The following is a 57536-nucleotide window of genomic DNA, read 5'->3' as shown; positions in this document are numbered from 1 at the left end:
GAGGTGGACGAGCAGCGCACCGCCTGGCGCTATTACCACAGCGCGCAATGGACCGAGGAGCAGCTGCGCACCCTGCGCGACCGCCGCCAGCCGCCGATCACCTTCGACCGGCTGTCGCGCAAGATCGACGGGCTCGTGGGCGTGGTCCAGAGGTTCAGGACCGACCCGAGGGCGTTTCCGCGCACGCCCCGGCACGAGGCCGGGGCCGAGCTGTCCACCATCGTGCTGCGCTATGCCCTGGACGCCAGCCGCTGGGAGGATATCGAGCCCGGGGCGCTGCTCTCGGCCGCCGTCCATGGCATCGCGGTCGTCGAGATGGGGCTCGAGCCGGGCGACGGCGCCGACCCCGACATCACCCTCTCGTCGGTCGATCCGACGACCTTCTTCTACGACCCGCGCTCGGTGCAGCCGGATTTCTCGGACGCGCGCTACATGGGCGTGTACCGCTGGGTCTCGGCCGGCGAGCTCGACGAGATGTTTCCCGGCGCGTCCGAGCGCGTGGCCGGTTCCTTCGGCGGCGGCGACGGGACGGCGCACGAGATCGACCGGGCGCCGCTCTGGGTGAACGCGAAGACGAAGATCCGCCTCAACGAGCACTGGTACCGGCACCGGGGCGAATGGCGGTACTGCATCTACGTGAACACGGTGGCGCTGGCGCAGGGCGCGTCGCCCTTCGTCGACGCGCGCGGCCGCACGATCTGCCGCTACCGCGCCTGGTCCAACGGCGTCGATCACGACGGGGACCGCTACGGCTTCGTGCGCCGCCTCAAGGGCCCGCAGGACGCCATCAACCAGCATCGCTCCAAGGCGATGCACATCATGAACACCCGCCAGGTGATCGCCCGCAAATGGGCGCTCGACGACATCGAGGCCGCGCGCCGCGAGGCCGCGCGGCCCGACGGCGTGATCCTGTACGACGGCGCCTCGGACGAGTTCCGCATCGAGCAGGCCGATCAGGAATTCCTGCAGCAGACCCAGTATTTCCAGGATGCCAAGGGCGAGATCGAGAATTTCGGCCCGAACCCGGCCGTGGTCGGCACCGGCGTCGAGGCCCGCTCCGGCCGGGCGCTCGCCGTGATGCAGCAATCGGGCATCGCGGAGCTCGGGCCGTTCCTGGCCCATTACCGGGCCTGGAAGCTCGACGTCTACCGCTCGGTCTGGTGCGCCGTCCGCACCTGGTGGACGGCGGAGCGCTGGATCCGCATCACCGACGACGCGGGCCTGGCCCGGTTCATCGGCGTGAACCGGCTCGAGATCGGCCCGATGGGCAACCCGGTCATCGCCAACGCCCTCGGGCAGCTCGACGTGGACATCATCCTCGACGAGGGCCCGGACGTGACCAACGTCATGGGCGACGTGTTCGACATCCTGTCGTCCCTGGCGCAGAGCAAGATCCCGGTGCCGCCCCAGGTGTTCGTCGAAATGTCCGCCCTGCCGAAGGCGGTCAAGGACAAGGTGCTCGGCATGATGTCACCCGAGCCCGACCCCGTCGCTCGGCAGCTCCAGGCCCGCCAGGCCGAGGCGGAGGTCGCCGGCCAGGAAGGCAAGGCGGCCGAGAGCTTCGCCCGGGCCGACAGGACCCAGGCCGAGACCGCCCGCCTCGCCGGACCGGGATGGCCGGCACAAGGCCGGCCATGACGTGAGAGGGTGGCAGGAAGGGTGGAGGATGCCATGACGGGGGAGGGTGTTGTCACCGGCCCTGACCACCTTCTCCACGTCATCACCGGGCTTGTCCCGGTGATCCCGATTGTTCAACGCGCCGCGCCTTTCGGATCGGGATGGCCGGCACAGGGCCGGCCATGACGTGCGGAGGGTGGCGTGACGGGGAGGGTGCCGTGACGGGGAGGGTGGCCATGACGTGGAAAGGGCGGAGGGTGCCATCACCAGCCCTGTCCCCGATGCTCCGGTTCGTCCGCGCCACGATACGGCGCAAAGGCTCCGGGCCGCCTCAAGGGCCCGTTTCGCGTTCGCCCCGGCGCACGGGGGCGCCTTCGTAGCCTCGACGACAGAGAGGAACACCATGACCACGGACGACAGCCGGGGCGCCCCCGCGCCCCTGGACGATGACGCTTTGTTCGATGCGATCACCGCCGGCGACACGCTGCCGGCCCTCGGTGACGCGGAGGCCGTGCCTCCCGAGCCGGCCGCTCCGCCGGCTTCGGAACCAGCCCCTCAGCCGGCCCATCACGTTCCGCTCTCCGAGCTCCTGAACGAGCGGGAGAAGCGGCAGGCCCTCGAACGCGAGCTGGCGGACATCCGCCGGCACGAGGTCGAGCCGGTCCTCGCGCCGGTGCAGACCATCGTCATGGGGCTGACGCGCGAGGTCGCGGAACTCCGCTACTCGCGCGACGAGGTGGCGGAAGCCGAACGGGCCTTCAACGAGGCGGCCGAGTCGGGCCGCCTGGATCCTGCGCTGCACCATCGCATCAACACGTCCGCCAATCCCTTCGCCTCGGCGGTGGAATGGCATCGGCAGCAGAAGGTTCTCTCGGAGGTCGGCGGCGATATCGCGGCCTTCCGCCAGAGAGAGCGCGAAGCGGCCTTGAACGACCCCGAGTTCCTGAGAGCGGCGCTGGAGCGCGCCCGCGCCCAGGCTCAACCGGCGCCCGTGGTCCATCGTCCCGGCTCCCCGCAGCCGGCAGCAACCCTGCCGTCCGTGTCCCGCATGGGCGCGGCGGCTCCCATCAGCCAGACCCAGCCCGACATGGCCGCCGACGACACCCTCTGGGATGAAGTCACGGCCAGGCGAAAGCGCGCCTGAAGGCGTTCGGGCTCGGTCCCCTTTCTGAAAAGGACATGCGGCCATGGCCGTCACGACGAACCACTCCAACAACGAGCTGATCAAGTTCAAGCGCGAGGTCACCTACGGGTATCTGCGCAACAGCCGGCTGTCGCGCTATCAGGGCACGTCCGCCAATGCGGTCATCCGCCTGGTCAAGGACCTTCAGGCGGACGGCAAGGAGATCCGCGTCCCGTTGGTCGACCAGCTGCGCGGCCAGGGGCTCGGCACCGGCACCCTGACCGGCAACGAGGAGGCCATCGACAATTACGGCGCTCCCATGTGGGCGGACTGGCTGCGCCACGCGGTGCGCTGGAACAAGGCCACGGACAAGGACTCGGCGCTGAACATCCGCAACATCGCGACGCCGCTCCTGTCCAACTTCGGCAAGCGCATGGTGCGCGACGAGACCATCGACGCCATGCTGTCGATCCCGACCGCGACCCCGCCCGCGGGCTTCCGCGGACCCAGCGGCTCCCGCATCAACGGGATCAGGTGGGCCGATGCCACGCCGGCCCAGCGCAATAACTGGTTCGACGCCAACGGCGACCGCATCGTCGTCGGCGCCGCGCTCGGCAACCGGGTTGCGGGCTCGGCGGCCTCGTCGCTCGCCAACGTGGACACGACCAGCGACCGCCTGGGCACGGGCATCGTGTCGCTCGCCAAGCGCGTCGCCATGAGCACGACGGAGAACAAGATCACCCCGTACATGGTCGACGACACCGACGAGGAGATGTACGTGATGTTCGTCGGCTCGCGCGCCATGCGCGACCTGAAGAACGACGACGCCATGAAGGCGGCTCTTCGCGAGGCCCGGCCGCGCGAGGGCGCGGCCTGGGAGAAGAACCCGCTCTTCAAGGCGGGCGATCTGTGGTGGGTCAACGTGCTCGTCACGGAGATCCCGGAGATCGACGAGCGCCTGACGCTCACGGGCGCCGGCGCCGCCGGCTCCAACGTGGTGCCGGGCTTCCTCTGCGGGGTCTCGGCGCTGGCCTATGTCATGGGCCAGATGCCGACCCCGACCCAGGCCGACGAGACCGATTACCAGTTCAACACCGGGATCGGCACCGAGACCCAGTACGGCATCGGCAAGGTGGCCAAGATCCCGCCCGGCGGCACCCAGCTCAAGGACTGGGGCATGGTGACCGTCTTCACCTCGAGCGTGGCGGACGCCTAAGCGCCGGCGGGTGTTATCACCGGCCCATCCCACCCTCTCCACGTCATCACCGGGCTTGTCCCGGTGATCCCGCTTCTGAGAGCCGCCGCGCCTCACCGGATCGGGATGGCCGGCACAAGGCCGGCCATGACGTGGAGAGGATGTCAGGACCGGACCACCCACCCTCCACCCCATCATCGGGCGGCGGCCGTCTCCGGACCGCCGCCCGTTCTGCGAACCCTTGAAGGAATGCCCCCATGGCAACCGTGATCTATCGCGACCGTGACCGCACGGCGCCCCGTGTGACCTGGCAGGGAATCGAGTTCCTGGACGGCCAGCCCGTCGCGGTGGACGACCCGGCCCTCCTGGCGAAGGCGGCAGCGAACGCCTTCTTCGAGATCGCGGGCGAAGCGCCCGCGCCGCGCCGCGGGCGCCCGCCGAAGGCTGTGACCCATCGTGAGGTGACCCATGACGAAAACCAAGGCTGAGCTCGCCACCCGGGCGCTCGGCATCCTGAACATCCTGCAGGCGGGGCAAGCGCCGCACCCCGAGGACCTGACGGCCGTCGCGGGCATCGTCGATCCCCTCGCGGCGCAACTCGGTCTCGACAACGTCATCTACGTGGACGACACCGACGGGATCGACGACGCGGTGTTCCTGCCGCTCGCGGCCCGCCTGGCCCTGGAGATCGCGCCGGATTTCGGCCTTCCCGCCGTCGACGACGCCACGAAGGCGAGAGCCGAGGTCCCCCTGCGGCGCCTGGCGGCGCGGCCGCCGTCCTACCGTCCGCTCACGATGACGAGCTTCTGATGCCGGCCATTCCCTATCCGGTCTCCTCCACGCCCGGGCAGCGTCCGGGCGAAGGGCAGGGGCGGCTGATCAACGTCTATGCCGAGACGCTGGGCGAGAGCATCCGCTATCTCGGGACGCCGGGCCTTGCCGTCTTCGCCAATGCGGGCAAGTCGACCCCGCGCGGCATGATCGAGGTCAATGGCGACGTCTATGCGGTCTATGCCGCCGGCGTCGTGAAGGTGGCGGCGAATGGCGCGGTGACGGCGCTCGCCGGCTCCATCCCCGGCACGGACGGCGTGACGCTGGCGCGCAACAATAGGGTTTCTGGCGGCGTCTCGACGCCCGATATCGTGGCGGTGCGGGAGACGGGCGGCGCCTACGTGCTCACCCCGACGACAGTCTCGGCCTATCCCGATGCGGATCTGCCGGCGACAGCCAACAGCGTGGCATTCCTGGACGCCTTTCTCATCTTCAGCGTTGCCGACGGGCGGATCTTCGCCTCGGAACTCAACGCGACCGCCATCAATGCCCTCAGCGTCGCCACCGCGGAAGCCCAGCCCGACGGGTTGATCCGCTGCGTCTCCCATGCGGGCGTGATCTATGCGATGGGCCGGGACACCATCGAGCCCTGGCTCAATGTCGGCGATTCCCCGTTCCCGCTCCAGCGCGGCACCTCCGTCCTGTCGGTCGGGCTGCTCACGGCCATGGCGATTGCGGGGTTCGGGGTCGGATGGGACGACGTCCCGTATTTCGTGGCGCACAACAAGACCGTCCAGGCGCTCAAGGGCTACCAGACCGAGAAGGTCTCGACGCCGGATGTGGAGGCGTTCATCGCGGCCTCCACGGTGTCGACCCTCGAGGCCTGCGTCTACACCCTCAACGGCAATGCCTTCTGGTCGCTCTCGTCCGACCAAGGGACCTGGGAGCTGAATGTCAGGACCGGACAGTGGCACGAGCGCGTCAGCGCCGGCCTCAATTGCTGGCGCGGCTCGAAATCCGTGAAGGCCAACGACAAATGGCTCATCGGCGACAGGCTGTCGACCAATCTTCTCACTGTCTCCGAGAGCCTGAGGACCGAGGCCGGAACCGCCGTCGAAGCTACCTTCGAAAGCGGCCCGCTGAAGGAGTCCCCGACCAGGATGGTCGTTCCATCCCTGTTCGGGGAATTCACGCCCGCCGAGGAGACCGACGTCGCCGTGTCGTGGTCGCATGACGGCGGCAAGACCTGGTCGAACCCGGTGACGCGCTCGCTCGAACAGGCGGACAAATTCCCGGTGCGGGTCAACCGGCTCGGGCTTTCGACCCATCACGGTTTCCGGGTCCGGTTCAAGACGTCGTCGGCGAAGGATTTCGCATTCATGGGGGCGTCGGTTCCCGACCCGCAGGGGAGGACGCCGTAATGCCCACCGAGGACAACATCGATCTGGCCAGGCTGCCGCCGGTCCTGCCCGTCACCGTGGCGCGCACGACACCGGACGGCCTGCCGACCAAGGAACAGCTCGACTGGGACCAGTTCGCCCGCAACTGGTACAAGACCACCGTCGTCAACCTGAACACGCGCCTGACGGAGGTGCGCTCCGACACGGACGGCAATTCGGCCTCCATCGTCGAGGAGACGAACGCCCGCACGAGCGCCGACGAAGCCCTGGCTGAGCAGATCACGACGGTCGAGGCGAGCGTCGGGAATTTCACCGCAGGAGGGCAGGTCTATTTCGGGGCCCGCGCGACGCCGGCCGGGGCCGAAGCGGCCTATGGCATCTACCTGACCGCCGGGAATGCCTTCACGGGCTTCGAGATGATCGCGAAGAGCGACGGCACCTCGGCCATCGGGCTGAGCGCGAACCAGCTCTACTTCACCGACAGCGGGACGGGCACGAACGTCTTCAGCTACACGGGCGGCGTGTTCCGGTTCAATGTCCCGGTCGAAGTCAGGACCGGAGAGTTGGCGCCGAACGCAGCGACCAAGCCCGACAAGACGACCATCAACTCATCGAACATTGTAGGCAATACGAGCGGGAACTGGGTCAATCTGATTTCCCACACGGTCGATGCCGACGGCAGCACCTATTCGGCGCTGATCATCGCTGATTTCATGTATCGGGTCGTTCCCTTCTCAGGCACGTCCAACGGCAGTTGGAGGCTGATCAGGCAGAGGGGAACCACAGTGAATACGCTCCGGCAGGGGGACCTTATCGTCTTCACCAACTATTTCCCTGTGCTGACGGCCCGACTGCTCGATGACATCCAGGACAACGACGTCATCCGCATTCAGGTCCTGGTCGGCGGCGACAGCACGGCGGCGTTCCAGTTCGACGACAAGGCGATCCTCGTCGACGTCCGCAAGCGCTGATCACCTTCCCACAGCTTCAAACTTCGGGAGACGCTCATGTCCTCACCCTTCTCCGGCAGCGCCGGCCGCCGCGCCGCCGTGGCGGAAATGGCCTATCTGGACAATGCGCAGAAGGGCATCGACCAGCGCATCAAGAGCGGGCGCAACGCCAGCCTCAAATCCCTCAACGGCGGCTACAAGAGCGCCCTTGCCGTGAACCAGCAGGAACAGGCGCTCTACAACCCCTACCGGGACACCGGCCTGTAGGCGCTCGGCCAGTATTCCGATGCCGCCGGCCTGAACGGGCCGGAGGGGCACGACCGGGCGGTGGCGGCGTTCCGCGCCGGCCCCGGCTACCAATACCAGGTCGACCAGGCCACCGACGCGGTCGCGCGCAAGGCGTCCGCGTTGGGCATGCTCGGATCCGGCAACACCGCGGCGGCGATCTCGGATCGGGCCGGCCACATGGCCGATCAGGAATACGACCGGTATCTCGGCCGCCTCGACGGGCTCAACAGGCTCGGCTACGACGCCACGGGCCGCCAGGCCGGCGTCCTCTCCGACCGGGCCGACCTGTTCACCGGGCGCGGCCGGGACAGGGCCTCGGTCTATGGCGATGCGACGCGTCTTGGGGTCAGCACGGCCCAGCATACGGCGGACGGCGCCGTGAGCGCCCTGCACGGCGGCATGATGGCCGGGCAGAACGCCGCCGCGAACCGCTTCGGCGCCATCATGGGCGGCTTGCAGCTCGGCTCGAAACTCCTGGGCGGCGCCGCGGGCGGCGGCGGCCTGGGCAGGCTCGGCAGCCTGTTCGGTTGAGGAGGGCACGTCATGTCCGGTGGTTACGGCCCTCCCGATTGTTTGATGCGCAACGCCTCTCGGAAGCGGGATCACCGGGACGAGCCCGGTCATGACGGGGAGGATGATCATCGCTGTGGCGTGACCTTTCCCACGTCATGGCCGGGCCTGTCCCGGCCATCCCGATTGCTGGAAGCGCAACGCCTCTCGGAAGCGGGATCACCGGCACAAGGCCGGTGATGACGTGAGAGGGTGGTCAGGGCCGGTGACGACACCCTCCGCACGTCATGGCCGGGCTTGTCCCGGCCATCCCGATCCGGTGAGGCGCGGCGCCTCTCGGAAGCGGGATCACCGGGACAAGCCCGGTGATGACGGGGAGGGTGCTGTGACCCGGTGATGACGGGGCGAGGGGCACTGGCGTGGCCCGCTCTCGTCCGCACCAGGCCTACTCGCCGCCGCTGCGCTGGTCGGCGGCGCGGCCGCCGCACCGGGAGCCGTCGCCGGCCCAAATCACGCGCTAACCGATCGAGCCGCCTCCGGGCGGCTTTTCTCTTTCCAGGGCTCCCTCACGGGGGCCTTTTTCGTTGGAGCCGCCATGGCCAGTTCCGCCCCTTACCAGTTCTGCTTGTCCGCATCCGACGATGCGACCGTGCTGTTCGCGCTCGACTTCGCGCTCGACGGCGAGACGGACTTTCCCTTCGAGGAATACGAGTTCGCGTATTCCGTCGGCGGCTGCGGTTCGAGCGTCCTGCTGACGGTCGGCAACGGCCTGACGGTCGACGCGCCCACGATGACCTTCCGCATCGAGAAGGGCGTCCTTCCCGTGGGCGACTATCCGCACGGCCTGCGCGCCACCAGCACGGTGACCGGCGACATCGTCCAGATCTTCGACGGCACGCTCACCATCAACGAGGGCAATTTCCCATGACGGCACGTCTCAGCGCCACCGGGCGCTCCAACCTCCGCCTCACGTTCCGGGCCGGCATCGGCGGAGCGCCCGGCTGGTCGCCGGTCTTCGCCGTCGCGTCCGACGGCACCCGCCGCGTCCTTCGCGTCTCGGACTGGATCGGCGGCCGCCTCGACAAGCCCGCCACGGGTCAGTATCTCGGCGCGGCCGGGCTCGTGAGCGACATTGCCGACGCGGTCGACATCCGTGGGTCGCAGGGCATCCAGGGAGAGAAGGGCTGGGCTCCGGTCCTGTCTGTGGTCAACGACGGCGCGCGCCGCGTTCTTCAGGTGACCGACTGGACGGGCGGCGCCGGCCCGAAGCCCGCGACCGGCCGCTATATCGGGGCCACGGGGCTGGTGTCGGATATCGCGTCCGCCGTGGACATTCGCGGCGCGCAGGGCATTCAAGGCATCCAGGGGATCCAGGGCATTCAAGGTCCGACCGGCCCGCAGGGGCCGCAAGGTCCGCAGGGCCCGCCCGGTCCCCCGGCCACGCACACTCATCCGTCAACCGATATTGCGGACAGCACCGCGTTGGGGCGCTCCCTTCTGACGGCCGCCAGTCAGGCAGCCGCCCGCAGCGTCATCGCCTTCAACGAGGCCGTCGATGATCGGGTGGCGAGCCTCATCGTCGCCGGACCGGGGATCTCCAAGGACTACAACGACGCGCTCGACTCCTTGACGATCTCCACGAATGCAGCGCTGACAAAGCTCGCTGAAGGGTCTTCGACGTCCGCGAGCGTCATCATCATTTCGTTTCCGACGGGGTACAACAGGTTCAAGATCGTTGCGACCGGCCTCTATCCGACGACAGGCGATTCCATCCTGTACGGTCAATTCAGCTATGCATCCGGGGCTCCGCAGAACCACTATGCCGGGAGCTGGGTCGCGAGCAACGGCGCGAGCGGTGTCTTCTCCGGAGCGAACGAATTCTTCATCCGCCTCTCCAACACGATCCGCGCTGTCAGTTCCGATTTCTTGCAGACAGGGTCTCTGCTCGACATGGATGTGGTTGTGGCCAACATCCCATGGAGCATCTCGAATGTGCTGCGATCCAGCGTTTCGCACCACATGGCCGGGAACATCATGTCACACGTCGAGGTCACCGGTCGATTCGATCCGGCCGGATTCGAGTCGGGAGGCTATCGCTCGAGCGGCGTTTCCTTGTTCTTCGGAAACGGGCAGCCGGTGAATGCCAAATGGGCGCTCTACGGATGGGAGGGATGACATGCCGCTCTACAAGAACATCGATGGCGTCGACGTGGAAATGTCGTCCGAGGAGGAGGCCGCCTTCATGGCGGCCCTTCCGCCGGCACCGCCGCGCTCCCTCGACCGCGGGTCCTTCCTCATCAAGCTCGAAACCCTCGACAGGTACGATGATGTCCTGACTTGGCTCGCGAGCCGGCCGACCATGACGAAGATCAAGTTCAATGAGGATCCCGTCTTCTTCGAGGATGACCCGGACGTGGCGGATATGGCCGCCGCCCTCGACATCGAGGTCTCGTACATCTTCGACCCCGGGGTCTAGCGCACCGGACCACACACACCACGTCATCACCGGGCTTGTCCCGGTGATCCCGATACGGTGGAGCGCCGAGCCCTAAAAGATCGGGATGGCCGGCACAAGGCCGGCCATGACGTGAGAGGGGGCAGGAAGGGCGGAGGGTGCCATGACCGGGAGGGTGTTCGCACCGGCCCTTGCCACCTTCTCCACGTCATCACCGGCCTTGTGCCGGTGATCCCGATGACGAAGAGCGCCACACCTCACCGCACCCGCCCCCGAGGCGGGTTTTTTATTGGAGATTCCCTGATGGCCGCAGTGAACGTCCCGCGCGTGCTCGCGCTCGTCCTCCGCATCGAAGGGGGCTATGTCGACCATCCCCAGGACCCGGGCGGCGCCACGAAATTCGGCATCACCCTCGACACCCTGTCCGAGTGCCGCGGCCGGCGCTGCACGAAGGCCGATATGCGCGCCCTGACGGAGGAGGAGGCCGGGGCGATCTACCGCGCCCGGTACTGGAACCGGGTGCGCGCCGACGAGCTGCCGCCCGGCATCGATGAGGCCGTCTTCGACTTCGCCGTGAATTCCGGGCCGTCCCGCGCGGTCATCGCCCTGCAACGGGCGCTCGGCGTGGCGGATGACGGCGTCCCGGGCCCCGTCACCCTGGCGGCGGCCCGGCGCGCCAACCCGCGCAAGGTCGTGAACGCGATCTGCGACGACCGCCTCGCCATGATGAGGCGGCTCGGCCCCTGGAGGACGTTCGGCAAGGGCTGGTCCCGCCGCGTCGCCATGGTGCGCGCCGCGGCGCTCGCCCTGACCGACGCCCCGCCGACGCTCGCGGAGCGGGCGACGGCCCTCTTCAAGCGGGCGGCCTGACATCCCCGGCCGCCGGGGATCGGGGGGCGCCATCCAAGACCGAGGACCAGACGCATGACCAGTGAAGTCGTGAAGAGCCTTGCCCGCCAGGTGCTGACCATCGCGGGCTCCTATCTCGTGGCCAAGGGCTACGTGGATGCCGAGAATGCGGCCGCCCTGGCGGGCGCCGTCGCCACCATCGCCAGCGTCGTGTGGAGCGTCACCGCCTCCAGGAAGCGCGCCGCGTAATCCCACCGACCGCGCGGAGCCGCCCGCCGGAGGCGGCCCGCCACAGGGGCGAACCGATGACCGATACCGACACCCGCGACCGGGTCATAGCCCAGGGCGTCCTGCTCGCGGCCTTGGAAAAGAAGATGGACGGCATGGACGCCAAAGTGACGGCCATGCACGAGCTGCTGCTTCAAGGGAAAGGCGTGGCCAGGGCCGGCCGATGGGTCGGCCCCCTGGTGTCGGCTCTCATCGCCTTCGCCGTGTCGCAGCTGGGAGGCTTCATCTCCTTCCCCCGATAGGCGCCTGGCGTTGCGATCCCATCCGGCACATGGACCGGGACATGAAAGCGCGGTAGCCTGTGCGACCATGGGGATGATCAACAGGGGAGGCCCACTCCCCGGCATCGTTTGGGGGCGGCACCGTGTTCACGTTTCTGGCTCAGTTCTTCCTCGGAGAGCCTCCGCGGCAGCAGGATTTCGACGTCGGGCCGATCTATCACTCACCCAACCTGCACGCGTTCTTCATGTTCGGCCTCATCCTGTTCTGCATGTGCCTGGCGCCGGCCGTGCTCGCCCTGTGGAAGTCCCAGAGGCGGGGATGGGCGCTCGCGATCGGGCTGTGCCTCCTCCTCGGGGCCGCCGTGGCGTCGGGCGGCGTCTACGCCAGCGGCTATTCGGAGGCCCGGTATCCGGGCTTCCAGGTCAAGGCGGCCCGGAGCTTCTGAGCCGCGGATCGAGCCCGGTGGTGACGTGAGTGGGTGAGGTGAGGCCGGTGCGAACACCCTCCGCACGTCATGGCATCCTCCGCCCCTCCTGCCACCCTCCACGTCATGGCCGGCCTTGTGCCGGCCATGACGTGGAGGGGAGAGGTGCAGGGGAGAGACGGGCGTCCCGATTGTCCGAGGCTCCCATCCTGAAGCGGCGCGTCGGTTGTGGCCGAAAGGCGGATCCCCTTTTCCGCAGGATGCGCTAGGCTTCGCCCACCTTGCGAGGATCGGAGCCCTTCATGACCGGCTATGGCGACACCTATTATGCCCGCACCCTGACGGACCCGGCGCCCGGCTCGGCCCTGGAGGGCGCCACGCGCGCCGACGTGGTCGTCGTGGGCGGCGGGCTGGCCGGTCTCACGGCCGCTCTCGAACTGGCGCGGGTCGGGCGCTCGGTGGTGGTCCTGGAGGCGGAGCGCGTCGGCTGGGGCGCGTCCGGCCGCAACGGCGGCTTCGTCGGTCCCGGCTACGCGACGAGCCTCGCCAACATCACCCGCATGGTGGGGGCCGACCGGGCCAAGGCCCTGCACCGGCTGTCGATCGAAGGCGTGCGCATCGTCGAGGACAATCTCGGGGCTCTCGGCATGACCGACAACGCCCGGGTCTACGGCAAGATGAGCGTTCTGCGGTACCATGATCCCGATGCCCTCGCGCGCCAGTGCGAGACGATGGACCGGGACTTCGGCTACCGCCTCGAGGTCATGCCGACCGACGCCGTCCGCACCGTCCTGCGTTCGCCGAAATACCATCAGGCGCTCTACGATCCCGCGTCCTTCCACTTCCACCCGCTCAACTACGCCCGCGCCCTGGCGAAGGCGATCCAGGGGCTGAACGGACGCATCTTCGAAGGGTCGCGGGTGGTCGGCTGCGATCTCGGGGGAGCCGAGAAGATCGTCAGGACGGAGCGGGGCGAGGTGAGGGCCCGCGACGTGGTCCTGGCGGGAGGCGGCTATACGGACAACCTCGTGCCGCGCCTGCGCCGGAGCATCCTGCCGATCGCCACCTACGTGCTTCTCACCGAGGCGGCGCCCGAGCGGATCGCCCAGGCGGTCCGGACCCCCATGGCGATCAGCGACAACCGTCGCGCGGGCGATTACTACCGTCTCGTCGACGGGGGCGCGCGCCTCCTCTGGGGCGGCCGGATCACCACGCAGACCACGGAGCCCCGCCGCCTGGCGGACATGATGCGCCGGACGATGGTCTCCACCTATCCCCAGCTCGAGGGCGTCCGCGTCGAGACGGCCTGGTCCGGGCTGATGGCCTATGCCCGCCACCTGATGCCCCTGATCGGGAAGCTTCAGCCCGGAATCTGGCACGTGTTCGGCTTCGGCGGCCGCGGCATGAACACGACGGCCATCGGCGGGCGCGTCATCGCGGAGGGCATTCTCGGCACGAGCGACCGGTACCGGCTCTACGAGCCCTTCGGGCTGGCGTGGAATGGCGGCCCGTTCGGAGTGGCGGCCGCGCAGCTCACCTACTGGACCTATCAGGCCATGGATCTCGCCAAGGAGCGCCGGGCGGCCCGCGCGGCCTGATCGGCCGCTCGCACCACCCGCCACGTCATCACCGGGCTTGTCCCACCCGCCACGTCATCACCGGCCTTGTGCCGGTGATCCCGATCGTTCGAGGCGCGGCGCCCCACCGCATCGGGATGGCCGGGACAAGCCCGGCCATGACGTGGGAGGGTGGCAGGAAGGGCGGAGGTGGCCATGACGTTGAGGGTGTCATCGCACGGAACACCCTAGAGCATCGGACGGTTTGTCGGACCCGCTCGGTTTCTACCTCTGCCCAGGGAAGAGGGGTGGGATGTCGTGGATCCGTATTTTGGTCCGATGCTCTAGTCGTGCCCGAGGCGCATGCGCCGCTCCAGGAACCGGCTGTAGGCGCCCATGCCGTAGGAGAACACCAGGAACACGAAGGCTGCGAAGACATAGCCCTCCAGAACCGCGATGCCGACCCAGTTCGGGTCCGTCATGGCCGTGCGGACCGTGGACAGGAAGTCGAGCAGGCCGATGATCGTGACCAGGGTCGTGTCCTGGAAGAACCCGATGGAGATGTTGACCAGGGGCGGGATGGCGATCTTCAGGGCCTGGGGCAGGACCACGAGACGCATGGCCTGCCAGTAATGCAGGCCCATGGCGCTCGCCGCCTCGTGCTGCCCGCGCGGGATGGCCTGAAGGCCGCCGCGGACCGCCTCGGCGATGTAGGCGGCCGCGAAGATGATGATGGCGATCTGCGCCCGCAGGAGCTTGTCCACCGTGATGCCGCTCGGCATGAAGAGCGGCAGCATCACGGAGGCCATGAACAGGATGCTGATGAGCGGCACGCCCCGGATCAACTCGATGAACACGATGGCGATCACCCGGATGGCCGGGAGCTTCGACGAGCGGGCGAGCGCCAGGACCAGCCCGAGCGGAAATCCCAGGGCAAGGCCCACCGCCGACAGCAGGAACGAGAGCGGCAGGCCGCTCCATTGCGTCGTCGGCACATGGGGCAGGCCGAGGACGCCGCCGCCGATCAGGACCGCCGTGGCGACGATCGTGACGCCCCAGAGCGCGAGCAGCCGTCGGCTCCAGAACCGCGGGATCATGGTGACGGCCATCGCGCCCAGGAAGAGCACCATGGCGAGCAGCACGCGCCAATGCTCGTCGTAGGGATAGACGCCGAAGATCATGAAGCGGAGCTTCGCTTCGTAGAAGGGCCAGCAGGCTCCATGCCCGACCTTGCAGGCCTGGGCGCCGCCTTCGGTGACGGCCCGCGTCACGAGCCAGCCCCAGGCCCCCTTCACGGCGAGCCACAGGATCCACAGGCAGGCGAGCGTGACGACGGCGTTGACCGGGGTGCCGATCAGGGGCTTGAGCGTGCGGCGCAGGAGGCGGCGCTCCACGCCCGGCTCCCGCTGCGCCGGCATCTCGACTTGCGCTTCGGCCATGTCGGTGGCGGTCGTCATGGCTCAGCGCTCCTTCAGCGCGACGCGGCTGTTGTACCAGTTCATGAACACGGAGATCATGATCGACAGGCCGAGATAGACCAGCATGAAGATCGCGATGCCCTCGATCGCCTGGCCGGTCTGGTTCATGGTCGTGTTCGACACCATCACCAGATCCGGATAGCCGATGGCGATGGCGAGCGACGAGTTCTTGAACAGGCTCAGGTAGCTGCTGGTGAGGGGCGGGATGATGACGCGCAGCGCCTGGGGCAGGACCACGAGGCGCATGGTCGATCCGTCCCGCAGGCCGAGCGCCCGGGCAGCCTCCCATTGTCCCTTGCGCACCGAGAGAATGCCGCTTCGCACGATCTCGGCGATGCCGGCCGAGGCCGACAGGGCGAGGCCCACGAGAAGGGCGGTGAATTCCGGCCTGAGCTGGGCGCCCCCGGTGAGGCGGAAGCGCCCCTTCTCCGGAAGGTCCACCGCGAGGTCGGGCTGCGCGATCAGCAGCGCGAGCGCCGGCGGGAGCAGGACCGCCAGGGCGATCCAGGGCCACATGGTGCGCGCCTTGCCCGTCCTGATCCGCTCGGCGGTGGCGCGGCGGCGGAAGACGACCGCGAGGATTCCCCCCAGGACGAGCGCCAGAAGAACCGTGGTGTGCGCGCCCGTCCACACGAGGGACGGCACGGTCAGGCCGCTGTTGCTGAGGAACACATGGGGCATAACCTCCCAGGCTTCCCGGACGCCCGGCAGGCCCGTGACGATCAGGGCGTACCAGAGGAACAGGTAAAGCAGCAGAGGCACGTTGCGCAGCGCCTCCACATAGAGGAAGGCCAGAAACGCCAGCAGCGGATTGCGGGACAGGCGCGCGATGCCGACGAAAAGCCCGATGAGGGTCGCGAGCACGACGCTCCAGGCCGAGACCCAGACCGTGTTGACGATGCCGGCCAGGATGGCGCGCCCATAGGTGTCCGTGGGCTTGTAGTCGATCAGGGTCTGGCTGATGACGAAGCCCGCTTCACGGCTCAGATAGCCGAAGCCCGTCGCGATGTTCTGCTCCGCGAGCTTCTGCGACACGTTCGAGAACAGATACAGGCCCAGAAGGACGATGCTCGCGACGGCGATCACCTGATAGAGAATGGCACGGAACCGCAGATTGTAGAGGAGGCTCGTCCCGCTCATCGCTTCGGCGCGCATGATGATCCTTTCCGGCCGGAACCGAGGGGCGAGCGGGCGGCCGCGAGGCCGCCCGCCGGTCTCAGGCTACCGGAACGGCGGCGCATACAGCAGGCCGCCCTTGGTCCAGAGCTCGTTCGGGCCGCGCGTCAGGCCGAGCCGGGTCTTGGGGCCGAGATTGCGGTCGAAGACCTCGCCGTAGTTCCCGACCGACTTGACGATGTTGTAGGCCCACTTGTTGTCGAGGCCGAGCATCTTGCCGAAATCCCCGTTCACGCCGAGCATGCGCTGGATCTCCGGATCCTCGCTCTTGAGGAACTCGTCCACGTTGGCCTGCGTGACGCCCTTCTCCTCCGCCCCGATGAGAGCATAGACGGACCAGTTCAGGATATCGCGCCAGTTCGGGTCGTTCTGGCGGATGGTCGGCGCGAGCGGCTCCTTGGAGATGGTCTCGGGCAGGACCACGTATTGCGACGGATCGTTGGCGATGGCGCGAACGGAGGCGAGGTCCGAGCGATCCGTCGTGATGGCGTCGCAGCGTCCGTTGAAGAACGCATTGCGCCATTCGTCGGAGTTCTCGAACACCACGGATTCGTACTTGATGTTCCTGGGCCGGAAGAAGTCTTCCAGGTTCTGGAGCGTGGTGGTGCCGGGCAACAGGCAGATGGCCGCATCGGCAAGCTCGCCGGCGCTCTTCACGTTGAGCTTGGAGGGAGCCATCAGCCCCTGGCCGTCGTAGAACACCACGGGGCCGAAATCGAGCCCGAGCGACGCGTCGCGCGTGAAGCTCCAGGTGTTCTGCCGGGACAGGATGTCCACCTCTCCGGACTGCACGGCCTGGAAGCGCACGTTGGTGTTCAGCGGAACGTACTCGACCTTGTCCGGATCGGCGAAGATGGCGGCCGAGACCGCGCGGCAGATGTCGACATCGAAACCGCGCCGCACGCCCTTGTCGTCGGCGTAGGAAAAGCCGGGCGCGACCGGCGACACGCCGCACAGAATCTTGCCGCGCTTCTTGACCGTGTCGAGCGTCGACTGAGCGGATGCCGGCGCTGCCGAAACGGCCGCGACGCCGGCGATGAGGCTCATTGCGAGCCAACGAACCATGGATTTTGGCTGTATCATAGCACTCCCTCTTTGTCCGCGCCTTATCTGGCCGCTGATGCGTCAAGCTAGACCCGAAACAACAAGGGTTTCAAGGACTGATTTTCTTCGCGCCGGACGTTTGCGCGCTTGCTGACCGGCGAAAAGCTATGCACACTCGCCCGCGTTCAACGCAGCGCCCGCTGCGCCCGCCCTTGCCGCGCGAGTGGTTCATGCCCATCCTTCCCAAAGCCGACATCGTCCTCACGAACGGCCGCGTCTTTCTTGGATTTTCAGAACCTGTGACCGAAGCCATCGCCCTCTGGTGCGGGCAGGTCCTCGCGGCGGGAACCTCCGCCGACATGGAGCCCCTCATCGGGCCGGCGACACAGGTGATCGATCTTCGCGGGCGCCTCGCGACGCCGGGCCTGTGCGATTCCCACATGCATCTTCTCCCCTACGGGGTGATCATGGGCCATGTGGATGTGCGCGCCTCGTCCGCCCCGACGCTCGCGTCCCTGCTCGACAAGGTGCGCCAGCGCGCCGCCGTGACGCCGCCGGGCCAGTGGATCCAGGGGCGCGGATACGACCAGTTCGCGCTCGATGTCGGCCGTCACCCGCTCCGGGAGGAGCTCGATGCGGCCGCACCCGACCATCCGGTCGCGATCGTCAGGGCGTGCGGCCATGTGACGATCTGCAATTCCAAGGCGCTCGAACGGGCCGGCATCGACGAGACGACGCCCGTGCCGCAGGGCGGCGCCATCGAGCAGCGCGACGGCCGGCTGACGGGCCTGCTGGCGGAGACCGGTCGCGATCGCCTCAAGGCCGTGCTGCCGGAGCCGACCGATCAGGAATTGGTGCAGGCCATCGACGATGCCGGCCGGGCCTGCCTGTCCTACGGAATCACCAGCGTGATGGATGCGGGCGTGGGCATGAGGGCGGGCTACCGCGAGGTGGCCGCCTATCGCACGGCCCAGCGCCTCGGTCGTCTGCCCGTGCGCACGACCCAGTGCCTGCTCGGAGGGCCGGGCGGGATCGTCGATCAGGCCTATGCGGACGGCGTGGTGACCGGCGTGGGCGATTCCATGCTGCGCGTCGGGCCGGTGAAGATCTTCACCGACGGCAGCGCCGGCGGCCGCACGGCCGCCATGAGCGAGCCCTATGTCGGCGAGCCGCGAACCACCGGCCTGATGCTTCTGCGCGACGACGAGATGAACGACCTCGTGCGCGATTATCACGCCAGAGGCTATCAGCTCGCCGTCCACGCGATCGGCGACGCCGCCATCGAGCAGACCCTCAACGCGTTCGAGCTCGCCCTCGAGGCGATGCCGGACCCCGACCGCCGCCACCGGATCGAGCATGCGGGCTATGCGAGGGCCGACCAGAATGCGCGCATGAAGCGCCTCGGCGTTCAGCCCGTGCCGCAGCCGGTCTTCATCTACGATTTCGGCGACCTGTACGTGTCCGTGGTCGGCGAGACGCGGGCGAAGCCGTCCTATCCGCTCAGGACCTGGATCGATATGGGATTCAAGCCCGCGGCCGGCAGCGACGCGCCGGTCTGCGACATCGATCCGTTCCCCAACTTCTTCTCCATGCTGACGCGCAAGACCTCGCACGGGACCGTCATGGACGAGCGGGAGGCGGTGTCGATCGAGCAGGCCATCATGGCCTTCACGGAGTTCGGCGCCTATGTGAACAAGGCCGAGCACGAATGGGGCCGCCTCGTCCCCGGCCTCGCGGCTGATGTGGCGGTGTTCTCCCGCGACCTGCTGACCGCGTCTCCCGAGGAGATCCTGACCGACACCCGGTGCGACCTCACGATCCGCGGCGGCGCGGTCGTGTTCGACCGCCATGGCGAGACGGGTGTCTCATCCTCCCCGTCATCACGGGGCTTCTACTAACCCTCCACGTCATCACCGGCCTTGTGCCGGTGATCCCGCTTCTGAGAGGCGCCGCGCCTCACCGCATCGGGATGGCCGGCACAAGGCCGGCCATGACGTGCGGAGGGTGGCAGGAAGGGCGGAGGGTGCCATGACGTGGGGAGGGTGTTGTCACTGGGCTTGTCCCACCCTCTCACGTCATCACCGGGCTTGTCCCACCCTCCACGTCATCACCCGCTCACACAACCCTCTCACGTCATCACCGGCCTTGTGCCGGTGATCCCGCTCGTCTGAAACGCAGCGCCTTTCAGTATCGGGATGGCCGGCACAAGGCCGGCCATGACGTGCGGAGGGTGGCGGGAAGGGCGGAGGGTGCCATGACGTGCGGAGGGTGGCAGTGAGACCGCAGGATGGCCGGCACAGGGCCGGCCATGACGTCGAGGAGGGTGGCAGGAAGGGCGGAGGGGGCCATGACCCGGAACGGTCGCATCCTGCGACGGCCGCTCGCGGCGGATCAGCCGCGGAGGGGGAAGACCCGCGGGCTCAGCTGCTCGAGGCCGCGTCCGGCCCAGTCGCGCTGGGGCGCGGCCGCGATGGCTTCCGCCTGGCCCCGGCGCAGCATGTCGAGATCCTCGTCGATGGCGAAATCGAGAACCTCGCCATCCCGGACCACCTGGCGTCCGTCCACGTAGACGTCCTTGATGGCCCTGTCATTGGCCGAGTAGACGAGGCTGCGAACGGGTTCGTAGTCGGGCTGCATGTAGGGATTGGCCATGTCGACGACCGAGAAGTCGGCCTTGCAGCCCGGGGCCAGGCGGCCGAGATCGGGGCGGCGGATCATGTCGGCCCCGACGGCCGTGGCCGCCATGAACGCGTCGTGGGTCGTCGCGGCCGTGAAGCTGCCCGCCACGATGCGGCCCGCATAGCAGGCCATGCGCAGTTCATCGAGCATGTTGTGCGGGAAGCTGTCGGTGCCGATGCCGCACCGGATGCCGGCCTTCACGTAGCGGGTCAGGGTGTTGAGGGCGATGCCGCGCCGGGCGAAGACCACGGGGCAATGCGCCACCTGGGCGCCGCTGTCGCGCAGGCGCTCGAAGTCGTTGGCATGCGGCCAGTGCAGCCAGGGATGATCGTTCAGGAAGATGCAGTGCCCGATGATCGTGTCCGGCCCGAGGGCGCCGATCCGGTCCAGCCACTCGATCGGGGTGCAGCCGTAGCGCCGCATGATCTCCTGGAACTCGACGATGCTCTGGGCGGCGTGGATCTGGATCGGCTGGCCGCGCTCCCGCGCCGCATCGAGCGCATCGCGGATCTGCCCTTCGGTGCAGGTGTCGATCTGGGCCGGCCCGATGAAGCCCGTGATGCGCCCGCTCGGGTGCTTCGAGGCGGCATCGGCGATCTCGATCGCCTCGCGCAGGAGCCGGTCGCCCGTCGCGGGATCGAGATCGTACTCGACCGAGTGGCCGTTCGTGGTCTTCCAGGGGCCGGACCGGAACATGCCCCAGAGCACGGCCCGGATCCCGGTCTCGGCATATTCGTCGGCCCAGGACGTCCGCGGGCGGCCGAGGTCGCAGATGGTCGTGACGCCGCTTTTCAGCAGCTCCGATGTGGCGACGCGCAGCGCGGGACGCGTGTATTCCGGTCCGATCTGGAAGACCGGCATGAACTCGTAGAGCGAGCTCTGGCCCAGGCGCGGGCTGCCCAGCTCCTCGAGCATGCCCTTCCAGCCGGGCTCGTGGCCGGGATGGCTGTGAACATCCACGAAGCCCGGGATGATCATCATTTTTCGGGCGTCGATCTCCGCGTCGACCGGGCCGGCGTAATCCTTGCCGACATGCACGATGTCGGCGCCCCGGATCACGAAATCCGCGCCCCGCAGGTAGACGTGGGATCGCTCGGCCTCGTCCCAGGCGACGATCCAATCGCAGTTGCGGAACAGGGTGGTCTTGGTGGCGCTGGTCATTGCAGGCTCCATGAGGGCAGACGGGGGACTGAATCGGAGGGATCGATGGTTTACGGCGCGGCGGCCTGCGACAGGCGCACGTGTCCGACCGCCATGACGACGGCGGCCTGGGTCGGTTCGACGACCGGAATGCCGACCGCCTGTTCGACGGCCGCGCGGTAGCGCGCCATGCCGGCGCAGCCCATCACGAGAACGTCGGCGCCATGGGTCGCCCTCAAGGCGCGTCCGACCTCGATCATCCGGTTCAAGGTTCGATCTTCATCGGACAGTTCTGCAACGCCCAAACCGATCGGCAGGTCGGCGGCGAAGCGGTCCAGGACGCCCATGGCGCCGAACATGCGCAGATGCCGCGGGATGGAGGTGGGCAGGATCGCCATGACGCCGAACCGCTGCCCGAGGGTGAGCGCCGCCAGCACGCCGCATTCGGCGATCCCGAAGACGCGATGCCGGCTCTGCTCGCGAAGGGCATGGAGCCCCGGGTCCGAGAAGCACGCGATGACGAATGCGCCCGCATCCTGTTCCAGTTCGGCGGCCTTGCGCAGCATGGGCATGACGACGCCGTCCACGTCGCGCTGCGACTGGATGCCGGGCGGTCCCTCGGCCAGGGACAGGCACACGATGCCGGGCCCGTCGGCGCCGCGCAGGGGAGCCACGGCGCTGTCGATGGCCGCCGTGACGGCCTGCGACGAGTTCGGGTTGATCACGTAGACGGTCGGTCCCATGACGGTTTCATCCTCAGCGAGCGAGCGGCAGGGACGTGTGCGCCAGCACGGCCAGGGGGCGGCCTTGCGGATCGTCCCGTTCGGCCCGCCGGCAGGCGCGCTTCTGCGCGTCCCGCAATTCCCGGACCGCGCCGTCATAGTCGAGACGGACGATGCGCCTGTCCTTCACCACCGCATGGCCGTCCACATAGACGTCGCGGATGGCGCGCTCCGCCGCGCAATGGATCAGGTTGCGCAGGGGATCGTGGACCGGCTGCATGGCCGGGTGGCTCAGATCCACGAGGGACAGATCCGCCTTCGCGCCGACGGCCAGGCGTCCGATGTCGCTTCGGCCGAGCGCGCGCGCGCCGCCGGTCGTCGCGGCCGACAACAGGCCGCCGGTGTCGATGTCGAAGACGCTGCGGCCGGCGATGCGCGAGCAGATCAGCGCCTCGCGCATTTCCTCCAGCATGTTGAAGGGATAGCTGTCGGTGCCGAGCCCCACATTGACGCCCGCGCGGCGATAGGCCCCGAGGCTTTCCAGGGTCATGCCGCTGCGCGCGAAGGTGACCGGGCAATGAGCGACGGACGTGCCGCTCCCGGCCAGGCGCGCGAGGTCGTCGCGGCTGCGCTGCCGGGTCCAGGAATGGTGATCGAGGAAGATGCAGTGGCCGAGGATCAGGTCGGGGCCGAGAACGCCCAGGCGCTCCAGCATCGCCGGGGCGGTCTCGCCGGTGCGCCGCAGCAATTCCTCGTGCTCGGCCATGGTCTGCGCCGCATGGATGGTGATGCGCAGGCCGCGGCTGCGGGCCTCGCCGACCGCCATCCGCAGCAGCTCTTCGGAACAGGTCTCGATCTGCGACGGGGCGACGACGCCGTCGATGCGCCCGCTCGGATGCGCGCGCGCCTCCTCCACGAAGGCCAGGGCCTCGGCATAGCGCTCCCGGCCGCGGGCCTCGTCCCAGTCGAAGTCGAGGCGGTGGCTCCCGGCCATGCGCCATTGCGCCTCCCGGAACCCGGGCGCCAGATAGGCCCGCAATCCGCTCTCCACCGCGAGCGGGAGCCATTGCGGATAGGGCGACGCGATGTCGAGATGGGTGGTCACGCCGCTGCGCATCAGGTCGCCCAGCATCACCGTCTGGCAGGCCGCCTTGGCATCCTGGTCCGCGTCGATCAGGGCCGAGTACTCGTAGAGGGCGTTGCCCCACAGGGCGGCGGTTCCCGCATCCTCGAACAGGCCCTTGGCGATCGGCTCGTCGCCGGAATGGCAGTGAACGTTGACGAGGCCGGGCATGACCATCAGGCTCTGGCCGGCGATCTCCTCGTCGGCACGCCCCGCATAGTCCGGGCCGATGGACAGGATGCCGGCCGTCGAGAAGGCCACGTCGGCGTCCTGCCGATAGACATGGCGCGAGGCCTCCTCGTCCCAGGCGACCACCCAGGCGGCCTTCCGAACAACCTTGATTGTGTCCGTCATGATCGATCTGTTCCATGCATGCGGGTTGGCATGCGGGTTGGGGACCGGTGGCCGGCGGGCCGACAGGCTTTCGCGATGTCTCTCACAGCAGCTGCGCGCCGAAATTGCGGCCCGGGTCGAACTCCGGAGAGAGGCGGCCCGTCGGCCGCATGGCGGGGGAGCACCCGCGCAGTTGCAGCCGTCCGGATCCCGGCGCCGCCTTGAGCGTGCCGTCCGCGATGAGGGTTTCGCCCCGGCGCAGGACGGTCTCCGGCCAGCCCTTCAGCCTTCGGCCCGCGAAGGGGTTGTAGCCCACGTTGTCGTGCAGCCCGTCATCGGTGAGGACGACCTCCCGGTCCGGATCCCAGATGGCCACATCCGCATCGGCCCCGACCGCGATGGCGCCCTTGCGCGGATGAAGCCCGTAGATCCTCGCCGGGGCCGTCGCGGTCAGCTCCACGAATTTTTCGAGGCTCGAACGTCCCCGGCTCACCATGGCGTCGAAGAGCAGCGGCAGGCGGGTCTCCAGCCCGGGCAGCCCATTGGCGATCTGCTTGAAATCCGCATCGGCCCCGGCGGCGAGCTTGCCGCTCCCGTCGAACCGATACGGCGCGTGATCGGAGGAGACCACCTGGAGGTCGCCGAGGTCGAGACCGCGCCACAGGGCTTCCTGGTCCGACGGGGTGCGGGGCGGCGGCGAGCACATCCACTTGGCGCCTTCGAGACCGGGCCGGTCGAGGTCGTCGGCGGTGAGGAACAGGTATTGCGGGCAGGTCTCGGCGAAGACCTTGACGCCCTCGCCGCGGGCGCGCCGGACGATGGCCGCCCCCTCGGCCGTCGAGACATGGAACAGCATGATCGGCTGGTCCAGGAGCTGCGAGAAGCGGATGAGGCGCTCGAACGCCTCGATCTCGCCGACCCGGGGATGGCTCACGCCGTGGTATTTCGGCTCGCCGTAGCCGCGGGCCACCAGCCTGTCGGCCATCCATTTGATCATGCCGTGATTCTCGGCATGGGCGCAGACCATGGCCCCGTGCCGGCGGGCCACCATCATGACGTCGAGAATCTGCTCGTCGAGAAGGCGGACCCGGTCATAGGTCATGAAGATCTTGATCGACCGGTGCCCGGCCTCGATCAGGCGGGGGAGATCCTGCTCCAGGGTTTCCGCACTCGGATCGGAGATCCACAGATGGAACGCGTAATCCGTCACGGCCCCGGCCGCGGCGAGGCGCGCGTAGTTGTCCACGACCGCGCCGAGATTGTCGCCGCGATGCTGCGCGGCGAAGGAAATGACCGTCGTGGTGCCGCCGAACGCGGCCGACCGCGTGGCCGACTCGAACGTGTCGGCGTTCATCAAGCCTCCGCCGGAGAGCTGCTCGATATGGCAATGGGCATCCACGCCGCCGGGAAGAACCAGCCTGCCGGCCGCATCGATGGTGGAGCGGGCCCGAAGCTCCCGGCCGAGGGCGGCGATCACCCCATCCTGGATCGCCACATCCATCGCGGCGACGCCGTCCGTCGACGCGACGCGTCCGCCTTTGATGACCAGATCATATTCGGCCAATGTCAGTTTCCCCCCGAGGATTCCCGGATGATCGCTTGTTGTTATGACGCTCAATCTATGCCGATGAAACGGGCGTCAGCAAGGGCAACGTGATGCGCGGGCGAGACGTTGTGAGGGTGTCGTCACCGGCCCTTGCCACCTTCTCCACGTCATCACCGGGCTCGTCCCGGTGATCCCGATTGTTCGAGGCGCCGCGCTTCAACGGATCGGGATGGCCGGCACAGGGCCGGCCATGACGTGTGGAGGGTGGTGTGAGCGGCTTCTACCAACACTCCACGTCATCACCGGGCTCGTCCCACCCGCCACGTCATCACCGGGCTTGTCCCGGTGATCTCGATACGGTGAGGCGCCGCGCTTCAACGGATCGGGATGGCCGGCACAGGGCCGGCCATGACGTGGGGAGGGTGTCAGGAAGGGCGGAAGATGCCATGACGTGGGGAGGGTGGCAGGAAGGGCGGAGGATGCCATGGCGTGGGAGGGGGCGCGCGATGGTCAGCCCGCCCTCAGATGCGGCAGGACGTGAGCCGGGACGGCCGCTTGCAGGCCGCACCAGGCGCAGGCCGCGCTCACGGTCACCACGATGATCGCCGGGCCGGCGAACGGGTCGTGCCCGCCGCGCAGGAGGCCCACGGCGAAGGGGCACAGGGACGCGCCGAGATAGCCGATGCTCTGCGACATGCCGGACAGCATGGCGGTCACCTCGGCGGTCGGCGCCCGGATGGTGACGAAGAGCAGCGCCAGGCCGAACAATCCTCCCTGGCCCAGGCCGAGAAGCAGCGCCCAGAGAAGCCTGCTCGCGAGCGGCGCGTAGATCAGCCCGAGAAAGCCGAAGCAGGTGGCCGCGAGGACGAGCACGATCATCAGGCGCGGCGATGCGCGCCGTGCCGCGAGCGACGGAACCAGCAGGGCCGTCGCCGTCTGGGCCAGGATCGACACGGAGGTGACGGCGCCCGCGTTCAGCACATCGAGCCCGCGGTCGCGCAGCAGGGTCGGCAGCCATCCGAGAACGATGAAGGCCAGCCCGGCCTGCAACCCCATGAAGGCCGTGACAGACCAGGCGAGGCGGTCGCGCAGCAGCAGCGAGAATCGCGGCAGAGACCCGGTGCCCGAAGCCGCGGCGCTCGACGAGGCGAGGGCCGACCACAGGAGACCGGCCACGAGGGCCGGAACGCTCCAGCCGGCGAGCGCCAGGGTCCAGGATTGCCACGCCCGCTCGAGAACCGGCGTCAGTCCCGCGGCGCTGGCGCCCCCGATGCTCAGGACCATCGTGTAAAGCCCGGTCATCGATCCGAGATGACCGGGAAAGCGACGGCGGATCACCACGGGCAGAAGGACGCCAGCCATCCCGATGGCGGCGCCGGCCAGGAGCGTGCCGGCGAACAGGGCCGGGCTCTGCGGCACCGCGCGCAGGCCGAGCCCGGCCGCGAGACCCATGAGGAGCAGGGCCATGGCGCGCTCGAGCCCGAGGCGCGCCGACAGGAGCGGCGCGAAGGGGCCGAAGATTCCGAAGCACAGCACCGGCATGGTCGTGAGAACGCCGATCCCGACGCTGCCCAGGCCGAGCCCCTGCTCGATCTCGGTCGCCATGGTGGCGGCGGACGTGAGCGCCGGGCGAAGGTTGATGGCGGCCAGGACGATGCAGAGGAGCGCGAAGGCCGCAGACCCGGAGGCGCCCCGCGCGGCGCGGAGCGGCGGCGCCATTCCCTCGGGCTTCAGATCATGGCGTGTGAGCATGCCTCATCCTTCCCGTCACGGGACCATGACCGGCGTTGTCGTTTCGAGCCATTTTGGCGAACCCGGCCCATCAGGTTCCGATCTGGTCGGTCGCCCTCACATGCCGCCAGAACGTCTTCGGCGTTTCGAGCATGGGCCGGAAGCCGGTGCGGTCGAGCATGGCGTCGGTCTCCCGCTGCGCGTCGTCGAGGATCTCATCCTCGTCGACGAAGGTCGCCTTGCGGTCCCGCAGGGCGATGCGGCCGTCCACGATCACCGTGTCGACGTCGTTTCCATTGGCGAAATAGATGAGCCGGAAGACCGGCATGTTGAGCGGATAGAGATGCGGGCGTCGCAGATCGAGCAGCACCAGGTCGGCCTTCTTGCCGACTTCGAGGGAGCCGATCTCCTTGTCCATGCCCAGGGCCCTGGCGCCGTCGATGGTGCACATCTCGAGCACCCGACCCGGCGGCAGCCATGTGGGATCCTTGAAGTGGGTCCGGTGGTAGTGCATGCATTGCTGCATGTGCCGGAACATGTCGCCCGAGCGGTCGGGCGCGGTGGCGTCGGAGCCGAGGCACACATTGGCCCCGGCCTCCAGCAGCTCGGGAACCGGGCAGCGGCCGAGGATCGACGCGATGGCGCTCGGGTTGTGGGCGATGTGCGTCCCCGTGTCGGCCACGATCCTGATCTCGTCGTCGGTGAGGTTCGTGGCATGGGACAGGAGGGCGTTCGGCCCGAGGATGCCGAGCTCCCGCGCATAGGCGACGCTCCCCTTCGTGTGGCCGTCCTGCGTGAAGACGAGCCCGGCCTCCCGCGCCAGATCGGCCGTCATGCGCGCCTGGCGCCTGGCCTCGTCCAGATTGTCCCGCCCGAGCTCGTCCACGTGCTCGGCGCGCAGGGTGGGGGTGATGAGCGCGATGTTGAGGCGCCCCCCGTGGGTGCCGTGCCAGGTCTCGATGAGGGTCCGGCAGGTCTCGAACTGCTCCTCGAACGTCACGGGACGCTCCACGGCCTTGCCGTCCACGAAGCGGGCATAGGTGCGGGGATGCGGCGGCCGCGTCGGCCCGACCGCCACGACGGAGCGGGTCCCGACCTCGCGCACGCCTTCGCAATGGGCGTCGCCGTAGACCGGTTCGTCGGTGCGCAGGATCGTGTCGCCGCCGCCCAGGAGGGAGACGCCCGTGGTCACGCCGAAGCGCAGGCGCTCGAGCGCCGCCAGCCGGGCTTCGGCCCGCCAGAATTCCGGCGTCGACGCGACGGTGTAGGCCTGGTGGCAGGCCTCGTACCAGGCCTCGCCGTTGCCGCCCCCCATGGTCTTGATGAGGCCGTGGCCCGCATGGGCATGCCCGTCGATCAGCCCGGGCATGACGATCTTGCGGCTGGCGTCGATCACAGTGGCGGCCCGATGATCCGCGAGCACCTCGTCGGTCGTCCCGACGGCCACGATGCGGTCCTTCTCGATGGCGACGGCGCCGTTCTCGATGACGCGGCGCCCGGGGTCCATGGTGACCACGATGCCGTTGGTGATGATGATGTCGGCCATGCCATATGCTCCGGTCGGTCAGGCGGCTTTGGGTTCGCCGCGGATGCGGTCGAGGGTGGGGACGAGGGACAGCAATTCCCGCGTGTAGGGATGCTGCGGCCTGTCGAAGAGCGTTTCCGAATCCGCCTGTTCCAGCAGCTGTCCCTGCCGCATCACGGCGACGCGGTCGCACATCTGGCGCACCACCGCGAGGTCGTGGCTGATGAGCAGCAGGGTGAGGCCGGTGGCGTCGCGCAGGTCCTTCAGCAGGTTGAGGATCTGCGCCTGGACCGACACGTCGAGGGACGAGGTGGGCTCGTCGCAGACGATGAGCCTCGGGCGGGCGCCCAGGGCCCGGGCGATGGACAGGCGCTGCCTCTGCCCGCCGGAAAAGGCATGCGGGAAGCGCTGCGCGGCCTCCGCCTCGAGGCCGACGGCTTCGATGAGCCGCGCCACGTCGCTCTCGGCCTGCGCGCGCGTGTCGGCGAGCCGGTAGAACAGGATCGGCTCGGACAGGATCGACCCGATGCGCATGCGGCCGTTGAGCGACGAATAGGGGTCCTGGAAGATCATCTGGATCGCCTGCCGCAACGGCCCGATCCGCCGGGTCGCGCCGTCGCCCGCGATGCTGCGCCCCTGGTAGAGGACGCGGCCGGCCGAGGGCCGCACGAGTCCCGACACCACATTGGCGATCGTCGTCTTGCCGCAGCCCGATTCGCCCACGAGGCCGAAGACCTCGCCGCTGCGGACCGAGAAGGACACGTCGTCCACCGCCCGGAACGGCCGGCCCCGCGAACCCGGGAGCCAGCCGCCCGCGCTGTAGTCGACGCACAGGTTCTCCACGGACAGGATGGGCGACGGGTCGGCGCCGGAATCCGGGCCTTGCGCCCTCGCGCGCAGTTCGGCGCGCGCCTCCTCGGCGCGGCCCTTGCCCTCGTCGCCGAGAACCGGGAACCGGTCGAGACGCTGATCGATGCGCGGCACGGCGCCGATCAGCGCCCGGGCGTAGGCGGCCTTGGGCCGGCGCAGGACCTCCTCGGTCGTTCCGGTCTCGACCACCTTGCCCCGGTGCATGATCGTGACCCGGTCGGCGATCTGGGCGACCACGCCCATGTTGTGGGTGACGAGCAGGATGCCGATGCCGCGGCTGTCCGCCAGGTCGCGCAGGAGCTTGAGGATCTGGGCCTGGACCGACACGTCGAGGGCCGTCGTCGGCTCGTCCGCCACCACCAGCCTGGGATTGCAGGACAGGGCGGCGGCGATCACCACGCGCTGGCGCTGGCCGCCGGACAACTGGTGCGGATAGGCCTTGAGGCGCCGCCGCGGCTCCGGGATGCCGACCGATTCCAGGAGTTCGAGCGCGCGGGCGCGGGCGGCCGCCTTGCCGAGCCTGAGATGGAAGCGCATGGCTTCCGTGAGCTGGCTCTCGATCGTGAAGAGCGGGTTCAGGCTCGTCATCGGGTCCTGGAACACCGCCCCGACATCCCGGCCGAGCACGATGCCGGCGGCCGATCCCCTGGTGGCGTCGAACCGCCTGCCGTCGATGTGGATGGTGCCGGCCGCGATGCGCCCGGGCTTCTCGAGCAGACCCATCACGGTGTTGCCGATGGTCGTCTTGCCGGCTCCGGATTCGCCCACCAGGGCGTGGATCTCGCCGGGGCGGATCACGAGGGACGCGTTCTCGACCGCCGTGAAGACCTCTCCGCCGGCGAGGGGATAGTCGACCCGCAGGCCCTCGATGGCGAGCACGGGAGGCGTTGGCGCGGTCATCGTTTCACCCTCAGCTTGGGATTGAAGCGGTCGCGGAGCCAGTCGCCGACGATGTTCACGGCCAGGACCAGGATCACGAGGGCGAGCGCCGGGAACAGGGCGATCCACCAGATGCCCGAGAACACGAACTCGTTGCCGATCCGGATGAGGGTGCCGAGCGACGGATAGGTGGGAGGCATGCCGACGCCGAGGAACGACAGGGTCGCTTCGGTGAGCACGGCGGCCGCGAGGTTGATCGTCGAGATGACGAGGACCGAGCTCATCACGTTCGGCAGGATGTGCCTCAGCATGATCCGCCGCGGCGGCAGGCCGATGACCTTGGCGGCGCGCACGTAATCCTTCGCCGTCTCCACCATGGTGGCGGCCCGCACGGTCCGGGCGTATTGCACCCATTCATGGATGGCGATGGCGCAGATCAGGATGAGCGGCGCCCATTCGGCCGTGGCCGCTCCGGGGACAATCGCCCGGGCGATGCCGCTGACGAGAAGGGCCAGCAGGATCGTCGGGAAGCTCAGGATCACGTCGCCGATCCGCATGATCAGGGCATCGATCCTGCCGCCGTAATAGCCGGCGAGAAGGCCCAGCGTGACCCCGAGGGTGGCGGCGAGCAGGACCGCGCCGCCCCCGATGGCGATGGACACGCGCGCTCCGTAGAGCATGGCGGAGAGCAGGTCGCGCCCCTGATTGTCGGTGCCGAGGAGGAAGCGCGGGTCCCCGTCGGTCGCGAAGGCGGGCGGCAGCTCGGCGTTGATCAGCTCGAAGGAGGCGAGATCCGTGGGGTCGTAGGGCGCGATGAGGGACGCGAGCAGCGCGCAGGCCACCATGAGCAGGGCGAGGATCGCCGCGACGATGACCGAGATCGGAGCGCCCAAGCGCAGGAACAGGCCGGGGGTGGAAGCGAGCGTTTTCATGCGGACCTCGCGCGCAGACGGGGATCGACCACCGCGTAGAGGATGTCCACGACGGCGTTGATGAGGACGAAGAGCAGGCCGACGAACAGCAGGTAGGCGGCCATGACCGGGATGTCGACGAAGCTCACGGCCTGGATGAAGAGGAGGCCCATGCCCGGCCATTGGAAGACCGTCTCGGTCACGATGGCGAACGCGATGAGCGAGCCGATCTGCAGGCCCGTCACGGTGATGACCGGCATGAGGGCGTTGCGCAGGGCGAGCCGGAAGTGGATGTACCGCGTGGGCAATCCCCGGGCCCTGGCGAAGCGGATGTAGTCGCTGGACAGGACGTCGATCATCTCGGCCCGCACCAGCCGCATGATGAGGGTGAGCTGATACAGCGCCAGCGTGATACCCGGCAGCAGGAGGGATTTCAGGCCGCTGACCGTGAGAAAGCCCGTCGACCACCAGCCGAGATCGACCACCTGGCCGCGCCCGAACGAGGGCAGCCATCCGAGCGACACGGCGAAGACCAGGATGAGCACGATGCCGGTCACGAAGGTCGGGGTCGAGATCCCGATCAGGGACAGGGCCTGGACCAGGCGCGCGGCGACGCCATGGGGCTTGAGGGCGCACAGCACGCCGAGCGGGATGCCGAGGGAAAGCGACAGGATCGTCGCGACCAGCACCAGCTCCAGCGTCGCGGGAAGCCGCTCGGCGATGAGCGTCGTCACCGGGCGCTGATTGCGGTAGCTGATGCCCAGGTCGCCGCCGAGCGTGCGGCCGAGAAAACGCCCGTATTGGACGACGAGCGGCTGATCGAGGCCGAGGGAGCGCCGGAGCGCCGCCTTCTCCTCCACGGAGGCGTTCTCGCGCGACAGGGTCGCCACGGGATCGCCCACGTAGCGGAACATCACGAAGGACACCGCCGATACGACGAGCATCACGAGGGCGGCCTGGCCCAGCCGGGAGATGAGGACTTTGAGCATGAGAGGTTCCTCACAGGTTCCTCCGCGGCCCGCCGGGTCGGGCGGGCCGCGCGTCTCCAATGGGTTTATTTGCAGGTCTACTTGACGTTCGCGAACCACAGGCGGACGTACTCGTCCGGGAATTGCGGAACCTCGACGCCGTCGCGGACCGCCCAGGCCAGCGGCTGCTGGTGGAGCGGGATGTAGGCGACCGTGTCCCGCGCGACCTTGAGGGCTTCCGCCAGCATGGCGCGGCGCTTGGTCTCGTCGAGCTCGACGGCGGCCTTGCGGGTCAGCTCCTCGATCCTGGGATTGCTGTAGGTGCCCGCATTGGAGCCGCCATAGCCGTCCTTCTGCTCGGTGAGCAGGGACGACAGGACGCTGAAGCCGTCCATGGGCGGCAGGGTGGCCCAGCCCACCATGGACACGTCGAACTCGCCCCGGTCCTGGCGCGGGAAGTAGGTGGCGCGGGATTCGGTCTGGAGCTCCGCCTGGACGCCGACCTTGGCCCACATGGACGCGATGGCCACGCAGGTCTGCTCGTCGTTGATGTAGCGGTCGTTGGGGCAGTTCAGCTTGGTCTTGAAGCCGTTCGGATAGCCGGCCTCCGTCAGGAGCTGCCGGGCCTTGGCCTGGTCATAGGCCAGCGGCACGTCGTTCTCTTTCGCATAGCCCGGGACGGGCGGCGCCACGAGCGTGCCGGTCGTCCGCGACTTGTCGCGCATGACCCGCTTCCTGATCGTCTCGAGATCGATGGCGTGCCACAGGGCCTGACGCACCTTGACGTCGAGCAGCGGGTTCTTCTGGCCCGGCATGGCCTTCAGCTCGGGACGGACATTGAGCGACAGCATGATCAGGCGGAGCGACGGCTCCTCGATCACCTTGAAGCCCGGCGACGCGGCGATCCGCTGGAGATCCTGGAGCGGCGCCGGCGCGATCAGGTCGAGCTCTCCCGACAGGAGGGCCGCCACGCGGGTGGCATCCGACTTCACGGGCTTGAACTCGATGCGGGTGAGGTTGTGCTGGGGCTTGTCCCACCAGTCCGGGTTGACCACGAAGGTCGTGCCCGCGTCCGGCTTGTAGGATTCCACCTTGAACGGCCCCGTGCCGACGGCGGTGGTCGAGGCCGCCGTCGTGACGCCGGTCGCGATATTGCCGGGCTTCAGGGCGCCGTTGGCCTCCATCCACTCCTTGTCCAGGATGTAGATGCCGGCAAGGTCGTTGAGGAGGAGCGGGTAGGGACCCTGGGTGACGATGTCGACCGTGAAGTCGTCGACCTTCTCGGCCCTGACCACGGTCGCGAGGTTGCCGCGGGCCCGCGCCCCGGGATCGAGGATGCGGGTGATCGACGCCACCACGTCGTCCGCCGTGAACGGGTTGCCGTTGTGGAACTTCACGTTCCGGCGCAGCTCGAAGCGCCAGGTGTCCGGCTTCACGGTCTGCCAGCTCACCGCCAGGGCCGGCTCGAGCTCGAGCGTTCGGCCGCGGCGCACCAGCGGGTCGAACACGTGGTGCAGCATGCTCGTGGTGAAGCTCTCCGTATGGGCATAGGGGTCGAGCGTGGTGATGTCCGTGGGCGAGGCCCACCGCAGGGTCTTGGCCTCTGCCGGCATCCCCATGAGGGCGCCGGCGATCGTCAGGCTGGCAGCGAGTCTGGTGTTCATTGCGGCCTCCACAGATCCTCTGGATTGGATTCTTTATTGGATACAATGAAGGTAAAATTTGCATACAAACCGGGAGGCGTCAATTCGCCGGATGCCCGAATGTTGGGCGCATCGGGGCGCAAAGACGGTCAGGCCTGCGCGCATCTTTCGGGCCCCTGGCCTGATGGCCCGGCCAATCCACCGCCCACCCCGTCATCACCGGGCTCGTCCCACCCTCCACGTCATCACCGGGCTCGTCCCACCCTCTCACGTCATCACCGGGCTTGTCCCGGTGATCCCGATTGTTGGGAGCGCCGCGCCTCACCGCATCGGGATGGCCGGCACAAGGCCGGCCATGACGTGCGGAGGGTGGCAGGAAGGGCGGAGGGTGGCCATGACGTGGAGAGGGAGCAGCACCGGCCCGCACCACCCTCCACGTCATCACCGGGCTCGTCCCGGTGATCCCGATCGTTCGAGGCGCGGCGCTTTTCCGCACGATGCGCCGGTCGTCCGGCGGGCGATGACCCGGATCAGGAGGCGTAGCGGTCCAGGATGGACCGGATGTCGCGGGTCCTGTCGGAATGGGAGGACAGGAGGGCCCGGTCCGTCACGGCCTCGAGGTGGTGGTCCATGGCGTCGATGGCGGCCTGACCGTTGCGCGCCCGGAGGGCGTCGATGATCTGCTGGTGCTCGCTGATCGAGCAATCCGACGAATGGGGCCTGCCGTAGAGCGCCAGGATCAGGGAGCAGCGCGACACGACCTCGTCCACATAGCGGGCCAGGACGCCATTGCCCGACAGGGAGGCCAGCAGAATGTGGAATTCTCCCGCCAGGCGGATGGCCGCGGGCCCGTCATGCGCATTGGCCTTGGCCTCGAGCGCCACGTGCTGCTGCAGGCGCTCGATGTCCTGGTCCGTGACCTTTTTCGCGAGCCGGACGAGCACCTGGCGCTCGAGGCACATCCTCGCCTCGAACACGTCCTGGGCCTCCGACAGGCTCGGCTGGGCGATGGTGGCGCCCTTGTTCGGCTGCATGTCCACGAGCCCTTCCGCATGGAGACGCGCCAGGGCCGTCCTGACGATCGTCCGGCTGACGCCGAACCGGTCGCCGATCAGGTCCTCGGTCAGCTTGTCGCCGGGCATCAGGGCCTGCTCGATGATCGCCCGCCGGAGACCCGCATAGACGGAGTCGCTGCGGGTGCCGGTGGCGGATCGTGGCTTTCTGACCGGTGCGTTCATGACGGGGTGCGGGGCAACTCGGGGGACGAAGGACGAACCATGTTCCACAAAACTCCCCGGGCCGGAAGGGGAGTTTTCGCTGGCATTCTGTATTCATGATTGTATACAAATATGCCGAACCGGCAAGGCCCTCGGGGTTGCGCCGGATGGGACGGGAGTTGAGAAGCGAGGACCCGATGCAGAATCTGTTCATCCGCAACGTTCGCCCGATGGGCGCAGACCCGACCTCGGTGACGATCCGCGACGGGCGGATCGCCGGCTACGGCCAGGAGGCCGGGGGCGGCGCGGAGATCTTGGACACGGAGATCTTGGACGCGGGCGGCGCGATCCTGATCCCGGGCCTCGTCGAGGCCCATACCCACATGGACAAGACCCTGCTCGGGATGGGCTGGTACCGCAACGAGGTGGGGCCGCGGCTGATCGACAAGATCGACAACGAGCGCGCGCAGCGCCGCCTCCTCGGGATCGATCCCGCCCGCCAGTCGGCCCGGCAGGCGGTGCTCGCCGCGTCCCTCGGCACGACCCATATCCGCACCCACGTCGACGTGGACACGGAGGTCGGGGTCGCGGGCATCGAGGGCGTTCTCGCGACGCGGGAGCGCTACCGGGACCTGGTCGACATCGAGCTCGTGGCCTTTCCGCAGAGCGGCATGCTCATCCGGCCCGGCACGGTCGAGCTCATGGACAGGGCCCTGCAACTCGGCGCCCAGGTGGTCGGCGGGCTCGACCCGGCGGCGATCGACCGCGATCCGAAGGGTCATCTCGATGTGGTGTTCGGGCTCGCCGAGCGCCACGGCGTGCCGGTCGACATCCACCTCCACGAGGCGGCGGAGCTCGGGGCGTTCTCCATGGAGCTCATCATCGAGCGCACCAGGGCCCTGGGGTTGCAGGGCAAGGTCACGATCAGCCACGCCTTCTGCCTCGGCATGACCGATCAGGACATTGTCGCGGCGCTGATCGACGCCCTGGCCGAGGCGCGGATCCACATCCTGACCACGGCGCCGGCGTCGAGGCCGGCTCCGGCCGTCAAGCGTCTGGTGGAGGCGGGCATCGTCGTCGCGGCGGGCACCGACGGGGTGCGGGACACCTGGGGGCCGTACAACCATCCGGACATGCTGGAGCGCGCCGTGCTCGTGGGCCTGCGCAACAATCTGCGGCGCGACGACGAGGTGGCGCTGGCGCTCGACACCTGCACCCATGGCGGCGCCCGGATGATGGGCCTGGAGGGCTACGGGCTCGATCCGGGCGACAGGGCCGACCTCGTTCTCGTCGAGGGCGAGACCCTGGCGGAAGCCGTCGTCAGCCGCCGTCCGCGCCGGCTGGTGCTGAAGGGCGGAAGGGTCGTCGCCCGCGACGGCGTCGCGCTGGTCGAGGCGCCGTAAGATCGCATCGCCCCGTCGAGGGATGCATCGATGGCGCGGCGCGTCTGCCGCCTCACCCGGGCGGGAGGCGCTTGCGGACGATCGCCGCATGGAAGCGCGCGCCGAAGAGCAGCCCGTCGTCGTCGAAGTCGTAGGCCGGGTTGTGCAGGGGCGCGGAATCCTCGCCGTTGCCCACGAAGGCGAAGCATCCGGGCACATGGTCGAGGAAGCGGGCGAAGTCCTCGGAGCCGGTCATGGGCTCGCGGGCCGTGGCCACATGGCCGTGGTCGAACACGGTCCGGGCGGCCGCGAGGGCTTCCTCCGCCAGGGCCGCATCGTTCAGGGTCGGCACGAACTCGCGCGTGTAGGTCACCTCGGCGGCCACATTGTAGGCCAGCGCCGTGCCCTGCGCGATGGCGCGCATCTGGGTCTCGATCTCGGCGCTGATCTCGGGCCGGAAGCTGCGGGCGTCGCCGAGGATGCGGGCCAGCCCGGGCAGGGCGTTGCGGGTCCCGTCCGTGGTCAGTTCCGTCACCGAGACGACGGCCACATCGGTCGGGCTGAGGCGGCGCGACACGATGGTCTGGAGGTTCATGACCGTCGCGCAGGCGGCGACCAGCACCTCGCTGCCCGAATGCGGGCGGGCGGCATGTCCGCCGACGCCTGTGAGCACGATCTCGAAATTGTCCTCCGCCGACATGATCGGCCCGGCCCGCGTCCGGAAATGCCCGACCGGAAGGCCCGGCATGTTGTGCAGGCCGTAGATCTCCTCGAACGGGAACCGCTCCATCAGCCCGTCGGCCAGCATGGCGAGCGCTCCCTTGCCCCATTCCTCGGCGGGCTGGAAGACGAAGCGCACGGTGCCGTCGAAGCCGCCGTCCTGGGCCAGGAGCTTCGCCGCCCCGAGCAGCATGGCAGTGTGGCCGTCATGGCCGCAGGCATGCATGGTGCCGGGGTTCTGCGAACGATACTCGCGGGCGTTCTGCTCCGTGATGCGCAACGCGTCCATGTCGGCCCGCAGCGCGATCGCCCGGTTGCCGCTGCCACGGGTCAGCGTCCCGACGACGCCCGTGCCGCCGATGCCCTCGGCGACCTCGTCGAGACCGAACGCGCGCAGCTTCTCGGCCACGAAGGCGCTCGTGCGCGTTTCCTCGAAGCCGAATTCGGGATGGGCGTGCAGGTCGCGCCGCCAGGCGGTCATCTCCCGTCGAAGAGCGTCCAGATCCATGGCCATGGGGTTCTCCTTACTGGGCCGCGAGGCGGGCGACCACGTCGAGCAGGACGGTCGCGCCGGCCACCAGGTCGGCGTCCGGGGTCTGCTCGCGGGGATTGTGACTGATGCCGCCGATGCTCGGCACGAAGATCATCGCGGCCGGCGCGATCCGGGCGATCATCTGGGCGTCGTGGCCGGCGCCCGACGTCATGCGCTTCACGGACAGGCCGCGGTCGCGGGCGGCGGTCTCGATCAGGGCCACCATGCGCCGGTCGAAGGTCACGGGCTCGAACCGCGCCAGCCGCTCGACCGCGATCGTGACCTCCTCGGCGGCGGCCAGCTCCGTCAGGTAGCCGGCGAGAGCCGCTTCCTCCGCCCGCAGCCGCTGCTCGTCGGGATCGCGCAGGTCCACCGTGAAGATGGCCCGGGAGGGAATGACGTTGATCGCGTTCGGCTCGAAGCTCATGCAGCCCACCGTCGCCACGGTGGGGGCGTTCGGCCGGCGGGCCCGGTCGCGCAGGAAGGTGACCACGCAGGCCGCCGCATGGCCGGCGTCCCGGCGCATGGCCATGGGCGTCGTGCCGGCATGGTTGGCCTCGCCCTCGATGGTGACGCGCTGCCAGGAAATGCCCTGGAGGGTCTCGACCGCCCCGACGGACACGCCCTCGCGCTCCAGGACGGGTCCCTGCTCGATGTGCAGCTCGAGATAGGCATGGGGCGTGAGGAAGCCCGGCTCCTCGGAGCCGGCATAGCCGATCCGCTCCAGCTCGGCCCCGAGCACCGTGCCGTCGGTGCCCAGGGTCGCCAGCGCCTCCTCGACCGGGAGGCCGCCCGCATGGACGAGCGAGCCCATCATGTCCGGGGCGTAGCGCACGCCTTCCTCGTTCGTGAACGCCGCGACCGCGATGGGGCGGGCCGGAATGGACCCGGCGGCCTTCAGGGTCTCGATGACCTCGAGGCCGGCCAGGACGCCGTAGCAGCCGTCGAGGATGCCGGCATCGATGACGGTATCGATGTGCGAGCCGATCATGACCGGCGCCCGGTCGCGGTGATCGGCCGTTCTCCAGATCCCGAAGACATTGCCGATGCGGTCGACGGCGACCTCAAGGCCCGCGCCGCGGATCCAGGCGACGAGGGCGTCGCGTCCGGCCCTGTCGGCATCGGAGGCGGCGAGGCGCACGAGCCGCCCGCCGCCGTCCCGGCCGATCCGCCCCAGATCCCGCAGACGTCCGAGCAGTCGCTCCGCGTCGATGGACAACGGTGTCACGCCTCTACTCCCTGGCCCTGGGCCGCGACCGCATCGGGCGTCATCCCGACCAGCGCGGCGTAGCGCTCCGGATCGGTGGCGCCTTCGGTGTTGATGAGGAACACACGGGACGCCCCGTCGAGGCCGAGCGCGGCCCTGATCCCGGGATCGGCCGCCGCGCGGACGAGACCGGCCAGGCCCACGCCGCCGCTCTCGCCGGCCACGATGGCCGGATCCCGTCCGGCCGGCCGGGCCAGGCGCCGCATCGCCGCGACGGCCTCGTCCTCGTCGACGGTCATGAAGGCATCCGCGACCCGCGACAGCACGCGCCAGGCGACGAGGGACGGCTCGTAGCATTCGAGCATGGCCATGATCGTGGGCCGGCCATGGCCGATCCTGACGGGATGTCCGGCCCGGGCGGTCTCCAGGAGACAGGCGGCCCGCGCCGGCTCCACCACCGCGAATGTGGGCTGCCGGTCGCCGAGCACGAGGGCGAGATGCCCCGCGACGGCCGCCGCGACGCCGCCGACGCCGGCCTGCACGAACACGTGGCTGGGCGGTGCGGGGAGCTGGCGCAGGGCTTCCCGCACCAGGGCCGTATAGCCCTGCATGACCAGTCCCGGGATGCGCTCGTAACCGGGCCAGGAGGTGTCGGAGACGACGATCCAGCCCGTCTCGGACGCGACGCGGGCCGCCTCGGCGACCGAGTCGTCGTAGGTGCCCGCGACCCGGACGATCCGGGCGCCGAAGCGGGCGATGGCCGCCACCCGCTCGTCGCTGACGCCGGCATGCACGAACACGACGGCGTCCGCCCCCACGAGCCGGGCGCCCTGGGCGACCGAGCGCCCGTGGTTGCCGTCCGTCGCGCACACGAAGGTCATCCCGGCCGCGATGGCCCGAAGGTCCGGGGTGGTGAGGTCGGCGACCTCGAATGGTCGTCCGAGCCGCCGGCCCGCTTCCTCCAGCACGAGCCGGATGACCGCATAGGACCCGCCGAGAGCCTTGAAGCTGCCGAGGCCCAGGCGATAGCCTTCGTCCTTGACGTGGACCGCGCCCACGCCGAGCTCGGCCGCCAGGGCCGGAAGAGCGAGAAGAGGCGTCGGAGCATGGCTGTCGCGGTGGAGCAGATGCCGCTCGACCGCGTCGGCCGCGGTCACGCTCAGGGTTTCGGCATCCGCCGGATCGAGCGGCCGGTGGTGGTCGGGGTGCCTGTTGGGGAGAAACATCGCCGTCCTCGTGCCTGGAATGGCGAGACGATAGTGCAGCGCTCCCGAGAAATGCGCTCTATCTTTGTCGGCTCCGCACAGGAATTTTTCATCCGGACGGGTGTTGATGCGTCCCGGTCTCTGCCTCCCCGTCATCACCGGGCAAGTCCCACCTCTCCACGTCATCACCGGGCCTGTCCCGGTGATCCCGCTTCCGTAGAGCGCCGCGCCCTTCCGATCGGGGTGGCCGGCACAAGGCCGGCCATGACGTGGAGGGGTGTTGTCACGGCCCTTGCCACCTTCTCCACGTCATCACCGGGCTTGTCCCGGTGATCCCGCTTCCGTAGGGCGCCGCGCCTCACCGGATCGGGATGGCCGGCACAAGGCCGGCCATGACGTGGGGAGGTGGGAGGAAGGGCGGAGGCCGGCCATGACGGGGGGAGGGTCGTGGGGAGGGTGTCATCACCGGGACAGGCCCGGTGATCCCGGTCTAGCGCGCCGATCCCGGCCCCGGTCAGCCCGAGGGCGTTCCGTCCGGGTTCATGCCGTATCGTCGGTAGGTCGCCTGCATGTCCTCGTCCTCGGCGGCCTTCACGCGGGCCTCGCTTCGGGCCTGGTAGGCCGCGTTGGACGCGTTCACCCCGATGAGCAGGGGAATGGACGCGGCGCCGGTCTTGTCCACGGACGCCGCCAGGGCGGCGACGCCCTGGGCGGTGCCGAGCGCGCGGGCTTCGGCCTCGAGTTCGGCGTGGACCCGCGCGGAGGCCGATCCCGGCTCGTCGACGCTCACGCTGCGGGCCGAGGCCGTCGGGCCGGAACTCTGGCAGCCGGCGAGGACCATGAGGGATGCGGCGGCCAGGATGAGCTTTCCTGTGGCGGATGGCATGGAACGGACCTGCTTTGACGGAGCGTTAGAGCATCGGACGGACCCAGAGGGCCGCGTCAGCGAAAAGTGGATCCGGTTTTCCGTTCCGACCGATGCTCTCATTCAAGAAGAAAGCATCGGATGGATCCCAAAAGTGCAAGTCCACTTTTGGGTCCGATGCTTTAGTGTGCCACGTTACCATGGTCCTTGGCCCGGCCCTCCCATCTGAACGGGGAGGTCGGCACGATTCGAGGGGCGCACGACTTGTCCTGCGGCCCGAGGCGAGGGCGGGATCAGGATGAAAGCTGAACCATGTCCTTGTCGCGGTCGGGTTCCAGCTCCTTCGCCAGGATGGGACCGGATGGCCCGCGGGAGGCCTGACGGTGCAGGAGCAGGATGGCCGTGCGGGCGAAATCTCTGAACCGCTCCCGCAGGACCGCGGGAGCCTCGTCCCAATCGCCTGGATGCTCGGCGCCGTAAAACGCCCGCGCGACACGTTCGACCTGGTCCGGCGTCATGCAAGTCTCCCTGCGGCCTGTCACCAGATAGTGGTCCGAAGAGGCATTCGTTCCCTGCCTCTTTCGAGGTAGAGCTTGCGGCAGGGCGCAACCCTTTGGAATCATTGGCCTGACTACCCCTTTAGGATAGGATCAGACCTTAGGATGATTTCCATCCATGAGCCCGGGACAGGCGACGCTCGCCCGGCGCCATGACGGCCCGCCGTCAGGGCCTGTCCAGGGTGTTCGCGGGGCGAGCCCGCAACGCCCCGGGACGGATCCGGCCGCTCATTTCTTCGCGCAGATGGCGCGGGCGATCATGCCCCTCGGATTGTCGCCGGTGGAGAAGCAGTAGATTCCGGCTTCATCCATGTCGAGGCGGTCGCCGCGGTTGCAGGTGCCGTTGATCGGATACTCGTCCTCCTCGCAGCGTGCCATGCACCGGCCCTGCGCGGCGCATTCCTGAACGAAGACGCGCAGGATCGTTCCGGCGGGTCCGGCCTTGCCCTCGGGACCGGCCGGGCCGGCCGGCCCGGTCAGGCCCGCCGGGCCCATGGGACCCGGAGGCCCGATGGGACCGATCGCGCCCGCCACGCCCTGAGGCCCGGGTGGTCCCGCGGGGCCGATGGCGCCGGCCGGTCCCGCCGCTCCGACGGGGCCGGCCAGTCCTGCCGCTCCGACTGGGCCGGGAGGGCCGGCGGGCCCGGGCTCGCCGCGCGGTCCCGGCACGCCCTGGGGTCCTTGCGGCCCCTGATGACCTGCCAGCCCCTGCGGCCCCTGGGGTCCGGGCGGTCCCACCGGCCCTTCGGGGCCGACCGGCCCGGCGGGGCCGGGCTGATTGTCCGCCACGGCGCGCGCGTCCGCATTCCCCGGTGGCCCTGCCGCTCCGGCGGGACCGGGGGGCCCGGCGGGTCCCTGCGCGCCGACCGGACCGGCCGGTCCGGGCTCGCCCTGTGGTCCGGGCGGACCTGCCGGTCCGGGCGGACCTGCCGGTCCTTCGGGGCCGGCAGCCCCCTGTGGGCCGGGGGCTCCGTCACGGCCGGGCTCGCCCTGTGGCCCGGGCGGTCCGGCAGGCCCGGGCTCGGCCGGCGCGACGGCCGCGGATTGCTGCGCCGGGCCTGATCCTTCCGGTCCCCGTTGACCGCAGAACCCGACAACCGCCTGCCGCTGCTCGGTCTCCGCCTGGAGGGTCACGATGCAGCTGGCGGGGTGATAGGGAAGGCGGAAGGTGAAACGGCCGCCGGCGTCCGATTTCGCCTCGAACCGCTCATCGAGGAAGACAGAGACCTGACGCGGTTTGCTCAACCGTCCGACGACCCGCAATTCGCCCGCGGTGATCATCGCCTGGTCGATGACGATGTCGGCCATGGCGGGCATGCCGCTGGCGATCAGAATGGATCCGGCTAACAAGCGCTTGAGCATCGTGCCTTGTCCTGCATGACAGACACGAAGGGTCGCCCGAAGACCGTCGAAGCGTCAATTCACCCGGAAGAGTACCGCAAAGCCCTTACGGTCGATGCGCGGCGCCCGTCGCATCGGGATCGCACGACATGTCCACGTCATGGCCGGGCTTGTGCCGGCCACCCCGATTGCTTCGGGCGCCGCGCTTCACCGGATCGGGATCACCGGGACGAGCCCGGTGATGACGTGGTGTGTGGTCCCGTCCTGACACCCTCCACACGTCATGGCCGGCCTTGTGCCGGCCATCCCGATCCGGAGAAGCGCCGTGCCTCAAACAAGCGGGATCACCGGGACAAGCCCGGTGATGACGTGGACGGTGGTGTGAGGCGGTGCGATGCGCTAATGCACGCCGTCCGCCTGCATCGCCTCGACGCGGATCTCCTCGGTCAGCTGCGCCTTCAGGCTCGAGAACTCCGGCGTCGTCTTCATGGTGTAGTGGCGCGGATGCGGCAGGTCGACCGGGATGTCCGCCTTGATTCGCCCCGGACGGGCCGACATGACGACGACGCGGGACGCGAGGAAGATCGCTTCCTCGATGTCGTGGGTGACGAAGAGAACCGTCTTGCGCTCGCGCTCCCAGATGCCGAGCAGCAGCTCCTGCATCAGGCCGCGGGTCTGGTTGTCGAGGGCCCCGAAGGGCTCGTCGAGGAGCAGGATGTCCGGATCGTTGGCAAGCGCCCGGGCGATGGCGGTGCGCTGCTGCATGCCGCCGGAGAGCTGCTTGGGATAATGGTTCTCGAAGCCGCGCAGGCCCACCTTGTCCGTGTAGGACGCGACGATCTCCCGGCGCTCCGCCTTGGGCATGCCCTTCTCGCGCAGGCCGTACGCGATGTTGTCGGCAATCGTCAGCCACGGGAACAGGGTGTAGGACTGGAACACCATGCCCCGGTCCGCGCCCGGTCCCTCGATCGCGCGGCCGTTGAGCAGCACGCGGCCGTCGCTCGGGCGGTCGAGGCCCGCGACGATGCGCAGGAGCGTGGATTTCCCGCAGCCGGACGGCCCGAGAATGGTGATGAAGTCGTTCTGCGCCACCTGAAGGTTCGTGGGCTCGAGCGCCCGCACGGGCGCGCCGCCGCGCACGCCCGGAAACACGCGCGAGACGCTCTCGATCTGGAGGATCGTGCCGGTCATGCGAGCCTCCAGGGGAAGAGCGAACGGTTGAGGGCCTTGAACAGGAAGTCGGAGATGAGCCCGATGACGCCGATCACGATGATGCCGAAGATCATCTGGCCGGTCGCGAGAAGCGCCTGGCTGTCGATGATCATGTGGCCGATGCCCGACGAGGAGCCGATGAGCTCCGCGACGATCACGTAGGTCCAGGCCCAGCCGAGCACGAGCCGCAGGATCTCGGCGATCTCGGGCGCATTGGCCGGAATGAGCACGCGCCTCACCACGCCCCGGTCCTTGGATCCGAGCGTATAGGCGGCTTCGACGAGATCGCGGCGGGTGTTGCCGACCGCGACCGCCACCATGAGGATGATCTGGAACACCGACCCGATGAAGATCACGAGGAGCTTCTGCATCTCGCCGATCCCGGCCCAGAGGATGAGCAGCGGCACGAAGGCGGAGGCCGGCAGGTAGCGCGCGAAGGACACGAACGGCTCGAGGAAGGCCTCGCAGGATTTGTACGCGCCCATCACGATCCCGAGCGGCACGGCGACGATCGCCGCGAGGACGAAGCCGCCCACCACGCGCCACACCGTGACGCCGATGTCGCTCAGGAAGCCGAAGCGGGTGAGCAGCAGCCAGCCGTCCTGCACCATGGTGATCGGATCGGCCAGGAACGTGCGGGACACGAAGCCGCCCAGGGTCGCGAAGGCCCAGGCGGCGAAGAACAGGATGAAGAAGGCGATGCCGAGCGCGACGCGCGTGCCCTGGCTGACCGGTTCGAGAGGACGGGGCATGGATGATCTGTTCTCGATCCGGCGGCTTTGGCCGGATGATGCGCGGGACGAAAAAACGATGCGGCGGCCCGCACGGGAGCGGACCGCCGCAGGCCGAAGGCGCTACTGGATGAAGCTCGTATCCGCGAGCGCTTCCATGTCGGGCTTCTGCTTGATGATGCCGGTCTCGAGCAGCAGGTCGGCGGCCTCGGCCGAGAAGGTCTTGAACTCGCTCGCGAAGAACGTCTTGTTGGCCGCCCGGTCCTGCCAGCGCAGGAACTGGGCCGACTTGCCGAAGGCCTCGCCGGTCTGCTTCACGTCCGCGCCCATGATCTCGTAGGCCTTCGCCTGATCCTTGGCGATCATGTCGAGCGCCTCGAAATAGCTGTCGGCGAAGGCCTTGGCGGCCTTGGGGTTGTCAGCGAGGAATTTCGGCGTGCAGCCGAACGTGTCCATGACCATCGGATAGTCGAGGGTGGTGGCGATGATCTTGCCGGATTGAGGCGCCGCGCGCACGGACGAGAGATAGGGCTCGTAGGTCATGGCCGCATCGTTCTGGCCGGCGATGAAGGCCTGGGCGGCCGGGCCCGGCTCCATGTTGACGACCGTCACGTCCTTCACCGACAGGCCGTTCTTCTTGAGCATCCAGGAGAGGGCGAAGTAGGGCGACGTGCCGGGCGCGGAGGCCGCCACCTGCTTGCCCTTGATGTCCTTGATGGACGCGATGTCGTTCTTCACCACCATGCCGTCGGCCCCGTAGCTCTTGTCGAGCTGGAAGATCTGCCGGGTGGGCACGCCGTTCGCGTTCCACACGATCCAGGTCTCGACCGTGGTGGCCGCGCATTGGATGTCGCCGGACTGGATGGCCAGGTGGCGGCTGGCCTGCGGGACCTTCTTGATCGTGACGTCGAGGCCGTTCTTCTTGAAGATGCCGGCCTCCTTGGCGAGCGTCAGGGGCGCGAAGCCCGTCCAGCCCGAGATGCCGATGGCCACCTTCGTCTCCTGCGCCGAGGCCGAACCGGCCGCCAGCGCCAACAGGGCCAAACCACCCAATACCGTCTTCATCGCAGCCTCCGCTCTTTCGATTCCCTGACTCGTTCCGACCGCTGTTCCCCGGGACGGCGTCGTCGTCGGGGCGGCGTTCTTCGTAAGCGGCCGGATGGCACCATGCCGGAGCGGCATTGTCAAATGTATAGACATTTCGACCTGCCGCGGTTTTGGGCATCCCGGATTAAAATGTGCGCTCCTAGAGCATCGGACGGAAAAGTGGATCCGGTTTTCCGTTCTGACCGATGCTCTCATTCAAGAAGAAAGCATCGGATGGATCCCAAAAGTGCAAGTCCACTTTTGGGTCCGATGCTTTAGCGCATCGTGCGGACCCGGAGGGCCGCGCCGAACGATGCGCCGGTCAAGAGTGGAGCCTCGGGCCCAAAAGCGGTGTCCACTTTTGGGCCCGCTGCGCGCCCCCTGGGGGCCGCCTCGCCCCAACACGGGGGTACCACTTGGGCCCCCGAGGCTCTAGGAGAGGTCGGGGGCGATCTCCACGAGGATCGCGCGGCCGGTCCCGGACAGGGCGATCAGATCCTGCGTCCCGTCGAGCCTCAGGGCGTCGAGCACCCCGAGCGAATGGATCGCCGAATCGACCGTGATGTCGAAGGAGCCGTCGAGCGGGACGATGAAGGCCACGTCCGTGTCCTCCGACAGCAGGGCGACCCCGGATTCCGCGAACCGGGTGCGGTGCCGGAACTGCCCGCGGCGCGTCATCACGTTGAGGTCGCGGATCGGCCCGGACAGGAGGCGCCCGGCGGTGACGTCGTCGCCCGGGAACGAGAGCTTCGGCGTGTCCCGGTCCAAAAGGTACGACACGCCCTCCAGGTCGAGCGCGATGCCCTCGCCCTCGACCACGATCAGGGTGCGGTCGATCCCGGGAAAGAGCGAGAACGGCCCGTCGGACGCCACATCCGCCATGCTGACGCGCCAGCCGAAGGTCTCGAAGCCCGAGCCTTCCGGAAACGCCGCGATCTCCGCGGTGGTGCCGCCCCCGTTCTTCCACGGAACGCGGACGAGATCATGACGGCGGATGACGCGCGCCCGCATCACCGCAGGCTCGGCAGGTCGAGGCCGTGCTCGCGGGCGCAGTCGACCGCGATGTCGTAGCCCGCATCGGCGTGGCGCATCACGCCCGTCGCCGGATCGTTCCACAGCACGCGCTCGATGCGCCGGGCCGCCTCCGGGGTGCCGTCGCAGACGATCACCATGCCGGAATGCTGCGAGAACCCCATGCCGACGCCGCCGCCGTGGTGCAGCGACACCCAGGTGGCCCCGGACGCGCAGTTGAGGAGCGCGTTGAGGAGCGGCCAGTCGGACACGGCGTCCGAGCCGTCCTTCATGGCCTCGGTCTCGCGGTTCGGGCTCGCGACCGAGCCGGAATCGAGATGGTCGCGGCCGATCACGACCGGCGCCTTCAGCTCGCCCTTCGCCACCATCTCGTTGAAGGCGAGGCCGAGGCGATGCCGGTCGCCGAGGCCGACCCAGCAGATGCGGGCCGGCAGGCCCTGGAACTGGATGCGCTCCCTGGCCATGTCGAGCCAGTTGTGCAGGTGCTTGTTGTCGGGCAGCAGCTCCTTCACCCGGGCGTCGGTCCTGAAGATGTCCTCAGGATCGCCCGAGAGCGCCGCCCAGCGGAACGGCCCGATGCCGCGGCAGAAGAGCGGCCGGATATAGGCCGGCACGAAGCCCGGGAAGTCGAAGGCGTCGTCGACCCCTTCCTCCTTGGCCATCTGGCGGATGTTGTTGCCGTAATCGAGGGTCGGCACGCCGGCCTTGTGGAAGTCGAGCATGGCGCGCACGTGCTCGGCCATGGATCGCCTGGCGGCATGCTCCACCGCCTTGGGGTCGGTCTCGCGCCGGGCCTCCCACTCGGCGAGGGTCCAGCCCTTCGGCAGGTAGCCGTTGATCGGGTCGTGCGCGGAGGTCTGGTCCGTGACCGCGTCGGGACGGATCCCGCGCCGGTAGATTTCCGGGAAGATCTCGGCCGCGTTGCCGAGGAGGCCGACCGACACGGGCTTCCCGTCGCGGCGGGCCTGCTCGATGATCGCCAGGGCCTCGTCGAGGGTGTCGGCGCGCCGGTCGAGATAGCCGGTGCGCAGGCGCATCTCGATGCGGCTCGGCTGGCATTCGACCGCCAGGCACGAGGCGCCCGCCATGGTGGCGGCGAGCGGCTGCGCGCCGCCCATGCCGCCGAGGCCGCCCGTGAGGATCCAGCGGCCGGAGAGATCGCCGCCGTAATGCTGGCGGCCCACCTCCACGAAGGTCTCGTAGGTGCCCTGCACGATGCCCTGCGTGCCGATATAGATCCAGGAGCCGGCCGTCATCTGGCCGTACATCATGAGCCCCTTGCGATCGAGCTCGTGGAACTTGTCCCAGGTGGCCCAGTGCGGCACGAGGTTGGAATTGGCGATCAGCACGCGCGGCGCATCCGCATGGGTGCGGAACACGCCGACCGGCTTGCCCGACTGCACGAGGAGCGTCTCGTCGGCCTGCAGGGTCTTCAGGGCCGCGACGATCCGGTCGAAGCTCTCCCAGTCGCGCGCCGCGCGGCCGATGCCGCCATAGACCACGAGCTCGCCGGGCTTCTCGGCGACGTTGGGATCGAGGTTGTTCATCAGCATGCGCAGGGGCGCTTCCGTCAGCCAGCTCTTGGCCGACAGGTCGGTGCCGTGGGGAGCGCGGATCACGCGGGCGTTGTCGATGCGGGTCATGGGACGGGTCCTCGGATCAGGCTTTGGACGGGGTGAAGGTGAGGCAGGCTTGGAGGATGCGGGTGAGCGCGGCCCGCATGGGCGCCGCATGATCCTCGTCATACGGCGTCGGCCATTCGCCGTCCGTGACGGGGCCGAGGGGTTCCTTCATGTAGCCGCGGCAGGCGAGCTCCATCTGGACGGCATGGACGCCGGTCTCCGGGCGTCCGAGGCTGCGCGTGATGAAGCCGCCCTTGAAGCGGCCATTGACCACGTGGGTGAAGCCGCTGCCGGCGCAGATCGCCGCGATGGCGTCGCTCAAGGCCGGCGCGCAGGTGCGTCCGCCATCGGTGCCGATGTTGAAGTGGGGCAGGGTGCCGTCGAAGAGACGGGGAATGACCGAGCGGATCGAGTGGCAATCGTAGACCACCACATGGTCATGTCGGGAGCGCAGACGCTCGATCTCGCCGCGAAGCGTCGCGTGATAGGGATCGAAGAAGCGGGCGCGGCGCTCGGCGATCTCCGCTTTGGTCGGCTCGGCGCCCGGCTCGTAGAGCGGCTCGCCGTCGAAGGTGGTGGTCGGGCACAGCTCGGTGGTCGCCTGTCCCGGATAGAGCGAGACGCCGGAGGGGTCGCGGTTCACGTCGATCACCGTGCGGGAGATCGCGGTGCGGATCACGGTGGCGCCGAGCCCGGCGGAAAAACCGTAGAGCCGCTCGATCCACCAATCCGCGTCCTTGCGCGCCAGCCAGGGCGACACGAGGCCGCGTTCGTACGCGGCGGGAATTTCGGTGCCCGTATGCGGCAGGCTCACCACGAGAGGCGCATCGCCGCGAACCACCGTGAGCCAGTCCGGATGTGCGCTCATGCCCGGACCTCACCCGTCACGAGGGGCAGCACGTCGGCACCGGCGGCATCCGCGAGCGCGCCCGAGACGACGAGCGCCGTCGCCTGCGCCATGTCGGGCGCCATGTGCCGGTCGTCGTCGAGATGCGGCACCGTCCCGCGCAGCAGGGCGCGGGCCCGCTCCAGGCGCTCGCTCGACCGCATGGGCGCATGGAAGTCGCAGCCCTGGACGGCCGCGAGCAGCTCGATGCCGATCACGTTCGCGGCATTCGCCGCCATGGCGAGCAGGCGCCGCGCCCCGTGCGTGGCCATGGACACATGGTCCTCCTGGTTGGCGGAGGTCGGGATCGAATCCACGCTCGCCGGATAGGCGCGCTGCTTGTTCTCCGAGACGAGCGCGGCCGCCGTCACCTGCGGGATCATGAAGCCGGAATTCAGGCCCGGCTTCGGAGTGAGGAAGGCCGGCAGGCCCGACAGGGCGGGGTCGACCAGCATGGCGATGCGCCGCTCCGCGAGCGAGCCGATCTCGCACAGGGCCATGGCGATCATGTCGGCCGCGAAGGCCACCGGCTCCGCATGGAAGTTGCCGCCCGAGATGACCTCGCCGGTCTCCGAGAAGACGAGCGGGTTGTCCGAGACGCCGTTCGCCTCCGTGCCGAGCGTCCCGCCGGCCTGCCGCAGCAGGTCGAGCACCGCGCCCATCACCTGCGGCTGGCAGCGCAGGCAGTACGGGTCCTGGACGCGGTCGTCGTTGGTGAGATGGGAGGCGCGAATGGCGCTCCCCTGCATCAGCGCGCGCAAGGACGCGGCGACCTCGATCTGCCCGCGATGGCGCCGCAGCGTCTGGATGCGCGCGTCGAACGGCCCGTCCGATCCCTTGGCGGCGTCGGTGGCGAGCGCTCCCGTCACGAGGCCCGCCTGGAACACGCGCTCGGCCTCGAACAATCCGGCGAGCGCCAGGGCGGTCGAGACCTGGGTGCCGTTGAGAAGCGCCAGGCCTTCCTTGGGCCCGAGGGTCAGGGGCGAGAGGCCCGCCCGGGTCAGCGCCTCTTGGGCCGGCACGCGGCTGCCGTCGACGAAGAACTCGCCGACGCCCATGAGGGCCGCCGTCATGTGGGCCAGAGGGGCGAGATCGCCCGACGCGCCCACGGACCCCTGACCGGGAACGACCGGAACGAGATCCGCCTGGAGGCAGGCGGCCAGGTGCTCGATGGTCGACCAGCGCACCCCGGAGGCGCCCTGGGCGAGGCTCGCGAGCTTGAGGGCCATGACGAGCCGCACCACCGCGGGCGGCAGCGGCTCGCCGGTCCCGGCCGCATGCGACAGCACGATGTTGCGCTGGAGCGTCGCCAGATCCGCCGCGCCGATGCGCACGCTCGCGAGCTTCCCGAAGCCCGTGTTGATGCCGTAGACCGGTTCGCCCTTGGCGACGATCGCCTCGATGGTCCGGGCGCCGGCCTCGATGGCGGCGCGGCAATCCTGATCGAGCGCCACCGCGGCGCCGCGATAGACCAGGCGCCAATCGGCGAGCGCGACGGAGCCGGGCTGAAGCATGATGGTCTGTGTCACTGTCCCCTCCAGACACGGGCGTGAAGCGGGTTGAAGCCGATGCGGTAGACGAGCTCCGCCGGCCGTTCGATGGTCCAGATCGCGAGATCGCAGGACTTGCCGATCTCGAGCGTGCCGATCTCGTCGAGCCGTCCGAGGGCCCGGGCCGCCTCGCGGGTGACGCCCGCGATGCATTCCTCGACCGTCATGCGGAACAGGGTCGCGCCCATGTTCATGGTGAGCAGGAGCGAGGTCAGGGGCGAGGTGCCCGGGTTGCAATCGGTCGCCAGCGCCATGCGCGTGCCGGCCTCGCGGAAGGCGGCGATCGGCGGAACCTTCGTCTCGCGCAGCATGTAGAAGGCGCCCGGCAGCAGCACCGCGACGGTGCCGGCCTTCGCCATCGCGGCGGCGCCGTCCTGGTCCGTGTATTCGAGATGATCGGCCGAGAGCGCGCCGTATTCGGCCGCGAGCTTCGCGCCGTGCAGGTTCGAGAGCTGGTCGGCGTGCAGCTTGACGGCGAGCCCCTGCGCCCGGGCGGCGTCGAACACGCGGGCGGTCTGCTCGGGCGAGAACGCGATGCCCTCGCAGAAGGCGTCGACCGCATCGGCCAGACCTTCGCGGGCGAGCGCCGGCAGCATCTCGCGGCACAATGTGTCGATGAAAGCGTCCTTGTCGCCGTTCGCCTCCGGCGGCAGGGCATGGGCGCCGAGGAACGTGGTCACGATGGAGACGGGGCGCTCCCCGGCGAGGCGCCGCGCGGCGCGCAGGGAACGCGCCTCGGTGTCGAGGTCGAGCCCGTAGCCGGACTTGATCTCGACCGTGGTGCAGCCCTCGGCGATGAGGTGATCGAGGCGGGGCAGGGCGCTCGCCACCAGGTCGTCCTCGCTCGCGGCCCGGGTGGCCTTCACGGTGGACAGGATGCCGCCGCCCGCGCGGGCGATCTCCTCGTAGCTCGCGCCCTTCAGGCGCAGCTCGAATTCATGCGCCCGGTCGCCGCCATGAACCAGGTGCGTGTGACAATCGACGAGGCCGGGGGTGATCCAGCGGCCCTCGCAATCGATCCGCTCGGCGGAATCCCAGCCGGCGGGCAGCGCGTCCGCCGGCCCGGCGAAGGCGATCCGGCCGTCCTTCGCGGCGACGGCGCCGCTCTCGACGATCCCGAGACCGTCCCCAGTCAGCGTGGCGAGGCGGGCGTTGAACCAGACCCGGTCGAAGCGCATGGTCCTGCTCCGGTGAGGTTGCGATAATGTCTATACATAATCGCGGTTCGCGGGTATTGTCTAGACTTATTCGAACGGTTCCGATGGTCCGGCCCCGGCGTGGCCTTTTGGCGGCGGCGTCCCGGGGCATCGACAGCGAAGGTGTCAGTATGCGCAGGCTCATTCTCGATCACGCCCTGCTGCCGGGAGGCTGGGCGCAGCAGGTGGGGGTCGATGTCGACGGCGGGACGATCACGGCCGTTCGGCCGCACGATGCGCCCGAAGGTCGCGAGCGCGTCGCCGGGATCACGCTGCCCGGCCTGCCCAACCTGCACTCCCACACGTTCCAGCGCGGCATGGCGGGACTGGCCGAAACGAGAGGACCCGAAGGGGACAGCTTCTGGACCTGGCGGCAGGTGATGTACCGGTTCCTCGGCTCGCTGACGCCCGACGACGTGGAGGCCATCGCGGCCTTCGCCATGATGGAGATGCTGGAGGGCGGCTTCACGGCCCTCGCCGAGTTCCACTACCTGCATCATGACGCGGACGGACGCCCCTATGCCGACATGGCGGAGCTCTCCGGCCGCGTCGCGGCCGCCGCTCGGGAGACCGGCATGGGCCTGACGCTGCTGCCGGTGTTCTACGCCCAGGGCGGTTTCGGCGGCCTGGCGCCCGGCGAGGGCCAGCGGCGCTTCATCACCGATCCGGAGAGCTATTCCCGCCTGCTCGACGGGGCGCGCCGCGCCGTGGCCGGTCTCGACGACGCGGTCGTCGGCATCGCGCCGCACAGCCTGCGGGCCGTCACGCCGGACAGCCTGCGCGAGGTCCTGACGCTCGCCGGCGAGGGGCCGGTCCACATCCACATCGCCGAGCAGGTGAAGGAGGTCGAGGACTGCCTCGCCTGGTCGGGACGGCGCCCCGTCGCCTGGCTGCTCGACCATGCGCCCGTGGATGGTCGCTGGTGCCTCATCCACGCGACCCATCTCGATGCGCGCGAGGTCGAAGGAATCGCCGGACGCGACGCGGTGGCGGGCCTGTGCCCCATCACGGAGGCCAATCTCGGCGACGGCCTCTTCGAGGGCGTCGATTTCCTCGCGGCCGGCGGCCGGTTCGGGGTCGGGTCCGATTCGAACATCGAGATCTCCGCTCCGGGAGAGCTCAAGCAGTTCGAATACAGCCAGCGCCTCAAGCACCGTGCCCGCAACGTGCTGGCCGGACGCGAGGGCCGGTCGACCGGGCGCAGCCTCTACGACGCGGCGCTGGCGGGCGGCGCCCGGGCCCTGGGCCGCCGCATCGGGGCGATCGCCGCCGGGCATCGCGCCGATCTCGTGGCGCTCGACGCCGGCCATCCGGATCTCGCCGCCGTCTCTGGGGATCGCTGGATCGATGCCTACGTGTTCGTGGCCGGCAAGGCGGCGATCGACACGGTGGTGGTCGCGGGGCGGGACAGGGTCAGGAACGGCCGGCACGTGGACCGGGAGGCGATCCGCGCCCGCTATGCGCGCGCCCTGGCGCATCTTGTGGCATGAGCGACCCATGAAGCATCTGCACCAGCGCATCCGGGACGACATCGAGGCCAGGATCATGTCCGGCGAATGGCCGCCGGGTCACCGCATTCCCTTCGAGCACGAGCTGATGGCCACCTACGGCTGCTCGCGCATGACCGTGAACAAGGTGCTCTCCACCCTCGCGGCCAACGGCCTCATCACGCGCCGGCGCCGCGCCGGCACGGTGGTGGCGGAGCCGAGCAGCCAGCAGGCCGTGCTGCAGATCCAGGATTTCGCCCTCGAGGCGGCCCGGGCGGGAATCGACTACCGGTTCAAGATCCTGCATCGCGCCGTCGAGCCCATCGACGCCGCGGCCGCGCAGCGCACGGGGCTGCCGGCCGGCACGACGATGCTCTGCCTGTCCACCCTTCACGTGATGGACGACGTGCCGCAGGCCTTCGAGCAGCGCCTGATCAACCTCGCCACCGTGCCCGAGGCGGACGGGGAGACGTTCCAGGACGATCCGCCGGGCACCTGGCTGCTGCGGCGCGTGCCCTGGACGGATGCGGAGCATATCGTGCGCGCCGTCAGCGCCGACAGCGCCATGGCGAAGCGGCTGCGGGTCCAGACCGGTGCCGCCTGCCTGGTGCTGGAGCGGCGCACCTGGCAGGCCGGCGCGTTCGTCACCGAGGCGCGCATCACCTATCCGGGCGACCGGCATCAGCTCGTGGGACGGTTCTCGCCGGTGGCGTGACCGGATTGTGCCGGCCCGGGCGGTCGCGAGACCCGAGGGATACCCACCGCCCTCTCACGTCATGGCACCCTCCCGGTCATGGCACCCTCCGCCCGTCCCGCCACCCTCTCACGTCATGGCCGGGCTTGTGCCGGCCATCCCGATCTTTTGGAGCGCGGCGCTTCACAGAAGCGGCATCACCGGGACAAGCCCGGTGATGACGTGGTGTGTGGGACAGGCCCGGTGGTGACAGGGAGACGGTGGCACGGGCCGGTGCGAACACCCTCCGCCCGTCATGGCACCCTCCGCCTGTCCCGCCACCCTCCCACGTCATGGCCGGCCCTGTGCCGGCCATCCCGATCGGAAGGGCGCGGCGCTCCACCGTATTGGGATCACCGGGACGAGCCCGGTGATGACGTGGAGGATGAAATACCCGGCTCGCACCACCCTCCGCACGTCATGGCCGGGCTTGTCCCGGCCATCCCGATCCGGTGAGGCGCGGCGCTCCACCGTATTGGGATCACCGGGACAAGCCCGGTGATGACGGGGAGAAGGGCGAGGGGCGGACCCGCGAGCGTTCTACGACAGGGCCGAGCGCAGGTCCTCGATCAGGTCGTCGGCGTCCTCGATCCCGACCGACAGGCGCACGAGGCCGTCGTCGATTCCGAGCTCGGCGCGCACCTCCGCCGGCACGGAGGCGTGGGTCATGATCGCCGGATGCTCGATCAGGCTCTCGACGCCCCCGAGGCTTTCCGCCAGCGTGAAGAGCTGGCAGCGTTCGAGGAAGCGCGTCGCGCCCTCGAGGCCGCCCGCGATGCGGGCCGTGATGATGCCGCCGAAGCCGCGCATCTGGCGCCGGGCCAGCTCGTGCTGCGGGTGCGAGGCCAGGCCCGGATAGATCACCCCGTCCACGCCGGGATGGGTCTCCAGGAACCGGGCGATCCTGAGCGCCGAGGCGCAGTGCCGCTCCATGCGCAGGGACAGGGTCTTCAGGCCGCGCAGGGCCAGGAAGCTGTCGAAGGGGCCGGACACGGACCCGACGGCGTTCTGCAGGAACGCGATCTTCTCGCGGATCTCCTGGTTCTGGCCCACGATTACCACGCCGCCGACCATGTCGGAATGGCCGTTGAGGTACTTGGTGGTGGAATGCACCACGATGTCGAAGCCGAATTCGAGCGGGCGCTGCACCCACGGGCTCGCGAAGGTGTTGTCGGCGACGAGCCAGGTCCGGTGGCCCCGGGCGGCGGCCGCGATGGCCTCGAGATCGGCGAGCTTCAGGAGCGGATTGGTGGGCGTCTCGACCCAGACCAGCCTGGTGTTGGGGCGCAGGGCCGCCTTCACGGCATCCGGGTTCCCGAGATCCACATAGGTGATGTCGAGACCGGCGGACTTTCGGCGCACGCGCTCGAAGAGGCGGCGCGTGCCGCCGTAGAGGTCGTCCGAGGCGACGATGTGCGAGCCGTGCTCCAGCATGTCGAGCACGGTGGCGCTCGCGGCGAGGCCCGACGAGAAGGCGAAGGCCGCGGCGCCGCCCTCCAGGTCCGCGATGCAGCGCTCGAACGCCATGCGGGTCGGGTTCTGCGAGCGGGCGTATTCGAAGCCCTTGTGAACGCCGGGGCTGTCCTGCGCGAAGGTGGATGTGGCGTAGATCGGCATCATCACCGCGCCCGTGGTGGGATCCGGCGACTGGCCGGCATGGATGCAGCGGGTGGCGAAATCGAGCTGGTTGCGAGCGGTCATCAGGGGTGGATCCGGAAATAGTTGATGAGGTCGATGCGGGTGGCGAGGCCGACGAAGGAATCGCCGTCCATGATCACCGGCACGAGGCCGGCGGCGAAGAGCGGCAGAAGCTCCCTGACCGGCGCGTCGGCGGCGATCGTCTGGAGGCGCGAGACCATCACGTCCCGCACGGGCCGGGCGAACACGCTCTGGGGGGCGCCCTCGTGGGCGACGAGCGCGTCCAGGATGTCGCTCTCGTCGATCAGGCCGACCACGCGGCCGTCATCGATCACCGGCAGCTGCGAGACGTCCGAGGAGCGCATGCGGGCGAAGGCCGAGCGCAGGGTCTCGCCCGGCGAGACGAAGATGGTGGCGCCTTCGCCGAACGGGTTGATCACCACGTCGCGCGCGGTGCCGGTGGTCCGGCGGTCGAGCCATCCCTCCTGGGCGATGAAGGCATCGTTGAACACCTTCGACAGGTATTTGGCGCCCGTGTCGCACACCAGCGTGACGACGCGCTTGGGCTCCGTCTGCTCGCGGCAATAGCGCAGGGCCGCCGCGAGCAGCGTGCCGGACGAGGAGCCCGCCAGGATGCCCTCCTGGCGCAGCAGATCGCGCGCCGCCGAGAAGCTCTCCTTGTCGCCGATGGAATAGGCCTTCCTCACCAGGGACAGGTCGCAGTTCGGCGGCACGAAGTCCTCGCCGATGCCTTCGACCGCCCAGGAGCCGGCCTCGGTCATCTCTCCGGTCTCGACCAGCGGGGCGAGGATCGACCCGGCCGGATCGGCCAGCACCATGGCGGTCTTGGGCGAGGCCTTCTTCAGATAGCGCCCGACGCCCGACAGGGTGCCGCCGGATCCGACGCCGACCACCACGGCGTCCACGTCGCCGCCCATCCCGTCGAGGATCTCGGGGCCGGTGCTCGCCTCGTGGGCGGCCGGGTTCGCCGGGTTCTCGAACTGGTTGATGTAGACGGCCCCCGGGGTCTTGTCGGTGAGGGCCTGGGCGAGGTCCTGGTAATAGTCCGGGTGGCCCTTGCCCACGTCCGAGCGGGTGATCACCACCTCGGCCCCGAGCGCCTTGGCGTGCAGGACCTTCTCACGGCTCATCTTGTCCGGCACCACCAGGAGGGTGCGATAGCCCTTGCTGGCGCCCACCAGGGCCAGCCCGACGCCGGTATTGCCGGCCGTCGCCTCGATGATGGTGCCGCCCGGCTTCAGGCGCCCGTCGGCTTCCGCCGCCTCGATCATGGCGCGGGCCGGCCGGTCCTTGATCGAGCCGCTCGGGTTGGCGCTCTCGAGCTTGAGGAAGAGCGTGCAGGGACCGGTATCCAGTCTCGTGACCTCGACCAAGGGGGTCTTTCCGATCAGGTCCAGGGCTCCGTGAGCGACCATTTCGCATCTTTCCGATGTAGAATAGAATATTTGTTTCTTTTTATACGTGAAACGGAATGGTTCTTATAGCTCCCCTTCCGGGTTGTCACCTGCCGTTCCCCTGCCTCAACGGCGGTCCGTCCGCTTCGGTCCCTGGACGGCCCCCGTCCGCAGGATACGCGCGGCGCTCCCGACAAGCGGGATCACCGGGACGAGCCCGGTGATGACGTGGCGGTTGATCGTTCGGTTCGCGTCAACCCTCCCCACGTCATGGCCGGCCTTGTGCCGGCCATCCCGATGCGGCGAGGCGCGGCGCCTCTCGGAAGCGGGATCACCGGCACAAGGCCGGTGATGACGTGGAGTGTTGGTAGAAGCCGGTCCTGCCACCCGCCACGTCATGGCCGGGCCTGTCCCGGCCATCCCGATCCGAAGAGCGAAACGCCTCTCGGAAGCGGCCTAACCCGCCACACGGCGGGGGTGCCCGGGGGAGGGGTACCGCCCCCGCT

Annotated in this window: 51 protein-coding genes (1 of these 51 running past the window's edge); 21 read left to right on the top strand and 30 right to left on the bottom strand. The window is 69.1% G+C overall.

Annotated features, from left to right (window positions below):
* From NF876_RS09860 to NF876_RS09780, 17 genes are all read left to right on the top strand, one after another.
* On the top strand, positions 1–1638 hold the 3' portion of the coding sequence (locus NF876_RS09860; RefSeq protein ID WP_262268625.1) for a portal protein. It extends 102 nt beyond the left edge of the window; 1638 of the gene's 1740 nt are visible here — the last part of the coding sequence; the start codon falls outside the window, past its left edge; the stop codon is at positions 1636–1638.
* Between the two features lie 382 nt (positions 1639–2020).
* A complete protein-coding gene (locus NF876_RS09855; RefSeq protein WP_262268624.1) occupies positions 2021–2761 on the top strand; it encodes a hypothetical protein in 741 nt (246 codons plus the stop codon).
* 43 nt (positions 2762–2804) lie between these two features.
* Positions 2805–3956, top strand: a complete 1152-nt coding sequence (locus tag NF876_RS09850; RefSeq protein WP_262268623.1) for a phage capsid family protein — start codon at positions 2805–2807, stop codon at positions 3954–3956.
* Between the two features lie 236 nt (positions 3957–4192).
* Positions 4193–4423, top strand: a complete 231-nt coding sequence (locus NF876_RS09845) for a hypothetical protein (protein ID WP_262268622.1) — start codon at positions 4193–4195, stop codon at positions 4421–4423.
* On the top strand, positions 4404–4745 hold the full coding sequence (locus NF876_RS09840; protein WP_262268621.1) for a hypothetical protein: 342 nt from the start codon (positions 4404–4406) through the stop codon (positions 4743–4745). The genes NF876_RS09845 and NF876_RS09840 overlap by 20 nt, the downstream gene beginning before the upstream one ends.
* Positions 4745–6127: a packaged DNA stabilization protein gene (locus NF876_RS09835; protein ID WP_262268620.1), complete on the top strand. Its 1383-nt coding sequence runs from the start codon at positions 4745–4747 to the stop codon at positions 6125–6127. The genes NF876_RS09840 and NF876_RS09835 overlap by 1 nt, the downstream gene beginning before the upstream one ends.
* Positions 6127–7077, top strand: a complete 951-nt coding sequence (locus NF876_RS09830) for a hypothetical protein (RefSeq protein WP_262268619.1) — start codon at positions 6127–6129, stop codon at positions 7075–7077. Before NF876_RS09835 ends, NF876_RS09830 begins: the two co-directional genes overlap by 1 nt.
* A 36-nt stretch (positions 7078–7113) precedes the next feature.
* Positions 7114–7323 carry a hypothetical protein gene (locus NF876_RS09825; protein WP_262268618.1) on the top strand — a complete coding sequence of 70 codons (210 nt, stop codon included), beginning with the start codon at positions 7114–7116 and terminating at the stop codon, positions 7321–7323.
* A 60-nt stretch (positions 7324–7383) separates the two neighbouring features.
* A complete protein-coding gene (locus tag NF876_RS09820) occupies positions 7384–7875 on the top strand; it encodes a hypothetical protein (protein WP_262268617.1) in 492 nt (163 codons plus the stop codon).
* A gap of 574 nt (positions 7876–8449) precedes the next feature.
* The gene (locus NF876_RS09815) at positions 8450–8782 is read left to right on the top strand and encodes a hypothetical protein (RefSeq protein WP_262268616.1); all 333 of its coding nucleotides are present in this window, start codon (positions 8450–8452) and stop codon (positions 8780–8782) included.
* Positions 8779–10029, top strand: a complete 1251-nt coding sequence (locus NF876_RS09810; RefSeq protein WP_262268615.1) for a hypothetical protein — start codon at positions 8779–8781, stop codon at positions 10027–10029. The genes NF876_RS09815 and NF876_RS09810 overlap by 4 nt, the downstream gene beginning before the upstream one ends.
* Before the next feature lies 1 nt (position 10030).
* Positions 10031–10330, top strand: coding sequence for a hypothetical protein (locus NF876_RS09805; RefSeq protein ID WP_262268614.1), 300 nt, complete (start codon positions 10031–10033; stop codon positions 10328–10330).
* A gap of 282 nt (positions 10331–10612) precedes the next feature.
* Positions 10613–11179: a glycoside hydrolase family 108 protein gene (locus NF876_RS09800; RefSeq protein WP_262268613.1), complete on the top strand. Its 567-nt coding sequence runs from the start codon at positions 10613–10615 to the stop codon at positions 11177–11179.
* A 54-nt stretch (positions 11180–11233) separates the two neighbouring features.
* Entirely contained in the window at positions 11234–11407 is a 174-nt protein-coding gene (locus NF876_RS09795; protein WP_262268612.1) for a Pam3-gp28 family putative phage holin, read from the top strand.
* Positions 11408–11463: 56 nt separating this feature from the next.
* The gene (locus NF876_RS09790; protein WP_262268611.1) at positions 11464–11688 is read left to right on the top strand and encodes a hypothetical protein; all 225 of its coding nucleotides are present in this window, start codon (positions 11464–11466) and stop codon (positions 11686–11688) included.
* Positions 11689–11810: 122 nt separating this feature from the next.
* Positions 11811–12113 (top strand): hypothetical protein, encoded by a 303-nt coding sequence (locus tag NF876_RS09785; RefSeq protein ID WP_262268610.1) that lies wholly within the window; start codon positions 11811–11813, stop codon positions 12111–12113.
* A gap of 281 nt (positions 12114–12394) precedes the next feature.
* Positions 12395–13690: an NAD(P)/FAD-dependent oxidoreductase gene (locus tag NF876_RS09780; protein ID WP_262268609.1), complete on the top strand. Its 1296-nt coding sequence runs from the start codon at positions 12395–12397 to the stop codon at positions 13688–13690.
* Between the two features lie 302 nt (positions 13691–13992).
* On the opposite strand, the gene NF876_RS09775 is transcribed toward NF876_RS09780, so the two are convergent.
* The 3 genes from NF876_RS09775 to NF876_RS09765 form a co-directional block, all read right to left on the bottom strand.
* Positions 13993–15105 (bottom strand): amino acid ABC transporter permease, encoded by a 1113-nt coding sequence (locus NF876_RS09775; protein WP_262268608.1) that lies wholly within the window; start codon positions 15103–15105, stop codon positions 13993–13995.
* Between the two features lie 3 nt (positions 15106–15108).
* Positions 15109–16281, bottom strand: coding sequence for an amino acid ABC transporter permease (locus NF876_RS09770; protein ID WP_262268607.1), 1173 nt, complete (start codon positions 16279–16281; stop codon positions 15109–15111).
* Positions 16282–16347: 66 nt separating this feature from the next.
* Entirely contained in the window at positions 16348–17385 is a 1038-nt protein-coding gene (locus NF876_RS09765) for an amino acid ABC transporter substrate-binding protein (protein WP_262268606.1), read from the bottom strand.
* A gap of 191 nt (positions 17386–17576) precedes the next feature.
* Between NF876_RS09765 and NF876_RS09760 the strand changes: the two genes are divergently transcribed.
* Positions 17577–19244, top strand: a complete 1668-nt coding sequence (locus NF876_RS09760; protein ID WP_262268605.1) for an amidohydrolase — start codon at positions 17577–17579, stop codon at positions 19242–19244.
* A gap of 493 nt (positions 19245–19737) precedes the next feature.
* Here the strand turns inward: NF876_RS09760 and NF876_RS09755 are convergent, their stop codons facing one another.
* The 11 genes from NF876_RS09755 to NF876_RS09705 form a co-directional block, all read right to left on the bottom strand.
* Positions 19738–21186, bottom strand: coding sequence for an amidohydrolase family protein (locus NF876_RS09755; protein ID WP_262268604.1), 1449 nt, complete (start codon positions 21184–21186; stop codon positions 19738–19740).
* Positions 21187–21236: 50 nt separating this feature from the next.
* Entirely contained in the window at positions 21237–21908 is a 672-nt protein-coding gene (locus tag NF876_RS09750; RefSeq protein ID WP_262268603.1) for an aspartate/glutamate racemase family protein, read from the bottom strand.
* Between the two features lie 13 nt (positions 21909–21921).
* Positions 21922–23364: an amidohydrolase family protein gene (locus NF876_RS09745; RefSeq protein WP_262268602.1), complete on the bottom strand. Its 1443-nt coding sequence runs from the start codon at positions 23362–23364 to the stop codon at positions 21922–21924.
* A gap of 82 nt (positions 23365–23446) precedes the next feature.
* Entirely contained in the window at positions 23447–24913 is a 1467-nt protein-coding gene (gene hydA / locus NF876_RS09740; RefSeq protein WP_262268652.1) for a dihydropyrimidinase, read from the bottom strand.
* 486 nt (positions 24914–25399) lie between these two features.
* On the bottom strand, positions 25400–26641 hold the full coding sequence (locus NF876_RS09735) for an MFS transporter (protein WP_262268601.1): 1242 nt from the start codon (positions 26639–26641) through the stop codon (positions 25400–25402).
* A gap of 70 nt (positions 26642–26711) precedes the next feature.
* Positions 26712–28166 carry an amidohydrolase family protein gene (locus tag NF876_RS09730; RefSeq protein WP_262268600.1) on the bottom strand — a complete coding sequence of 485 codons (1455 nt, stop codon included), beginning with the start codon at positions 28164–28166 and terminating at the stop codon, positions 26712–26714.
* Positions 28167–28184: 18 nt separating this feature from the next.
* Positions 28185–29915, bottom strand: a complete 1731-nt coding sequence (locus NF876_RS09725) for a dipeptide ABC transporter ATP-binding protein (RefSeq protein ID WP_262268599.1) — start codon at positions 29913–29915, stop codon at positions 28185–28187.
* On the bottom strand, positions 29912–30826 hold the full coding sequence (locus NF876_RS09720) for an ABC transporter permease (protein WP_262268598.1): 915 nt from the start codon (positions 30824–30826) through the stop codon (positions 29912–29914). Before NF876_RS09720 ends, NF876_RS09725 begins: the two co-directional genes overlap by 4 nt.
* On the bottom strand, positions 30823–31794 hold the full coding sequence (locus NF876_RS09715; RefSeq protein ID WP_262268597.1) for an ABC transporter permease: 972 nt from the start codon (positions 31792–31794) through the stop codon (positions 30823–30825). The genes NF876_RS09720 and NF876_RS09715 overlap by 4 nt, the downstream gene beginning before the upstream one ends.
* A gap of 77 nt (positions 31795–31871) precedes the next feature.
* Positions 31872–33437, bottom strand: coding sequence for an ABC transporter substrate-binding protein (locus tag NF876_RS09710; protein ID WP_262268596.1), 1566 nt, complete (start codon positions 33435–33437; stop codon positions 31872–31874).
* 509 nt (positions 33438–33946) lie between these two features.
* Entirely contained in the window at positions 33947–34654 is a 708-nt protein-coding gene (locus NF876_RS09705) for a GntR family transcriptional regulator (protein WP_262268595.1), read from the bottom strand.
* A gap of 176 nt (positions 34655–34830) precedes the next feature.
* Here NF876_RS09705 and NF876_RS09700 point away from each other — a divergent pair, with 176 nt between their 5' ends.
* Entirely contained in the window at positions 34831–36036 is a 1206-nt protein-coding gene (locus NF876_RS09700; RefSeq protein ID WP_262268594.1) for an amidohydrolase family protein, read from the top strand.
* Positions 36037–36088: 52 nt separating this feature from the next.
* Here the strand turns inward: NF876_RS09700 and NF876_RS09695 are convergent, their stop codons facing one another.
* From NF876_RS09695 to hutI, 14 genes are all read right to left on the bottom strand, one after another.
* Positions 36089–37249 (bottom strand): M20 aminoacylase family protein, encoded by a 1161-nt coding sequence (locus NF876_RS09695; RefSeq protein WP_262268593.1) that lies wholly within the window; start codon positions 37247–37249, stop codon positions 36089–36091.
* A gap of 10 nt (positions 37250–37259) precedes the next feature.
* Positions 37260–38495, bottom strand: coding sequence for a Zn-dependent hydrolase (locus NF876_RS09690; protein WP_262268592.1), 1236 nt, complete (start codon positions 38493–38495; stop codon positions 37260–37262).
* Complete coding sequence (locus NF876_RS09685; protein WP_262268591.1) at positions 38492–39700, bottom strand: diaminopropionate ammonia-lyase; 1209 nt, start codon at positions 39698–39700, stop codon at positions 38492–38494. Before NF876_RS09685 ends, NF876_RS09690 begins: the two co-directional genes overlap by 4 nt.
* 493 nt (positions 39701–40193) lie before the next feature.
* Positions 40194–40565 carry a hypothetical protein gene (locus NF876_RS09680; RefSeq protein ID WP_262268590.1) on the bottom strand — a complete coding sequence of 124 codons (372 nt, stop codon included), beginning with the start codon at positions 40563–40565 and terminating at the stop codon, positions 40194–40196.
* A gap of 272 nt (positions 40566–40837) precedes the next feature.
* Entirely contained in the window at positions 40838–41062 is a 225-nt protein-coding gene (locus NF876_RS09675) for a hypothetical protein (RefSeq protein WP_262268589.1), read from the bottom strand.
* 267 nt (positions 41063–41329) lie between these two features.
* Positions 41330–42463: a hypothetical protein gene (locus tag NF876_RS09670; protein WP_262268588.1), complete on the bottom strand. Its 1134-nt coding sequence runs from the start codon at positions 42461–42463 to the stop codon at positions 41330–41332.
* Between the two features lie 378 nt (positions 42464–42841).
* Positions 42842–43633 (bottom strand): ABC transporter ATP-binding protein, encoded by a 792-nt coding sequence (locus NF876_RS09665; RefSeq protein ID WP_262268587.1) that lies wholly within the window; start codon positions 43631–43633, stop codon positions 42842–42844.
* Positions 43630–44406, bottom strand: a complete 777-nt coding sequence (locus NF876_RS09660; protein ID WP_262268586.1) for an ABC transporter permease — start codon at positions 44404–44406, stop codon at positions 43630–43632. Before NF876_RS09660 ends, NF876_RS09665 begins: the two co-directional genes overlap by 4 nt.
* A 102-nt stretch (positions 44407–44508) precedes the next feature.
* The gene (locus tag NF876_RS09655; protein WP_262268585.1) at positions 44509–45450 is read right to left on the bottom strand and encodes an ABC transporter substrate-binding protein; all 942 of its coding nucleotides are present in this window, start codon (positions 45448–45450) and stop codon (positions 44509–44511) included.
* Between the two features lie 453 nt (positions 45451–45903).
* Positions 45904–46482 (bottom strand): HutD/Ves family protein, encoded by a 579-nt coding sequence (locus tag NF876_RS09650; RefSeq protein ID WP_262268584.1) that lies wholly within the window; start codon positions 46480–46482, stop codon positions 45904–45906.
* Positions 46482–48146: a urocanate hydratase gene (gene hutU / locus NF876_RS09645; protein WP_262268583.1), complete on the bottom strand. Its 1665-nt coding sequence runs from the start codon at positions 48144–48146 to the stop codon at positions 46482–46484. Before hutU ends, NF876_RS09650 begins: the two co-directional genes overlap by 1 nt.
* Before the next feature lie 16 nt (positions 48147–48162).
* Positions 48163–48993 (bottom strand): N-formylglutamate deformylase, encoded by an 831-nt coding sequence (hutG, locus tag NF876_RS09640; RefSeq protein WP_262268582.1) that lies wholly within the window; start codon positions 48991–48993, stop codon positions 48163–48165.
* Entirely contained in the window at positions 48990–50525 is a 1536-nt protein-coding gene (gene hutH / locus NF876_RS09635) for a histidine ammonia-lyase (protein ID WP_262268651.1), read from the bottom strand. Before hutH ends, hutG begins: the two co-directional genes overlap by 4 nt.
* Before the next feature lie 11 nt (positions 50526–50536).
* Positions 50537–51739, bottom strand: a complete 1203-nt coding sequence (gene hutI, locus NF876_RS09630; protein WP_262268581.1) for an imidazolonepropionase — start codon at positions 51737–51739, stop codon at positions 50537–50539.
* 149 nt (positions 51740–51888) lie between these two features.
* Here hutI and NF876_RS09625 point away from each other — a divergent pair, with 149 nt between their 5' ends.
* Together NF876_RS09625 and hutC are read left to right on the top strand one after the other, a co-directional pair.
* A complete protein-coding gene (locus tag NF876_RS09625; protein ID WP_262268580.1) occupies positions 51889–53247 on the top strand; it encodes a formimidoylglutamate deiminase in 1359 nt (452 codons plus the stop codon).
* Positions 53248–53254: 7 nt separating this feature from the next.
* Positions 53255–53959: a histidine utilization transcriptional repressor HutC gene (gene hutC, locus NF876_RS09620; protein ID WP_262268579.1), complete on the top strand. Its 705-nt coding sequence runs from the start codon at positions 53255–53257 to the stop codon at positions 53957–53959.
* 558 nt (positions 53960–54517) lie between these two features.
* Here the strand turns inward: hutC and NF876_RS09615 are convergent.
* Together NF876_RS09615 and NF876_RS09610 are read right to left on the bottom strand one after the other, a co-directional pair.
* Complete coding sequence (locus NF876_RS09615) at positions 54518–55678, bottom strand: cystathionine gamma-synthase (RefSeq protein WP_262268578.1); 1161 nt, start codon at positions 55676–55678, stop codon at positions 54518–54520.
* Positions 55678–57051 carry a pyridoxal-phosphate dependent enzyme gene (locus tag NF876_RS09610; RefSeq protein ID WP_262268577.1) on the bottom strand — a complete coding sequence of 458 codons (1374 nt, stop codon included), beginning with the start codon at positions 57049–57051 and terminating at the stop codon, positions 55678–55680. Before NF876_RS09610 ends, NF876_RS09615 begins: the two co-directional genes overlap by 1 nt.
* Between the last annotated feature and the right edge of the window lie 485 nt (positions 57052–57536).

It is taken from the genome of Microvirga yunnanensis, assembly GCF_025460875.1.
Note: the sequence above shows the minus strand (reverse complement) of the source record. Positions and strands in the feature narration are given on the sequence as shown.

Excerpts from the sequence above, each read along its gene's own strand:
- NF876_RS09855 (WP_262268624.1), top strand. The coding sequence starts at position 2,021 with ATGACCACGGACGACAGCCGGGGCGCCCCCGCGCCCCTGGACGATGAC.
- NF876_RS09850 (WP_262268623.1), top strand. The coding sequence starts at position 2,805 with ATGGCCGTCACGACGAACCACTCCAACAACGAGCTGATCAAGTTCAAG.
- NF876_RS09845 (WP_262268622.1), top strand. The coding sequence starts at position 4,193 with ATGGCAACCGTGATCTATCGCGACCGTGACCGCACGGCGCCCCGTGTG.
- NF876_RS09840 (WP_262268621.1), top strand. The coding sequence starts at position 4,404 with ATGACGAAAACCAAGGCTGAGCTCGCCACCCGGGCGCTCGGCATCCTG.
- NF876_RS09835 (WP_262268620.1), top strand. The coding sequence starts at position 4,745 with ATGCCGGCCATTCCCTATCCGGTCTCCTCCACGCCCGGGCAGCGTCCG.
- NF876_RS09830 (WP_262268619.1), top strand. The coding sequence starts at position 6,127 with ATGCCCACCGAGGACAACATCGATCTGGCCAGGCTGCCGCCGGTCCTG.
- NF876_RS09825 (WP_262268618.1), top strand. The coding sequence starts at position 7,114 with ATGTCCTCACCCTTCTCCGGCAGCGCCGGCCGCCGCGCCGCCGTGGCG.
- NF876_RS09815 (WP_262268616.1), top strand. The coding sequence starts at position 8,450 with ATGGCCAGTTCCGCCCCTTACCAGTTCTGCTTGTCCGCATCCGACGAT.
- NF876_RS09810 (WP_262268615.1), top strand. The coding sequence starts at position 8,779 with ATGACGGCACGTCTCAGCGCCACCGGGCGCTCCAACCTCCGCCTCACG.
- NF876_RS09805 (WP_262268614.1), top strand. The coding sequence starts at position 10,031 with ATGCCGCTCTACAAGAACATCGATGGCGTCGACGTGGAAATGTCGTCC.
- NF876_RS09800 (WP_262268613.1), top strand. The coding sequence starts at position 10,613 with ATGGCCGCAGTGAACGTCCCGCGCGTGCTCGCGCTCGTCCTCCGCATC.
- NF876_RS09795 (WP_262268612.1), top strand. The coding sequence starts at position 11,234 with ATGACCAGTGAAGTCGTGAAGAGCCTTGCCCGCCAGGTGCTGACCATC.
- NF876_RS09790 (WP_262268611.1), top strand. The coding sequence starts at position 11,464 with ATGACCGATACCGACACCCGCGACCGGGTCATAGCCCAGGGCGTCCTG.
- NF876_RS09780 (WP_262268609.1), top strand. The coding sequence starts at position 12,395 with ATGACCGGCTATGGCGACACCTATTATGCCCGCACCCTGACGGACCCG.
- NF876_RS09775 (WP_262268608.1), bottom strand. The coding sequence starts at position 15,105 with ATGACGACCGCCACCGACATGGCCGAAGCGCAAGTCGAGATGCCGGCG.
- NF876_RS09770 (WP_262268607.1), bottom strand. The coding sequence starts at position 16,281 with ATGCGCGCCGAAGCGATGAGCGGGACGAGCCTCCTCTACAATCTGCGG.
- NF876_RS09765 (WP_262268606.1), bottom strand. The coding sequence starts at position 17,385 with ATGATACAGCCAAAATCCATGGTTCGTTGGCTCGCAATGAGCCTCATC.
- NF876_RS09760 (WP_262268605.1), top strand. The coding sequence starts at position 17,577 with ATGCCCATCCTTCCCAAAGCCGACATCGTCCTCACGAACGGCCGCGTC.
- NF876_RS09755 (WP_262268604.1), bottom strand. The coding sequence starts at position 21,186 with ATGACCAGCGCCACCAAGACCACCCTGTTCCGCAACTGCGATTGGATC.
- NF876_RS09750 (WP_262268603.1), bottom strand. The coding sequence starts at position 21,908 with ATGGGACCGACCGTCTACGTGATCAACCCGAACTCGTCGCAGGCCGTC.
- NF876_RS09745 (WP_262268602.1), bottom strand. The coding sequence starts at position 23,364 with ATGACGGACACAATCAAGGTTGTTCGGAAGGCCGCCTGGGTGGTCGCC.
- NF876_RS09735 (WP_262268601.1), bottom strand. The coding sequence starts at position 26,641 with ATGCTCACACGCCATGATCTGAAGCCCGAGGGAATGGCGCCGCCGCTC.
- NF876_RS09730 (WP_262268600.1), bottom strand. The coding sequence starts at position 28,166 with ATGGCCGACATCATCATCACCAACGGCATCGTGGTCACCATGGACCCC.
- NF876_RS09725 (WP_262268599.1), bottom strand. The coding sequence starts at position 29,915 with ATGACCGCGCCAACGCCTCCCGTGCTCGCCATCGAGGGCCTGCGGGTC.
- NF876_RS09720 (WP_262268598.1), bottom strand. The coding sequence starts at position 30,826 with ATGAAAACGCTCGCTTCCACCCCCGGCCTGTTCCTGCGCTTGGGCGCT.
- NF876_RS09715 (WP_262268597.1), bottom strand. The coding sequence starts at position 31,794 with ATGCTCAAAGTCCTCATCTCCCGGCTGGGCCAGGCCGCCCTCGTGATG.
- NF876_RS09710 (WP_262268596.1), bottom strand. The coding sequence starts at position 33,437 with ATGAACACCAGACTCGCTGCCAGCCTGACGATCGCCGGCGCCCTCATG.
- NF876_RS09705 (WP_262268595.1), bottom strand. The coding sequence starts at position 34,654 with ATGAACGCACCGGTCAGAAAGCCACGATCCGCCACCGGCACCCGCAGC.
- NF876_RS09700 (WP_262268594.1), top strand. The coding sequence starts at position 34,831 with ATGCAGAATCTGTTCATCCGCAACGTTCGCCCGATGGGCGCAGACCCG.
- NF876_RS09695 (WP_262268593.1), bottom strand. The coding sequence starts at position 37,249 with ATGGCCATGGATCTGGACGCTCTTCGACGGGAGATGACCGCCTGGCGG.
- NF876_RS09685 (WP_262268591.1), bottom strand. The coding sequence starts at position 39,700 with ATGTTTCTCCCCAACAGGCACCCCGACCACCACCGGCCGCTCGATCCG.
- NF876_RS09680 (WP_262268590.1), bottom strand. The coding sequence starts at position 40,565 with ATGCCATCCGCCACAGGAAAGCTCATCCTGGCCGCCGCATCCCTCATG.
- NF876_RS09675 (WP_262268589.1), bottom strand. The coding sequence starts at position 41,062 with ATGACGCCGGACCAGGTCGAACGTGTCGCGCGGGCGTTTTACGGCGCC.
- NF876_RS09670 (WP_262268588.1), bottom strand. The coding sequence starts at position 42,463 with ATGCTCAAGCGCTTGTTAGCCGGATCCATTCTGATCGCCAGCGGCATG.
- NF876_RS09665 (WP_262268587.1), bottom strand. The coding sequence starts at position 43,633 with ATGACCGGCACGATCCTCCAGATCGAGAGCGTCTCGCGCGTGTTTCCG.
- NF876_RS09660 (WP_262268586.1), bottom strand. The coding sequence starts at position 44,406 with ATGCCCCGTCCTCTCGAACCGGTCAGCCAGGGCACGCGCGTCGCGCTC.
- NF876_RS09655 (WP_262268585.1), bottom strand. The coding sequence starts at position 45,450 with ATGAAGACGGTATTGGGTGGTTTGGCCCTGTTGGCGCTGGCGGCCGGT.
- NF876_RS09650 (WP_262268584.1), bottom strand. The coding sequence starts at position 46,482 with ATGCGGGCGCGCGTCATCCGCCGTCATGATCTCGTCCGCGTTCCGTGG.
- hutU (WP_262268583.1), bottom strand. The coding sequence starts at position 48,146 with ATGACCCGCATCGACAACGCCCGCGTGATCCGCGCTCCCCACGGCACC.
- hutG (WP_262268582.1), bottom strand. The coding sequence starts at position 48,993 with ATGAGCGCACATCCGGACTGGCTCACGGTGGTTCGCGGCGATGCGCCT.
- hutH (WP_262268651.1), bottom strand. The coding sequence starts at position 50,525 with ATGCTTCAGCCCGGCTCCGTCGCGCTCGCCGATTGGCGCCTGGTCTAT.
- hutI (WP_262268581.1), bottom strand. The coding sequence starts at position 51,739 with ATGCGCTTCGACCGGGTCTGGTTCAACGCCCGCCTCGCCACGCTGACT.
- NF876_RS09625 (WP_262268580.1), top strand. The coding sequence starts at position 51,889 with ATGCGCAGGCTCATTCTCGATCACGCCCTGCTGCCGGGAGGCTGGGCG.
- hutC (WP_262268579.1), top strand. The coding sequence starts at position 53,255 with ATGAAGCATCTGCACCAGCGCATCCGGGACGACATCGAGGCCAGGATC.
- NF876_RS09615 (WP_262268578.1), bottom strand. The coding sequence starts at position 55,678 with ATGACCGCTCGCAACCAGCTCGATTTCGCCACCCGCTGCATCCATGCC.
- NF876_RS09610 (WP_262268577.1), bottom strand. The coding sequence starts at position 57,051 with ATGGTCGCTCACGGAGCCCTGGACCTGATCGGAAAGACCCCCTTGGTC.